Annotated in this window: 42 protein-coding genes and 3 pseudogenes (1 of these 45 only partly in view); 26 read left to right on the top strand and 19 right to left on the bottom strand. The window is 34.3% G+C overall.

The annotated features are described in order from the left end of the window. The 3 genes and pseudogenes from CJF42_RS27195 to CJF42_RS04180 form a co-directional block, all read left to right on the top strand. Positions 1 to 548: glycosyl hydrolase family 65 domain-containing protein (locus CJF42_RS27195; protein WP_353651669.1), on the top strand; the 548-nt coding region annotated here is incomplete at its 5' end. A gap of 58 nt (positions 549 to 606) precedes the next feature. Beyond that, positions 607 to 898: pseudogene (locus tag CJF42_RS04185) on the top strand (sugar-binding protein); the annotation flags it as partial. A 161-nt stretch (positions 899 to 1,059) separates the two neighbouring features. Further along, a pseudogene (locus CJF42_RS04180) lies at positions 1,060 to 1,338 on the top strand (HU family DNA-binding protein); the annotation flags it as partial. Between the two features lie 307 nt (positions 1,339 to 1,645). Here CJF42_RS04180 and CJF42_RS04175 read toward each other — a convergent pair. Beyond that, a complete protein-coding gene (locus CJF42_RS04175) occupies positions 1,646 to 2,839 on the bottom strand; it encodes a multidrug effflux MFS transporter (RefSeq protein ID WP_095365473.1) in 1,194 nt (397 codons plus the stop codon). A 174-nt stretch (positions 2,840 to 3,013) separates the two neighbouring features. On the opposite strand from CJF42_RS04175, the gene CJF42_RS04170 reads away from it, so the two are divergent. After that, positions 3,014 to 3,811 (top strand): M48 family metallopeptidase, encoded by a 798-nt coding sequence (locus tag CJF42_RS04170; protein WP_095365472.1) that lies wholly within the window; start codon positions 3,014 to 3,016, stop codon positions 3,809 to 3,811. Between the two features lie 85 nt (positions 3,812 to 3,896). Here CJF42_RS04170 and CJF42_RS04165 read toward each other — a convergent pair whose 3' ends face one another. Then, complete coding sequence (locus tag CJF42_RS04165) at positions 3,897 to 5,216, bottom strand: Na+/H+ antiporter NhaC family protein (protein ID WP_095365471.1); 1,320 nt, start codon at positions 5,214 to 5,216, stop codon at positions 3,897 to 3,899. 279 nt (positions 5,217 to 5,495) lie between these two features. Here CJF42_RS04165 and dapB point away from each other — a divergent pair, with 279 nt between their 5' ends. The 5 genes from dapB to CJF42_RS04140 all read left to right on the top strand — a co-directional run bounded on the left by dapB (position 5,496) and on the right by CJF42_RS04140 (position 12,825). Further along, positions 5,496 to 6,299, top strand: a complete 804-nt coding sequence (gene dapB / locus CJF42_RS04160) for a 4-hydroxy-tetrahydrodipicolinate reductase (RefSeq protein ID WP_095365470.1) — start codon at positions 5,496 to 5,498, stop codon at positions 6,297 to 6,299. 204 nt (positions 6,300 to 6,503) lie between these two features. Then, positions 6,504 to 7,637 carry a glutamine-hydrolyzing carbamoyl-phosphate synthase small subunit gene (gene carA, locus CJF42_RS04155; RefSeq protein WP_095365469.1) on the top strand — a complete coding sequence of 378 codons (1,134 nt, stop codon included), beginning with the start codon at positions 6,504 to 6,506 and terminating at the stop codon, positions 7,635 to 7,637. Positions 7,638 to 7,669: 32 nt separating this feature from the next. Further along, positions 7,670 to 10,888 (top strand): carbamoyl-phosphate synthase large subunit, encoded by a 3,219-nt coding sequence (carB, locus tag CJF42_RS04150; protein ID WP_095365468.1) that lies wholly within the window; start codon positions 7,670 to 7,672, stop codon positions 10,886 to 10,888. 113 nt (positions 10,889 to 11,001) lie between these two features. Next, a complete protein-coding gene (gene greA, locus CJF42_RS04145; protein WP_095365467.1) occupies positions 11,002 to 11,478 on the top strand; it encodes a transcription elongation factor GreA in 477 nt (158 codons plus the stop codon). A 105-nt stretch (positions 11,479 to 11,583) separates the two neighbouring features. After that, positions 11,584 to 12,825: a tetratricopeptide repeat protein gene (locus CJF42_RS04140; protein WP_095365466.1), complete on the top strand. Its 1,242-nt coding sequence runs from the start codon at positions 11,584 to 11,586 to the stop codon at positions 12,823 to 12,825. A gap of 27 nt (positions 12,826 to 12,852) precedes the next feature. Here CJF42_RS04140 and CJF42_RS29000 read toward each other — a convergent pair whose 3' ends face one another. From CJF42_RS29000 to CJF42_RS04125, 4 genes are all read right to left on the bottom strand, one after another. After that, a complete protein-coding gene (locus CJF42_RS29000) occupies positions 12,853 to 12,978 on the bottom strand; it encodes a hypothetical protein (RefSeq protein WP_286203465.1) in 126 nt (41 codons plus the stop codon). Between the two features lie 154 nt (positions 12,979 to 13,132). Further along, entirely contained in the window at positions 13,133 to 16,288 is a 3,156-nt protein-coding gene (locus CJF42_RS04135; RefSeq protein ID WP_095365465.1) for an efflux RND transporter permease subunit, read from the bottom strand. A gap of 3 nt (positions 16,289 to 16,291) precedes the next feature. Next, positions 16,292 to 17,482: an efflux RND transporter periplasmic adaptor subunit gene (locus CJF42_RS04130; protein WP_095365464.1), complete on the bottom strand. Its 1,191-nt coding sequence runs from the start codon at positions 17,480 to 17,482 to the stop codon at positions 16,292 to 16,294. Between the two features lie 296 nt (positions 17,483 to 17,778). Next, positions 17,779 to 18,351 carry a DUF4136 domain-containing protein gene (locus tag CJF42_RS04125; protein ID WP_095365463.1) on the bottom strand — a complete coding sequence of 191 codons (573 nt, stop codon included), beginning with the start codon at positions 18,349 to 18,351 and terminating at the stop codon, positions 17,779 to 17,781. A 137-nt stretch (positions 18,352 to 18,488) separates the two neighbouring features. Here CJF42_RS04125 and radD point away from each other — a divergent pair, with 137 nt between their 5' ends. Continuing rightward, complete coding sequence (gene radD / locus CJF42_RS04120) at positions 18,489 to 20,255, top strand: DNA repair helicase RadD (protein ID WP_095365462.1); 1,767 nt, start codon at positions 18,489 to 18,491, stop codon at positions 20,253 to 20,255. Between the two features lie 62 nt (positions 20,256 to 20,317). On the opposite strand, the gene CJF42_RS04115 is transcribed toward radD, so the two are convergent. Beyond that, positions 20,318 to 20,659, bottom strand: coding sequence for a ribonuclease E inhibitor RraB (locus tag CJF42_RS04115; protein ID WP_095365461.1), 342 nt, complete (start codon positions 20,657 to 20,659; stop codon positions 20,318 to 20,320). Between the two features lie 188 nt (positions 20,660 to 20,847). On the opposite strand from CJF42_RS04115, the gene CJF42_RS04110 reads away from it, so the two are divergent. The 6 genes from CJF42_RS04110 (at position 20,848) to CJF42_RS04085 (ending at position 30,679) form a co-directional block, all read left to right on the top strand. Then, positions 20,848 to 22,581: an autotransporter assembly complex protein TamA gene (locus tag CJF42_RS04110; protein ID WP_095365460.1), complete on the top strand. Its 1,734-nt coding sequence runs from the start codon at positions 20,848 to 20,850 to the stop codon at positions 22,579 to 22,581. Continuing rightward, positions 22,578 to 26,243, top strand: a complete 3,666-nt coding sequence (gene tamB / locus CJF42_RS04105) for an autotransporter assembly complex protein TamB (protein WP_095365459.1) — start codon at positions 22,578 to 22,580, stop codon at positions 26,241 to 26,243. The genes CJF42_RS04110 and tamB overlap by 4 nt, the downstream gene beginning before the upstream one ends. A 1-nt stretch (position 26,244) precedes the next feature. Continuing rightward, positions 26,245 to 27,822, top strand: coding sequence for a nitric oxide reductase transcriptional regulator NorR (gene norR, locus CJF42_RS04100; RefSeq protein WP_095365458.1), 1,578 nt, complete (start codon positions 26,245 to 26,247; stop codon positions 27,820 to 27,822). Positions 27,823 to 27,966: 144 nt separating this feature from the next. After that, a complete protein-coding gene (locus tag CJF42_RS04095) occupies positions 27,967 to 28,350 on the top strand; it encodes a BlaI/MecI/CopY family transcriptional regulator (RefSeq protein WP_095365457.1) in 384 nt (127 codons plus the stop codon). A 13-nt stretch (positions 28,351 to 28,363) separates the two neighbouring features. Next, entirely contained in the window at positions 28,364 to 30,139 is a 1,776-nt protein-coding gene (locus tag CJF42_RS04090; protein ID WP_095365456.1) for a M56 family metallopeptidase, read from the top strand. A 228-nt stretch (positions 30,140 to 30,367) separates the two neighbouring features. Beyond that, positions 30,368 to 30,679, top strand: a complete 312-nt coding sequence (locus tag CJF42_RS04085) for a hypothetical protein (protein ID WP_095365455.1) — start codon at positions 30,368 to 30,370, stop codon at positions 30,677 to 30,679. Between the two features lie 110 nt (positions 30,680 to 30,789). Here the strand turns inward: CJF42_RS04085 and CJF42_RS04080 are convergent, their stop codons facing one another. Then, complete coding sequence (locus CJF42_RS04080) at positions 30,790 to 31,722, bottom strand: M14 family metallopeptidase (protein ID WP_095365454.1); 933 nt, start codon at positions 31,720 to 31,722, stop codon at positions 30,790 to 30,792. Between the two features lie 347 nt (positions 31,723 to 32,069). Between CJF42_RS04080 and CJF42_RS04075 the strand changes: the two genes are divergently transcribed. Both CJF42_RS04075 and CJF42_RS04070 read left to right on the top strand, forming a co-directional pair. Continuing rightward, the gene (locus CJF42_RS04075) at positions 32,070 to 32,585 is read left to right on the top strand and encodes an outer membrane beta-barrel protein (protein WP_095365453.1); all 516 of its coding nucleotides are present in this window, start codon (positions 32,070 to 32,072) and stop codon (positions 32,583 to 32,585) included. A gap of 20 nt (positions 32,586 to 32,605) precedes the next feature. After that, positions 32,606 to 33,892: an Ig-like domain-containing protein gene (locus CJF42_RS04070; protein ID WP_095365452.1), complete on the top strand. Its 1,287-nt coding sequence runs from the start codon at positions 32,606 to 32,608 to the stop codon at positions 33,890 to 33,892. 28 nt (positions 33,893 to 33,920) lie between these two features. Here CJF42_RS04070 and CJF42_RS04065 read toward each other — a convergent pair. Both CJF42_RS04065 and CJF42_RS29230 read right to left on the bottom strand, forming a co-directional pair. Next, positions 33,921 to 34,145 (bottom strand): annotated as a pseudogene (locus CJF42_RS04065) (integrase core domain-containing protein); the annotation flags it as partial. Continuing rightward, positions 34,115 to 34,339 (bottom strand): IS66 family transposase, encoded by a 225-nt coding sequence (locus CJF42_RS29230; RefSeq protein WP_353651670.1) that lies wholly within the window; start codon positions 34,337 to 34,339, stop codon positions 34,115 to 34,117. The pseudogene CJF42_RS04065 and the gene CJF42_RS29230, both read right to left, overlap by 31 nt. A gap of 88 nt (positions 34,340 to 34,427) precedes the next feature. Between CJF42_RS29230 and CJF42_RS04055 the strand changes: the two genes are divergently transcribed. The 3 genes from CJF42_RS04055 (at position 34,428) to CJF42_RS04050 (ending at position 35,342) form a co-directional block, all read left to right on the top strand. Continuing rightward, positions 34,428 to 34,700 (top strand): MDR/zinc-dependent alcohol dehydrogenase-like family protein, encoded by a 273-nt coding sequence (locus tag CJF42_RS04055; protein WP_095365451.1) that lies wholly within the window; start codon positions 34,428 to 34,430, stop codon positions 34,698 to 34,700. Between the two features lie 3 nt (positions 34,701 to 34,703). Next, a complete protein-coding gene (locus CJF42_RS26620) occupies positions 34,704 to 34,892 on the top strand; it encodes a hypothetical protein (RefSeq protein WP_141235477.1) in 189 nt (62 codons plus the stop codon). 75 nt (positions 34,893 to 34,967) lie between these two features. Then, positions 34,968 to 35,342, top strand: coding sequence for a putative quinol monooxygenase (locus tag CJF42_RS04050; protein ID WP_141235476.1), 375 nt, complete (start codon positions 34,968 to 34,970; stop codon positions 35,340 to 35,342). 154 nt (positions 35,343 to 35,496) lie between these two features. Here CJF42_RS04050 and CJF42_RS04045 read toward each other — a convergent pair whose 3' ends face one another. Then, positions 35,497 to 35,844 (bottom strand): hypothetical protein, encoded by a 348-nt coding sequence (locus tag CJF42_RS04045; protein WP_095365449.1) that lies wholly within the window; start codon positions 35,842 to 35,844, stop codon positions 35,497 to 35,499. A gap of 144 nt (positions 35,845 to 35,988) precedes the next feature. Here CJF42_RS04045 and CJF42_RS04040 point away from each other — a divergent pair, with 144 nt between their 5' ends. Together CJF42_RS04040 and CJF42_RS28415 are read left to right on the top strand one after the other, a co-directional pair. Continuing rightward, entirely contained in the window at positions 35,989 to 36,744 is a 756-nt protein-coding gene (locus CJF42_RS04040) for a Nif3-like dinuclear metal center hexameric protein (RefSeq protein WP_095365448.1), read from the top strand. Between the two features lie 114 nt (positions 36,745 to 36,858). Beyond that, positions 36,859 to 37,068: a hypothetical protein gene (locus CJF42_RS28415; RefSeq protein WP_095365447.1), complete on the top strand. Its 210-nt coding sequence runs from the start codon at positions 36,859 to 36,861 to the stop codon at positions 37,066 to 37,068. Positions 37,069 to 37,153: 85 nt separating this feature from the next. Here the strand turns inward: CJF42_RS28415 and CJF42_RS04030 are convergent, their stop codons facing one another. The 6 genes from CJF42_RS04030 to CJF42_RS04005 all read right to left on the bottom strand — a co-directional run bounded on the left by CJF42_RS04030 (position 37,154) and on the right by CJF42_RS04005 (position 41,878). Beyond that, positions 37,154 to 37,927: an ElyC/SanA/YdcF family protein gene (locus CJF42_RS04030; RefSeq protein ID WP_095365446.1), complete on the bottom strand. Its 774-nt coding sequence runs from the start codon at positions 37,925 to 37,927 to the stop codon at positions 37,154 to 37,156. 48 nt (positions 37,928 to 37,975) lie between these two features. Next, complete coding sequence (locus CJF42_RS04025) at positions 37,976 to 38,404, bottom strand: DUF2069 domain-containing protein (RefSeq protein WP_095365445.1); 429 nt, start codon at positions 38,402 to 38,404, stop codon at positions 37,976 to 37,978. A 1-nt stretch (position 38,405) separates the two neighbouring features. Then, on the bottom strand, positions 38,406 to 38,960 hold the full coding sequence (gene wrbA / locus CJF42_RS04020; RefSeq protein WP_095365444.1) for an NAD(P)H:quinone oxidoreductase: 555 nt from the start codon (positions 38,958 to 38,960) through the stop codon (positions 38,406 to 38,408). After that, a complete protein-coding gene (gene arsC / locus CJF42_RS04015; protein WP_095365443.1) occupies positions 38,960 to 39,307 on the bottom strand; it encodes an arsenate reductase (glutaredoxin) in 348 nt (115 codons plus the stop codon). Before arsC ends, wrbA begins: the two co-directional genes overlap by 1 nt. Positions 39,308 to 39,762: 455 nt before the next feature. Next, complete coding sequence (gene bepA / locus CJF42_RS04010; RefSeq protein WP_095365442.1) at positions 39,763 to 41,211, bottom strand: beta-barrel assembly-enhancing protease; 1,449 nt, start codon at positions 41,209 to 41,211, stop codon at positions 39,763 to 39,765. A gap of 1 nt (position 41,212) precedes the next feature. Then, complete coding sequence (locus tag CJF42_RS04005; protein ID WP_095365441.1) at positions 41,213 to 41,878, bottom strand: hypothetical protein; 666 nt, start codon at positions 41,876 to 41,878, stop codon at positions 41,213 to 41,215. A 114-nt stretch (positions 41,879 to 41,992) separates the two neighbouring features. Here CJF42_RS04005 and CJF42_RS04000 point away from each other — a divergent pair, with 114 nt between their 5' ends. Together CJF42_RS04000 and CJF42_RS03995 are read left to right on the top strand one after the other, a co-directional pair. Next, entirely contained in the window at positions 41,993 to 42,295 is a 303-nt protein-coding gene (locus CJF42_RS04000; protein WP_252097519.1) for a hypothetical protein, read from the top strand. Beyond that, positions 42,296 to 43,366: an AI-2E family transporter gene (locus CJF42_RS03995; protein WP_095365440.1), complete on the top strand. Its 1,071-nt coding sequence runs from the start codon at positions 42,296 to 42,298 to the stop codon at positions 43,364 to 43,366. A gap of 173 nt (positions 43,367 to 43,539) precedes the next feature. Here CJF42_RS03995 and bcp read toward each other — a convergent pair whose 3' ends face one another. Beyond that, positions 43,540 to 44,013 (bottom strand): thioredoxin-dependent thiol peroxidase, encoded by a 474-nt coding sequence (gene bcp, locus CJF42_RS03990; RefSeq protein WP_095365439.1) that lies wholly within the window; start codon positions 44,011 to 44,013, stop codon positions 43,540 to 43,542. 43 nt (positions 44,014 to 44,056) lie between these two features. Further along, positions 44,057 to 44,590, bottom strand: a complete 534-nt coding sequence (locus tag CJF42_RS03985) for a glycine cleavage system transcriptional repressor (protein ID WP_095365438.1) — start codon at positions 44,588 to 44,590, stop codon at positions 44,057 to 44,059. 279 nt (positions 44,591 to 44,869) lie between these two features. On the opposite strand from CJF42_RS03985, the gene bamC reads away from it, so the two are divergent. Then, positions 44,870 to 45,290: the 5' portion of an NlpB/DapX family lipoprotein gene (gene bamC / locus CJF42_RS03980; protein ID WP_095365437.1), read on the top strand. Its footprint extends 641 nt past the window's final position; the window shows 421 of its 1,062 coding nt (coding positions 1-421); the start codon lies at positions 44,870 to 44,872; its stop codon lies beyond the right edge, outside the window.

The following is a 45,290-nucleotide window of genomic DNA, read 5'->3' as shown; positions in this document are numbered from 1 at the left end:
TTGAAGTGGTTTGGGTATATAATCATGCAGCTATTTTTTATGCTTTTAGTTTGTATACACAAGGCCAGTCTGATTTAGCATTTGATGTATTGATGAAAATGCTACCTAGTGAAAAAGATCAAATTAAACGTGGTCAGTTGCCTATTTTTATTCCAAATTATTATCGTGGTGCATTTCATCAATTTCCTGAAATGGCTGGTCGCTCTAGTCAGTTATATAATACAGGTACAGTTGCTTGGTTTTACCGGTGTATAGTGGAGGGGTTATGCGGATTAAAAGGTGATAATGGAGATTTAGTTGTACGACCTCACTTACCTAAGCACTGGCCTAACATTAAAGTGGTACGCCATTTTCAAGGTGCGATTTTTGATGTTGAAATAATTCAATCGCATAAAGTGACAGCAACAAAGTTAGTGTTAGATACGATTGAATTAAGGAGTAATAAAATTACAAACATAGTTAAAGGTAAGCAACATAAATTGATCGTTATCACACCTTATTCTTTGCTGAAGGAACAAGTTGTTAAGGAGGAGCTAAATGACTTATGACTTATATCTGAAATTAATCATCGTAATATGTTTAGAATGTTAAATTTTGATATTTGTTATTTTATTTGATCAACATAGTGACCCTAAACATTTATATTGGGATGACGATTGTTTAGAGGTTTTTTATTGATGAAGATAAATCAGGCGGTGATCATCAGTTTAATTATAATGCTTTTGCTTATCATATTGCTCTTGATAACTAAGTTGTAGATATAGGCAAAAATCACAATGATGGTAGTAAACAAAGAGAGCACTTTATGGGCTCGACGGCAATAAAAGCTAAAAATGGTAATAAAAACTTCGGTTATATTAACGCGGATGTATTTGATTCATTAATTTTAGTTAAATAAATAGAAATAATATAGGTTTTAGCGCAGTTTGGCTGCTTTGTGAGCGCTTTGACCAATTAATTTTCCATAACATAAATATATTTTTAAAATGCTACAAAAAAACAACATTTCAATTTAGATAAACCTGTTATTATCCTGCAAAATTTTTTGTTAAAACAAGATCAATGAACAAAACACAATTAATAGTCAAAATTGCTAAAGAAGCAGATATCACTCAGGTACAAGCAAAACAGTTTTATGATTCTTTTGTTGCCACCATCACTAAGCAACTTTATGAGAGTGAAATAGTGCAATTGACAGGATTTGGCAATTTCTCAATTAATTATCGACCTGAGCGCCAAGGCCGTAATCCTCAAACAGGCGAAGCTATAACAATCCCTGGAACTCATGTGCCCGTATTTAAACCAAGTAAGGTGTTAAAAGAATTATGTAATACTTAATTTAGGTGTATTGAATTACACCGAAGTTTATATGAGTACGATTGTAAGCGAAGCTTTTGACTTCGTTTTTTTGTTTGCCCAGCAAAGCTGGCAGGCTGAAAGAAGTCTGTATCACCCTGACTAAGTGGAAGATAATCCGAATGACAGGATGTCATGGAGTAACAATGAGAACTGAATATCCGCAGTGCAAGACTAAATAGTGCAATAAACGCTATTGAACATGCTCTAATAGTTATAGGGTATTGATTTTTCCATCGAGGTATAGATCAAAAAAAGTCGCAGTGTCGCAGTGATGAATTCTCTGTTGTTAAATCTGAGGTTTACGCTTCTCATTAAGCCTTATTTTAAATTGGCATAACAAGATTAATACAACTGATATTAGCATTAAAGATGAAAATGGCAGGGTATTTTTAACCCAAAATAAAGTTAATAACGGCCCAGCTAAAGCGCCGATACCAAAACGTAGCGTACCAATAACGGCTGTTGCTGTTCCTGACTTTTCCTCAAAACGCAATAATACTAATGCATCAGAATTACTTGCCATTATACCTAGGCTCATCATTAGTGGCGCTAAAGCAGCAATTGTATAATAAAGACCTGAATCTAATACGCTAGTGGTAAATAAGAGGCTTACTGAGATCAGTGCCAATAATAATCCGGCATGTAACATTTTGCGTGAGCCGACTTTTGGCACGAGTCTGGTATTTAAAAAATTACCTAACATAAGGGCAATCACATTAACGGCAAATAAAAATCCAAAGAGATTTTCTGAAACCTGAAAATAATCCAAATAAATAAATGGCGCTGAAGTTAAAAAACAAAAGAAAGCAAAAGAAGCCAATACAGAGGTTGTTATATCTAAACGGGCTTCTTTATTGCTAAAAACGGCACCGTAACTATCCAGAAAAAGGCTAATGCCTTTTTTCTTAGATTTAAATATGGGGATCTCAATAAAATATTTAGCCACGAGTAGTAGAGTACTAAAACTATAAAGTGCTAAAACAATGAATATACTCGACCAATGCCAATAGCCCATTAAAGCGCTGCCTATGGTCGGAGCTATTAATGGAGCAATCATCATGATCATAGAAACATAAGACATACCTTTAGCAGTATCTTTTTGATAGATATAACGAATAACCCCAGGTACAACAACAGTCGCAGCAGCACCCGTAAATGCTTGAATTGCCCTAAAGATAAAAAACACTTCAATTTGTTTTGAAAAAGCTAATACAAATGAGCTGATACAAAACCCTGTTAACCCGAACACAGCAAGTTTACGCCTACCAAATTGATCGGCTAAAGGTCCGAAAAATAACATGCCTAATGCATAGCCCGCCAAATAAATACTTAAAGACATTTGAATATAACTAATAGGTGTATTCAAATCTTGGCTCATGACTAACATTGCTGGTAAATACATATCAATTGCTAATGGTGTGATGGCGACTACGCTTGCAAATAAAGGCAGTAATATTCGCTTGTTGAAACTATCATTCATTTGAGCTTCTTATTGAAAGGGAAAATTATGAGCGCGTATCATACTCCTGAGCATTTAAAGATAGTAGATAAAATGAGTTTTAATTGTATCGATGTGTTTTTTACTTACAGTCTATACCTAATCTTAAAACTCATTTAAAATAGCAGAGACTAGGTTTAATGAATGGATTATTTGATGAAAACAACACTTATCGCGCTTTTTACATTAATAGCAATAGCAGGATGTAAAACTTCACCTACTGGCAGAACTCAAATTGCTTTATATTCAGATAGTGAAATGAATTCGATGGGCGTGCAAAGTTTTAAACAACTGAAAGAGCAAAAGCTAATAAATTCAGACACAAATGTTAACCGTTATGTACAATGCGTTGCTGATAATGTTATCTCTGTACTACCAAAAAAATATGCAAATCAACAATGGGAAGTTATTTTATTTGAAGATGATTCAGCTAATGCGTTTGCGTTACCAGGTGGAAAAATTGGTATTCATACCGGTTTATTAAAAATAGCGACTAATCAAAATCAATTAGCAACTGTATTAGGTCATGAAATAGGGCACGTGATCGCCGAACATTCGAATGAACGCGCATCACAAGGAAACTTATTACAATACGGTATGCAGGCAACAAATGCTGTTCTGCAAACACAAAATGTCAAGTATCAAGTAGAAATCATGTCCGCTTTGGGCATGGGCGCGCAATACGGTGTTGTATTACCATTTAGCAGAACGCATGAAACAGAAGCTGATAATGTTGGTTTAGATTTAATGGCAAAAGCAGGGTTTAATCCAAAAGAGTCAGTTACTTTATGGCAAAATATGTCAAAGGCAGGAAATGGTGCCACACCTGAGTTTTTATCTACTCATCCAGCACCAACAAGTCGTATTAGTGAACTCAGAGCAAGAATGCCAGCAGTAATGAAACTTAAAAATGCAGCTACACAATCAGGTTTAAAACCAAATTGTAAATTTTAATTATTAATTATTAATTTTAAATATATCGATAACAAAAAGTGTACTTTTCATACGCTTTTTGTTTCTGGAATGATTAACTTTGATGTTATTGAAGTTTTTTGTTATTTCTAAAACAAATTACAACAATGGCAGTTATAGCCAAAATAAAACAATAATATGCTGAGGTGGATACTTGCCATGGAGATAAACCAAATGTTGCACCTAACAATAATGCCTGAGCTCCATATGGCAATATTCCTTGAACAACACAAGCAAAGATATCAAGTAAACTAGCAGAGCGTTTTGCACTCACATTGCCGTTTTGTGCTAACTTTTTAGCAATAGGACCTGAAATTATAATGGCTACAGTATTGTTAGCAATACATAAGTTAGAAGCAAATACTAAGGCTGCAATACCAAATTGATCCGCAACTTGTCGATTGTATTTTGCGATGAATTTTGTAACGTGTTGAATCTTTTTAGCTATATAATCTAAACCGCCATTAATACGAATAAACTCTGATAGTCCTCCGATAAGCATAGACAATAAAAATATTTCTTGCATGCCTGTAAAGCCTTGATAAATATCCTTTACAAAAGCGCCAGCTTCATAATCTGATGTGAAGCCAATCATAGCTGCAAATAAAATTCCGCTAATCAAAACTGCAAAAACATTAAATCCCATCACAGCTAAAATAAGAATAAAGGCATAAGGTAATACTAATAGTAAATCATAATCTTGTATTTCAATCGCTTGGGATTGAGGGCTAACGATAAATAATAAAGCAATCGTTATAATAGCAGCAGGTACAGAGAAAGATAAATTTTCTTTAAATTTATCTTTCATTTCACAGCCTTGGGTACGTGTTGCTGCGATCGTTGTATCTGAAATAATTGAAAGGTTATCGCCAAAAATAGCACCAGAAATTACAGTGCCGGCAACTAAGCTTGGGTCTATACCTGTTTTGACAGATACAGCATAGGCAATAGGTCCAATTGCTCCGATTGTCCCCATAGAAGTTCCCATCGCGGTTGCAATTATTCCCGATATTAAAAATAAACCCGGTAATAAAAGTGCTGCAGGGATTACATCAAGTCCAGCATTAACTATCGCATCCACACCACCCGTAGCCCCTGCAACGGTAGAAAATGCGCCCGCTAGCAAATAAATTAAACACATCGTGATAATATTGTTATGTCCAGCGCCTTTGACAAAAGTCTCTACAGAAGAGTTTATTGTTTTTTTGTTAAGAAAAAAGGCTAATAAAATGGCTGGTAAAATAGCAACAGGCGCAGGTAGTTGATAAAAGGCATAATCAACACCGCTAGCTTGTAAATAAAGCCCAGTGCCTAAAAAGAGACTGACGAAGAGTAATAAAGGAAGCAAAGATAACTTAGCTTGCGTTTTGTTGTAATCAAGTTGCATATACAGCCTTTTAATTATTATTTTTTTTCTATTGTTTATTGAATTTGTTTTATATTTCAAGTGAAACAAAGAAAAGGAGGAACATAATTTAAAATTTGGATGTTGAAATGTATAGACGTCTAGATGTTTTGTCAATGATATCTTATTAGACTCGCTTTAAATCTTTGGTGCAAGGTATACAGGAATGAAATTTGTTCATCTCAAATAACCAACACGCTCTAGCCGTGAAAATTATAAACGGGTAAAATATCGCCCATCAAAATATAATGGAAATAACAAATGAATCACATCGGAATTTTTGGCGCAAATGGTCGTATGGGTCGCGCCTTATTAGAAGTCGTTTCAAAAGATCAAAATAGTGATTTGACTGCTTTTTGCCGTACAGGGTCACAACATATAGGGGGAGACTTAAGTGCAACAATTTTGGGTTCAAAGGAACGTATAATCTTGAAAGATGAAAGTGAGGCTATTCATGATGAAATTGATGTTTTTATTGATTTTACTTTACCTCAAGGCTTAAAAAAGCATTTAGCCGAAGCAGTAAAAAATAAAACGGCTATGGTAATTGGTACGACAGGTTTAACTGCTGAAGATATGTGTGAACTTGAGCAAGCAAGTAAAGAAATTCCAATTGTTTTTTCACGTAATTATAGTGTTGGCATTAATGTTTTACTTAATTTAGTGAAAACAATAGCAACAACTTTAGATGAAGATGTTGATATAGAAATATTCGAAGCACACCATAGGCACAAAATTGATGCACCTTCAGGTACTGCGTTAGCTATAGGGGAATCTATTGCGGATGCTAAAGGGTGGGATCACGATGAAGTTGCAAAATACGATCGTACACATGATGAAGTAGAGAAAACTCAAAATGAAATTGGTTATTCAGTGGTACGTTCAGGTGACATAGTTGGTGAACATACGGCTTATTTCTCAACTATGGGTGAAAGGCTTGAATTAACCCATAAAGCGAGTTCACGTATTACCTTTGCGCAAGGTGCTTTAAGGGCTGCAGCATGGTTAAAAAAACAACCTGTTGGACTTTATACTATGCAGGATGTGCTAGGTTTAACTAAGTAAAGTGTTTCTTATAAGGCTTTAATACATTTTTTTGCCTGAAACGGCTGTTTTAGGTTTTTTATCATTTTTAATTAGACCTTTTGCCATTTTTATTCTAAAATACGTCGGATTTGCCAAATTTTTGTTTTATGTGTCTTAAAATGCTTTGTGTCTGTTGTGAATCGTCAGTTTTTGCAACAGATATTTTCCTGTTAGGAGGTTAACTTGACTAAACCCGCTTTGTTAGTTTTAGAAGACGGTACAGTATTTCGTGGTACTGCTATTGGTGCTGAAGGTATTTCAGTTGGAGAAGTAGTATTTAATACGTCTATGACGGGCTATCAGGAAATTTTGACTGATCCTTCATACGCGGAACAAATTATTACTTTAACTTACCCGCATATCGGTAATACAGGTACGAATAGTGAAGATGAAGAAGCGAATAACATCTGGGCTAAAGGTTTAGTTATTCGTGATTTACCTTTATTAGCAAGTAATTTTCGTAATGAACAGTCTTTAGATGAATATTTAAGACAACGCAATGTTTTAGGTATTGCTGATATTGATACGCGTAAACTTACACGTATATTACGTGATAAAGGTGCGCAAAATGGCTGTATCATCGCCGGTGAGATTAATGAAGAGAAAGCATTGGAAGCAGCAAAATCATTCCCTGGTTTAAAAGGAATGGATTTAGCAAAAGTAGTAACAACAGCTGAAAATTATCAATGGACTGAGTCAAGCTGGACATTAGGTAGTGGTTTTAAAGCACTGACAGAAGAAAACACAAGATTTCACGTAGTTGCTTATGACTTTGGTGTTAAACGTAATATTTTACGTATGTTAGTTGACCGTGGTTGTAAATTAACTGTCGTACCAGCCCAAACATCAGTTGCTGATGTATTAGCTTTAAATCCAGACGGTGTCTTTTTATCAAATGGGCCAGGTGATCCTGAGCCTTGTACGTACGCAATTGAAGCGATCCAAAGTTTCTTAGAAACTGATATTCCAATATTTGGTATTTGCCTAGGTCATCAGTTATTAGCACTTGCTTCAGGCGCTAGCACAAGCAAAATGAAATTTGGTCACCACGGTGGTAACCACCCAGTTAAAGATTTAGATAAAAATGTAGTGATGATCACAGCACAAAATCATGGTTTTGCAGTTGAAGAAGATAATCTTCCTGAAAACTTGCGTGCAACACATAAATCTTTATTTGATGGCACATTGCAAGGTATTCATCGTACTGATAAGCCTGCATTTAGCTTCCAAGGACATCCAGAAGCAAGTCCGGGTCCGCATGATGCAGCACCATTATTTAACCATTTCATCGACTTAATGCAAACTCGTAAACAATAATTTAAGACTGATACTTTAGGAAATAGAGAATAATGCCAAAACGTTCCGACTTAAACAGCATACTTATCTTAGGTGCAGGTCCAATTGTAATTGGTCAAGCTTGTGAGTTTGATTACTCTGGCGCACAAGCATGTAAAGCATTAAGAGAAGAAGGTTATAGAGTTATCTTAGTGAACTCTAACCCCGCAACAATTATGACAGATCCTGAAATGGCAGATGCGACATACATCGAGCCAATTCACTGGGAAGTTGTTGAAAAAATTATTGCTAAAGAAAAACCATGTGCTGTACTTCCTACTATGGGTGGTCAAACGGCACTAAATTGTGCGCTTGATTTAGAAAAACATGGCGTACTTGAAAAATACAATGTTGAAATGATTGGCGCGACTGCTGATGCAATAGATAAAGCCGAAGATCGTTCTCGTTTCGATAAAGCAATGAAAGCAATTGGTCTTGATACACCTGTTGCTGAAATCGCACATTCAATGATCGAGGCAAAAGATATCAATACACGTATTGGTTTCCCTTGTATTATTCGCCCCTCTTTTACTATGGGCGGCACTGGTGGTGGTGTTGCTTATAATATGGAAGAGTTTGAAGAAATCTGTACTCGTGGTTTAGATTTATCCCCAACAAGTGAATTATTGATCGATGAATCATTAATTGGTTGGAAAGAGTACGAGATGGAAGTTGTACGTGATAAAAACGACAACTGTATTATAGTATGTGCGATTGAAAACTTTGATCCTATGGGTGTTCATACTGGTGATTCAATCACAGTAGCGCCAGCACAAACATTGACTGATAAAGAATATCAATTAATGCGTAATGCTTCTTTAGCAGTATTACGTGAAATTGGCGTTGAAACAGGTGGTTCAAACGTACAGTTTGGTATTTGTCCAAATACGGGACGTATGGTTATCATCGAAATGAACCCGCGTGTATCACGTTCTTCAGCTCTAGCCTCAAAAGCGACTGGTTTCCCAATTGCTAAAATTGCTGCTAAATTAGCGATTGGTTACACATTGGATGAACTTCAAAATGATATAACAGGTGGCAAAACACCTGCATCATTCGAACCTTCAATCGATTATGTTGTGACTAAATTACCACGTTTTAACTTTGAAAAATTTGCCGGTGCTAACGACCGTTTAACAACGCAAATGAAATCTGTTGGTGAAGTAATGGCCATTGGTCGTAACTTCCAAGAATCTCTACAAAAAGCACTTCGTGGTCTTGAGGTTGGCGTAAATGGTTTATCACCTATCATTGATTTAAATGATTCAAATGCAAAATCTAAAATTATCCACGAATTACGTGAACCAGGTGCAGAGCGTATTTGGTACATCGCTGATGCAATGCGTTCAGGTATGAGCATTGAAGAAATTTATGAACTAACTAAAGTCGATCTTTGGTATTTAGTTCAAATGGAAGACATCATTAAAGATGAAGCCAAAATTTCTGAAGTGGGTATGGCTGGCTTAAATAAAGAATTCTTACGTAAGTTAAAACGTAAAGGTTTTGCTGATTCTCGTATTTCTGAAATTGCGGGTGTATCTGAAACGGAAATTCGTAAAAAACGTCATCAGTTAAATATTACACCAGTATATAAACGTGTTGATACATGTGCTGCAGAATTTAGCTCAGATACGGCTTACATGTACTCATCTTATGATGAAGAATGTGAAGCAAACCCCTCTGATAAAGAAAAGATCATGGTAATTGGCGGTGGACCAAACCGTATCGGTCAAGGTATCGAATTTGATTACTGTTGTGTTCATGCTGCATTAGCAATGCGTGAAGATGGCTATGAAACTATTATGGTTAACTGTAACCCTGAAACGGTTTCTACCGATTATGATACTTCAGATCGTTTATACTTCGAACCAATCACACTAGAAGATGTACTTGAAATCGTTCGTATCGAGAAGCCAAAAGGCGTTATTGTACAATACGGTGGTCAGACGCCTCTAAAATTAGCACGTGAACTTGAAGCTAATGGTGTTCCAATAATTGGTACTTCTCCAGATGCAATTGACCGTGCTGAAGATCGCGAACGCTTCCAACAAATGGTTGAGCGTTTAGATTTATTACAACCAGATAACGCAACAGTAACTTCAATTGAAGAAGCAATTGCAAAATCAACTGAGATTGGTTTTCCACTTGTAGTACGTCCTTCGTATGTACTTGGTGGACGTGCGATGGAAATCGTATATGATGAAGCAGACTTACGCCGTTATATGACAGAAGCAGTTTCTGCATCAAATGAAGCACCAGTATTACTTGATCGCTTCCTTGATGATGCCATTGAAATTGATGTTGACGCAATTTGTGATGGTGAAGAAGTTGTCATTGCAGGTATTATGGAACATATTGAACAAGCAGGTGTTCACTCAGGTGACTCAGCATGTTCATTACCGGCATATACATTAAGTGCACAAATACAAGATGTTATGCGTGATCAAGTTAAACGTATGGCTTTAGAACTTGGTGTTGTGGGTTTAATGAATACACAGTTTGCTGTTAAAGATGGCGAAGTGTACTTAATCGAAGTTAATCCTCGTGCCGCGCGTACTGTACCATTTGTATCTAAAGCCACAGGTATGGCTGTAGCTAAAGTAGCTGCACGTTGTATGGCCGGTCAAAACTTAGCGAGTCAAGGCATTACAGGTGAAATCATTCCACCTTATTATAGCGTTAAAGAAGTGGTACTTCCTTTCGCTAAGTTCTTAGGTGTTGATCCTATCCGTGGACCTGAAATGCGTTCAACGGGTGAAGTAATGGGGGTGGGTGAAAACTTTGCCGAAGCTTTTGCTAAAGCACAGTTAGGCGCAAGCAACATATTACCCCGCGGCGGACGTGCTTTATTATCAGTGCGTAATGCGGATAAAAAACGTATTGTAGAACTTGCACGTATAATGAGAGACTTAGGTTTTGAATTAGATGCGACAGGTGGCACAGCTAAAGCAATTGAAGCTGCTGGAATCGAAGTTCGACATGTGAACAAAGTATTTGAGGGTCGTCCTCATATTCTTGACCGCATTAAAAACGAAGAGTATAGCTATATTGTAAATACCACTGAAGGCCGCCAGGCTATCGAAGATTCAAAAGTGCTTCGACGTGGTGCATTGCAACATAAAACCAACTATACTACGACACTTAATGCTGCTTTTGCTAACTGTAGAGCAAATGCTGCAGATGATAGATCTGTTGTTACTTCGGTACAAGAACTGCACAAAAGAATAAAATAAGCTCCTAGAGTAGAGTAAAATAAAATATGCTTATACTTTTTATTGTATGAGCATAATTCAAATAACCTGAAAGTTGAATTTCAGGTTTTTTGTTATAAATAATGGACAAGTTTATGCAAAAAATACCAATGACAGTTCAAGGCGAATTACTTTTACGTGAAGAGCTAGTTGAACTTAAAACTGTAAAACGCCCAAGAATAGTTGCTGATATCGCTTTAGCACGTGAACACGGTGATTTAAAAGAAAATGCTGAATATCATGCAGCACGTGAAGAACAAGGTTTTTGTGAAGGCCGTATTCAAGAAATTGAAGCTAAGTTATCAAATGTTCAAGTAATTGATGTCACTAAAATGCCAAATACGGGCAAAGTAATTTTCGGTACTACAGTGACAATTGTAAATATTGAAACTGATGATGAAGTCACTTATAAAGTTGTTGGTGATGATGAAGCTGATATTAAAAATAACTTAATTTCTGTTAATTCACCGATTGCACGTGGTCTAATCGGTAAAAAAGTTGATGATGAAGTAATTATTGCAACGCCTAAAGGTAATGTTGGCTTTGAAATCATAGATGTGAAATATAAATAATTGATTAAGACGTATATAATTGTTAGCCTAAATCAATAAGAAAATAAGCTCGGTTTTCCGAGCTTTTTTATTACATGATATTAAGTGTTTATAAGGGATTTTGATTTGATTAAATTTATTCTTTATTCTTTATTCATTTTTTTTCTTGTAAATGCAAAGCAAGTAAAAGCCGATTGTCAGAGTGAATTTCTTGATAAAAATTATATAGAAGCATTTGCTTTATGTGAAGATGAAAGTGAATCATCATCCCAGGCGCAATTTTATATGGCAAAAATCTATGCTAAAGGTCTAGGGGTTAATAGAGATTTAAATAAAGCGATTAATTATCTGAGTCAGGCTGCTCAGGGGGAACATAGCGAGGCAATGTTCAATTTAGCGATGGCATTTGAGCTAGGAAAAGGAGTTGATAAAAATATTACAGCAGCGTATGAATGGCATTTAAGAGCTGCAAATAAAGGCTGGTTAAAAGCACAACGTAAAGTCGCCATGATGTACGAAAATGGCCAAGGAGTTCAACCTGATCCTGAAAAAGCTTATATTTGGTATCAAAAAGCAGCTAAACAAGGTGATAGTGATAGTCAATTAGAGTTAGGTGCAATTTTGTTGCAAGGCATCACTTTACCAGGAAAAATTGTGTCTAAAAATATTGAAAAAGGCCTGTATTGGATACGAGAATCTGCAAAACAAGATAATTCTGAAGCACAATTTGCATTAGCAAGTTTAATTGTTGATGAGCAACCTGATGAAGGCATTAGCTTTTATAAAAAAGCAGCGAAAAATGGCAATAAGTTTTCTATGCATAATTTGGCATCTATATATTTAAAAGGTGATATTGTACACAAAGACTTAAAACAAAGTAAATATTATGCACAAATGGCTGTCAGTGCAGGGCAAAAATCTAGTCAAAATATTTTGGAATACATTGAAAAAATAGAAAATCTTAACTTATCAAAACGCGTTGTTATGCAAGATAAAACTAATTTCGGCATGTCCAACGATAGCCTTATATTAGATGCAGAGGAAACAAATCGTACTGAAAGTGATCTAGAAACGAATTCTCAAATTGGCTTTGAAAAGAAATTTATCCAATTATTGAAAAATACGCATTATATTATTCAGCTAGCCAGTATGAAAAAGCAAACAAGTGCTCACAATTTTTTTATAAAATATAATTTAAAAAATAAAGCGCATATTTTATACATACCCAATACAAAACGTTATTTGGTTTTATCTGAACCTCAAGCGTATTTAACACAAGCAAGAGAATTACAGCAATATTATAGCGATCTGATACAGAGCCGTTCTTGGTTGAGAAAAACGTCTGCAATTCTTGCGCTTGTGAGGTAATTACCTTGAGCTATATACCCAGCTATCTCAAGATTCAGAATTAATCGTATTTGAAACACCTAAAATAAGTTTTAATGCTAAATTAGTCACAAAGATAGATGATGTTAATTCACGACTTGAGTTGATATTAGATGCTTTGAGTTTTATTAACACAATGAAGCTCATTTATATTATGTTTAGGTATTATTTATTTTATTTTTAGTTAATGTGATATTATTGTATCAATAGGTAGGTCATGAATAAAACTTAGCTTAGTTTTTATGAAATAAAAACGGCGCTTGATCAAGCGCCTTTTTATTAATGAAGTTTATTGAATGATACTTTCTAAGTTTTCAGTATTATCAGCTTCAGGTTTTACATTGTTTTTGCGTCTGATCAGACGTTTCAAGTCTTCAAGTGCGACATATTGACAAGGTATCAGTACCAAAGTGATAACCGTAGCAAACAATACACCAAACGCAAGTGAAACAGCCATAGGTATTACTATTTTAGCTTGTAAGCTTGTTTCAGTGATAATGGGTATTAAACCTATAAAAGTAGTAATTGACGTTAAGAATATAGCTCTAAAGCGTTTACAACCGGCTTCTACCACAGCAAGTTTAATTGGTATTCCAGCAGCGCGTGCTTTATTAACAAAGTCCACCATTACTAAAGAATCATTGATTACTACACCTGCGGCAGCAATGATGCCAAATAAAGATAAACTACTCATGGTCATACCTAAAATAATATGACCAAACATAGCTCCAATGACACCAAATGGGATCACAGACATAATTAAAAATGGTTGAGAATATGAACGTAATGGAATGGCTAATAATGCAAAAATAAGCATCATAGATAATGCAAAGTTTCGGATTTGCTCATTCATACTATTCATTTCTTCTTGAATTTTACCAGCTACTTCAGTGCGAATACCAGCATGCGCTTTTAAAAGTTGTGGTAAATAGTTATCTCTGATGTCATTCGCTATTTTGAACGGTTCAGCTTGTTCAGTATCTACGGATGCCCAAACATTAATAGTTCGCATCGCATTCTCTCGACGTATGCTATTAACGCCTTGAACAAGATCAATTTTAGCTACTTCAGATAATAAAACTTCACCACCAGCAGGTGTGCTGATGCGTACATCTTGGATTTGACCAATTGAGTTACGTTCTTCAATCGGGTAACGGATCATGACTTTTAGCTCTTCACCATTACGTAGAATACGCTGTGCTTCTAGACCATAAAAACTAAAATTAACCTGAGATGCAATATCTGCTAATGTTAAACCTAAACTGTGGGCAACAGGCTTTAAATTCAACCTGACTTCATCAGTTGCAGTTTGCATTGAATCATTTACATCACCAATTCCTTTTATGGTATTAAGTTTTTGCTTTAATTTATTCGTCGCTAAACGAAGTGTTTCAATATCTTTGCCTTCAAGACGGAAACTAATATCACCATCATCACGGCCATTACCACCGATACTATCTCGGATATTTAGCGTTTTAAGGCCTGCAATTTGCGGCATTTGTTCACGCCACATATCGGCTAAGGCAAATGTATCCATAACTCTCAACTCAGGTGAAACAAGTTTTGCCATAATACGAGCACGAGTTCTACCTTCTAGTCGAACTGTTAACGCTTCAACCATTTTTGAACCATGTTTTTTTTCAATTTGATTATCAACATCAACAATTAGCTGTTCAAACTGCAACGCAGCTTTTAAAGTTGCAGCTTCAGATGAAGACAATGTCATATCTATATCAACATTTGCAAAATCATGAGGGATTTTAGGCGTGGCAACAAACTTCACTAACCCACCTGCAAATAAACCACCACTAATAATGAGTATGCTTACAAAACCCATAATCACGGTATATCTGTAATGAATTGCTTTTTTGATAGTAGGGCGGTAAATATTTTCAACAAATTGCTTTAAATTTGTATCAATTAATTTACGAACATAGTGCAATGGATTTTTAGGATTATGAGGTCTAGGTGTCATTCGAGCTAAATGCGCTGGTAATATAAGCTTAGATTCAACTAAAGAAAATATTAAACATAAAATAATGACGCCACCAATTGCCATTGAAAATGCACGGCCTGGCCCATCATCTAGCATCATAGGTAAAAATGCTGCAATAGTTGTTAAAACACCAAATGTTGCAGGCATAGCAACGCGTTTGACACCTCTGACAACACTTTCCATGCTATGACCATATTGTTCGATTTCGGCATGGGCCGATTCACCTATCACTATGGCATCATCGACGACAATGCCGAGCACTAAAATAAAGGCAAATAATGATGCGATATTAATTGTGATATCAAGTCCGGCTGTTGGCATTAATAAAAAAGCGCCTAAAAATGACACAGGAAGTCCCATCATGACCCAAAATGCTAAGCGAATACGTAAAAATAACGCCAACATCAAGAATACTAATAGACCACCCCAAACCATATTACTGATCATCATATCTAAACGACCGTTTAGGTAATAAGTCATATCAACAAAGGATTCTAAAGTAATATTTTGTGGTAACTCTTTTCCTTTCGTTTCTAAATATGAATACATTACCTTAGCAACTTTAGTAATATCTTGATCTTTCGAAGCGCCGATAGAGTAAGTTAAAGAGTTTTCACCATTAAATTTAGAATATTGAATACCTTCTTGAAAACCATCATTGATAGTTGCTATATCACCGAGGCGAATTAAAGTACCATCTTCTAAAGTGATAAGGGGCAATTGTTCAAATTCATGGCCTTTATAGGCTTGATTTTCAACACGTAGAGAAATATAGCCATTTTTCGCTTTTATTTGACCTGCAGACATATTTGCAGAAAAGCCACGTACTTTTGTTGCGATATCTCTAAAGCTTAAACCATATTCCCTTAATTTATCAGGGCTGATTTCAATGCCAATTTCAAAAGCTAAACCACTGTAGAATTCGGCAACGTTAATACCAGGTAAAGCTAAAATTTCATCATGAATTTTATTGCCTAAGTCTTTTAGTTCATGATTAGTTAAATCACCATGCAAGCTTAAAAACATCACTTCTTGCGTGAATTTCTCTTGGCTTACAATCGGTCGTTCCATACCATCAGGGAAACTAGAAATAGTATCTACTTGAAGTTTGACTTCATCTAGTACTTCTTTTGCATCATAACCTTCATCAACTTCTATCCAAGCTTGTGAAAAACTGCGACGTGAATAGGTAATGACGCGTTTAAGGCCTTGTAACCCTTCAAGAGACTCTTCAATTTTAACCGTGATCCCTTCTTCAACTTCTTGCGGTGCTGCGCCTGGGTAGGCAACTTGCACTTGAAGCCAGTTACTTTCAAAATCAGGAAACATTTGTTTGCGTATAGTGGTGGCAGTTAAAAGACCACCCACTAGGATAAATATCATGAGTAAATTTGCTGCAACTGAATTACGAGCAAACCAAGCAATGATACCTTTATTTGTATCAATCATGGCTTAGTCCTTTTTCATTGCTATTTGTGTTTCATTTTTTTTATTAGAATAAGGTAGCGTATGCTCAGTGGCAAGCTTCATGCCTTCACTTGGATAATCAAGGGCCGTAGTTATAACCTTATCGCCATTCTTTAATCCATTGCTTAATATAATTAGATCATCATATTCGCGTAAAACATCAACAGTTTGATACGTCAAAGTATTATCTAAACTTAAAACTGCGATTTTATTATTTTTAACTAAGTGACGTGCAACTGTCGCTGTATTATTGATCTCTAAACCTTGAATTTTTGCATTGACATATGCCCCAAACCTTAGCGGTGGAAAATCAGAGTTTTGCGCATATGGGTCCTGTACTTGCGCAACCAGATAATTCATACGACTTTTTTGATTGATAATTCCTTCGTTGCGAACAATTTTTGCTTGCCAATCGAATTGTTTACCTGCAAATTGGGTCGTTAATACAACATTAGCATCAATACCACCATTAATAAGGTATTGCATATCTTTATCTGCAACAGGAAGCCTTACTTCGGCAAGGCTTATAGAGTTTAGTTCACCAATATTACTACCAGGACTAACAACACTGCCTAGACTTATAGCGCGTTGTTCTATGATTGCATCATAAGGCGCTCTTATATAAGTACGTTCTAAATTACGTTTTGCACGTTTTAAAGATGCTTCAGATGCTTTAAAACGCGCTAGCTTTTCAGCTAATTGAGGTTTTCTTAAATACAGTTCAGACGGAATAAATTCAGTGCTATTTTTACGAATTCGGTCCCATTCAGATTTAGCAACATGACCTTGAGCGCGCTCTACTTCAAGTGATGAAAGGGCCTGTGCTAATGTTGCTTGAGCATCTATAAGATCTGCTTCATAATCATTTGGGTCAATTCGAGCCAATATCTCACCTTTTTTAACAAACCCACCTTTTACAAATACATCAGAGACCTTCACTAGCTGGCCACTTAATTGTGCCTCAAGCTTGGTTTGGTTTTTTGGTGTAATAAGACCATACGAACTGATATCTAAAGTGATTGATTCAATATTTGCTGGTAGAACTTGAACCAGAGGAAGAATTTCTTTTTCTTCTTTTTTTTCTGGTGGTTTTTTCATAGCTGAGAAGCTGGCCGCAATTCCAACTCCAAGCACTAATATTCCAACTGGGAATAATATTTGTTTTTTAGTAGCCACAGTGCATTCCTTAGTAACTTATATTGATGACAGTTATAGGATAATCAATATAATATTTACATAGTACGTGCAGATGTAACACGGTATGTCATAATGATAACTTTAAAAATGATATACCAAGGGAACTAATATGTACCCAATTGACTTATAAGGCTTTATATAATTTATAAATCTATATAATGGAGAAATTTTATTTTACAATTGATTTGAAATTATTTTATAAAAAGTAAAGTGAATTAACATTTAGGTTTGATTGATAAAGCCACATATGTGACTTTATCTTTAATTTTAATAGCTTAAAGTACTTCTGAAGTCTGTGGTGGGAAATTACTTAAAATATTTATCACAGTTTCATTAATTACTTGTGTTCTTTTCTCAGGTTTTTGATTTTTCTTTAATCGACCTTCTTTAGCACCACGCCATATAAGTTGATTTGAATTTTGATCGACTATATCTATGATTAATGTACCTACTTGATATTCTCTAACTTTATTATCTGTATGAATACTCGTGCCCCATAGATTACGCCAGTAATTCCAATTTACGCTGTAGCTGTAATGGGTTGAAAATGTATCGATATCAATTTTTTTATTAACTGAAGCATGGTAATTGATTAAAACATCCGCTTTATCAATAGAAACCATAGATAAGCCTTTTTGAGTTAAATCACGATTAACTGCTTCTCTAACACGCTTTTCCATAATAGGGTTAATTTGATAATTTTCCACATCTTTAGTCAGGCTAGCATCTTTAACCCAAGCAAATGTTTTAAAATTACTAAAGTTAGCCGATTGATCATAATCCCAGTCAGGGGTTTGAGAGCATGCAGCTAAAAATAAAACTGTGGTAGCAATAAATAGGTTTCTCATTTTTTACTCCTAAAATCTAATATGCCAAGAACATATCATAAAAATTGAAAAATGTGTTTTAAAATAAGTGTATGTATTTAAACTGAACCTAGGGTGAACTATAATTAACTTTAACCAGTTATGATTGTCAGGAAAGCATTATTTACCAGTTAAGACCTTATCAAAGCGAAGCAGTTCAAAATACAGTCTCACATTTTAAAAAATCAGATGATGCTGCTGTCATTGTATTACCTACAGGGGCTGGAAAAAGTTTGGTTATTGCTGAATTAGCACGAATTGCAAAACGTAAAATCATCGTTTTGGCTCATGTTAAAGAGCTGGTAGAGCAAAATAGTGAAAAATATAAAAGTTATGGATTAGAAGCCAGTATATTTTCAGCAGGCTTAAAACAAAAATCCTTAGTTCATCAAGTTACTTTTGCAAGTATCCAATCAATCTCAAAAAATTTAAATAAACTCGATGAATCCTATTCTTTAGTGATTATAGATGAGTGCCATCGTGTTAATTTAGAAACAACATCACAATATGCACAGGTTATAAATCAGCTAAAAACTTACAATAAATCATTAAAGGTATTAGGTCTTACAGCAACACCTTATAGAATGGGTGTAGGCTGGATTTATCATGTTCATTATCATGGGTTTGTAAGAGGTTGTGAAGATGCGCCATTCAAAAAATGTATCTATGAATTACCATTGAGGTACATGATTAAACATGGGTTCTTAACACGTCCTAATATGATTGATGCTGCAATTAATCATTATGATTTTTCATCAATTGCCACAAATAGTTTTGGCCGTTTTGATAATCAAGAAATGAGTACATTACTCAAAGGCTCACAAAGAGTAACCAAAGCGATTGTTGAGCAAATAATAGAATTTTCGCAAACTCGATTAGGTGTAATGATTTTTGCATCTACCATAGAACATGCAAAAGAGATTTTGACTTATTTACCACGTGATGAAAGCCCAAAAAATAGATCTGCTTTAGTGATCGGTGATACAGATTTATCGCAAAGAGATCGTATTATTACTGATTTTAAAAAACAAAAAATAAAATACTTAGTGAATGTATCTGTATTAACAACTGGGTTTGATGCACCTCATGTAGATTTTATTGCAATATTACGGCCCACTGAATCGGTTAGTTTGTATCAGCAAATAGTGGGTAGAGGTTTACGTTTGTATGACAATAAAAAAGATTGTTTGGTTATCGATTATGCAGGTAATGGTTATGATATTTTTTATCCTGAAGTAGGCTCTAAAAAGCCTGACAGTGAAAGCGAGCCAGTCCAAGTATTATGTCCAGGGTGTGGTTTTGAAAATATGTTTTGGGGTAAAACAGATAACGATGGCAAAGTAATTGAACATTTTGGTCGTCGCTGTCATGGCATGTTAGACAATGATGAGGTGAGCCAACAATGTGACTTTAGGTTTAGATTTAAGCAATGTGATAGTTGTGGTGCTGAAAATGATATTGCAGCAAGAAAATGCCATGAATGTGATTGTGCAATTGTAGATCCAGACGATAAACTTAAAGCGGCACTTAATTTAAAGGACGCGCTCGTATTGAGGTGTTCTGGCATGCAGTTTGATGCTATCAGTGAGTTTAAAATAAAAATAACCTATTTCGATGAAGATGGTGCTAGTTGTGCCGAGGTTTATAATTTTGAGAATTCAGGCTCAACTTTTTATTTTAATCAATCTTATGGTAAACGATTAGCTGCAGGGCAGCAGCCTACCTACTTTAAATCTCTGTCACAGGTAATGGAGCAACAAGCTTATTTTACTTCACCCGATTTTGTAATTGCTAGAAAGATGAATAAAAAAAATCGTGGGGCTTGGAGAGTTGTGGAAAAGATTTTTGATTATGAAGGTCATTATAGAAAGGCGAATCAGCAATAAATCTCCGCCTACCCTAATAAAGTTGGCAGAGATTTATTGGCGCAAAACTGTGTGTGCTAAATTTATTCTTCTGCCATGATCCCCCAGCCATCACCGTAGCCGTTTAATGGGTTAGCAAAACTTTCAAAGTATTGTTCCATTTGGCCTAATAAAGTATGGTCAGGAACCATTTTAATAGAAATGATAACTTCCCAAACACTTGTGTCAGGACACTTTTGTAATTGTGTTTTTGGTGTTAAATCATCTTTTACAATTTCAATCTCAAACTTTTCAGCTTCTTGTTTTTGTTCAAACAAAATAAAAAAATCGACAACGTGAAGCTGGCTAAGATCGATGCCCGCTTTTGCCATGTTAGCGAGTAATTCACCGTTATCATCGTTTGGAAATTGTGCTTGTTCGCTCATTTTTTAACTGCTCTTTGCTTCAATTACGTATATTGTCTTAGAAAATGATAAAAATAGAAAGTAGCAGATTTAATTATGTTATATTAGCCTTTAAATTATTCTTTTTACAATTCCAATAATGTAAATAAAACTCCTTCTTAAGTCGGTACAGTCACTTCAGGTTGTTAATTTAATTAGTTTTTAAAGGAATGAAATTGTTGCGTTCATTATCATATCTTTGTTTATTTTTATTTAGCTCTTTTTTACAGGCTAAACAAAATATAATTTCTGAATTTGAAGTCTCTGGCATTAAAGGTCAGTTACTTGAAAATGTAAGTTTTTATTTAGAAAAAGTAAAAAATGAATCAGCAACTAAACAATTAAAGCGTCACAGCCTAGATAAAATTAAAGCAGGTTTAAAAGCACTTGGTTATTATGAACCGAAAATAAAACTATTTTTTGAACAATATGGTGATGTACAAGATAAACTGGTCATTATGAAAGTTGAGATTGATCAAGGCACTGAAATTAGGATAGCGCAGTTAAATTACCACTTTCAGGGCGAGGGGAAGAACGACAATGCCTTAACACAAACTCTAAAAAAATTGCCTTTAGTTCAAGGTAATATAATAAATCATGCACACTATGAAAAATCTAAATCTATCATTGAAAGTCAATTACTTGAACTGGGCTATTTTGATGCACAATGGCAAGTAAATGAATTAGGTATATCTTTAAAAGAACACAGCGCGACAGTAACATTTGATATTAATACAGGTGCACGATATACCTATGGACCTATTGTGATTTCATCGGATACGCCAGCGGTAAAATATATTCGTTCCTTAGCTACTTTTAAAGCAGGAGAGGTTTATCAAGCTAAGATCATTTCACGATATAATTTAGATATTGCCAGCAAACCCTATTTTAAAAGTGTTCGTGTATATGCCGATATTGAGCATAGAGAAAATAAACAAATACCTATCAGGGTTGATGTATTGCATAAGCCTGAAAATAGTTATGAAGTTGGTGGTGGTTTGTCTACGGACTTAGGGGCTAAAGCAAGAATTAAATGGAGTAAACCCTGGGTTGGCACTGACGGTCACTACTTTGATACCGATGCGGTTCTTACTGAGTTAGAAAAAGAATTTGAATTTGCTTATACGGTGCCTGTAAATGATCCTGTCGACGATGTATGGCGCTATGCTTTTGGTTATAAAAGTGAAAATAATTCTGATACGGGAAAATACATTAAAACATTAACTACCCAGTTACAAAGACAGTGGGTAACAGAGTCTAACTGGATAAGAACAGCTTTTATTAAATATGTAAGGGAGGATTATGAAATTGCCAGTGAAAATGAAAATACTGAAATGCTGTTACCTGGTATCAGTTTTGCCAAAAAGAAAAGTAAAGGCGGTACAACGCCATTTTGGGGTAATCAATGGCTGTTTTCGGCAGAAGTAGGTTTAGATGATGCATTCTCAAAAACTGATTTATTAAAATTTCAATTTCAGACAGCCTTATTGAGAACATATCAAAATAACCATTTGTTTTATACCAAAGCGAACTTAGGCGCAATTTTAGTTGAAAATATCAATATAGTTCCTGCTTCAATGCGATTTTTTGCTGGCGGTGATCAAAGTATTCGAGGATATAAATATGAATCCATCTCTCCAAAAGAAGATGGCAAAGTAGTAGGCGGTAAATATTTAGCTACGGGTACAGTAGAGTATAACTACCAATTTGCACCTTCATGGCGAGCTGCTTTATTTGTTGATGGCGGTATTGCTACAAATGATTTTTCAGAAGACATACAAGTAGGTGCAGGTATCGGTATTCGATGGTTAACACCGGTCGGTCCTATAAGAATTGACTATGCTTGGGCTTTAACAGATGACAATAATGCTCGTTTGAGCATTATGATAGGTCCTGAGTTATGAGCAGTAAACTGACAAAAAACATTAAAAATAAAAAAGTTAAAAATATTTTTGTTAAAAAAATTAAGCATTATGTAGCTTATACTTTACTGTTTTTATCAATATTTGTATTTTGCATACTTTTTACCAGCCTTGGAAATAAATTCATAGCCTTTAGCGCCAATAACTTAGTGTCCGGTTTATCAATAAAATTAGAAGATGGACGTTTTTTATATCAAGACCCTTTTTCCATTATATACAAGAATAAATCGATTAATATTAATGTTGAAAGTATCACAATTGCTTTAAACATATGGCAATGTGTATATGGTTATATTAAAAATGAAAATGCGGTTTGTTTAGATGTTTTATCGTTAGAAAGTGCTAAAGTTAAATTTCTTAATACAGAGTTAAACTTCGAAAAACTGTCTTTAGTTGTAGCATTAGAAAAAGGTCAAAAACAGCCAGTACTTAATATTCATAAGTTATTGATAAATAAGGTTAGGCTAATTAAAAATAAAATAGAAAAAGAAGTAAAACCTAAACAAGAGCTTGTTTTTAATCCAATTAATGATGTGTTATTTAAAACACCTTTAGATTTTATTTTAACTGAAGTGAAATTAAAACAGTTTGAATTTAATCAAGCGAATTCGTCTCAAGTTATTAATAACATTAATTTAAAAGCTGATTTTTTTGAAAGTCAGTTAAACTTACAAAACCTTGCTTTAACGTATCAAGATATTCATCTGACTGCCAAGGGGGTAGTAGCGCTTGTTGCTAATAACCCTATAGATTTAAACTTAGATATCAATCAAATTAAAAATCAGCATGTTATACATGGCTTAGCTTTAAAGGCGACAGGAAATTTAGCACAATTAAATGTCGTTTTAAAAACGATAGGCGAATTTCCTTCAAATTCAACAGCGAAATTTAATCTTAAAGAACAAAACTATCCGTTTAATTTAACAACGGATATACAAAACTGGCAACATTTACAATATGATCAAACCTATAAATTAAATCGCTTTGATCTTGTTGCCCGTGGTTCATTAAAAGCATATGAAATAAAGGTTTCAAGCCAGCAAGGAGTAAATGCCTATCCTTTAATAGATTTAAATTTATTAGGCAATGGTGACTTAAACCAATTTACATTAGATAAATTATTATTAAACACGCCAAAAAGTTCAGTAGTACTCAAAGGTGATGTGCTATTTAAAAATGAATTAAATGCAAATTTAACTGGAGAGCTTACTAAATTAAATTTGCACGATTTTGCTGTAAATATAGGTAGTGAGCTCAATGGCTCTTTTGACTTGAATTTTAAACAATTAAGTGAAAAATGGCTTTTATCAGTTAATAATTTTGATTTAGGAGGGGTTTTCATATTATCCGCAGATAATGAAATACCATTTAATTTAAATACCCAGCTTGTGTTGGATGATAAATTTAATATTGAAGTTAACAATATAAGCTTAACAAGCGGTGTTAATACGTTAAATTTAAGAGGAAAGATAGATCAAAACTGGAATTTAAAAGGTAATTTAGACATCAACCAAGCTGGTGATTTTTTAAATGACTTATCAGGAAAGGGCCTAGGTAATTTAGCCATTTCAGGCAAACGTACAAAGCCTGAGATAAACTGGGAGTTAGATTTTAATGATTTTAGTTATCATGAAATAAAATTTCAACAAGCTAAAACCAAAGGGTTAGTCTCTGTTGCCGATAACTTTAAGACTCAAGTTAACTTATTCATTCATAATGGTGAGTTAGAAGGAAAAAAACTAAAAGCGCTAAATATAAATATAGCAGGTGATAAGTATAATCATCATGCTGCTTTTAAACTGGATTCAGACTGGGTAAAAAGTGACTTTAATATTACTGGCGGCGTTAATAATAAAAATATTTGGCAATCTAGGATATCAAACTTATATATAACTGATTTTGTTCAAGTTATAAAACCTAAAGCCACAATTGATTTAGAATTCGATATTAATCAAAAAGTAATAAAAATAAATGCTCATTGTTGGTATTCTAATGAATCAAACTTGTGTATAGAAAAATTTACTGCCAGTGAAAAAAAAGGTGACATTAATATTGATTTACAAAAATTTAATTTAGCAAGCATCGCTCACTTTTTACCTGCAGATTTAACAGCAATAGGCACATTTACTGGCGGTATGAATTTAAATTGGCAACAAGGAAAGTTGAATAAATTTGAAATGAGTTTAGGTTCTCAGAGCTTTGAAGTTACTTTACAGCAAGAAGAAAAGCATTTTGTATTACCAATCAAAGAAATAAAAGTTACTGCTAATTCCACTTCGGATAAAGTATATTTTAATGCATTTTTCAACTCTGATTTATTTGGTTCTGTATTGAGTGAACTGAGCATTTCTGATATTAAAAATGCAAAAAACTTGGATGGTATTATCAAGTTAAATGGTTTTAAATTAGATAAATTTAAGCCTTTCATTCAAAACGTAGATACGTTATTTGGTGATGTATTTGCTGATATTAATATTTCTGGCTCACTGTTAAAACCATTTTTGTCAGGTGAATTAAACGCAAGGAATATTGATGTTTCGGGAGACGATATACCGGTTACGATTAAAGGGAGCCATTTAAATATCGGTTTCAAAGAACAAAAGTTAATACTTAACGGTGATATTTTTGATGATAAACAAGGAAATGCAAAAGTTAAAGGTGAATTAGATTGGCATGGTTCAAACCTTGGAGGGCAATTAGATATAATCGGACAAAATTTTAATTTAAAAATAGATCAAGGTATTAAAATCATATTAAACCCGAATTTAAAATTAATTGTTAAAAATAATGAATTAGATCTTACCGGAAATGTAGAAATTCCGTATGGTCGTATTATCATTGACTCGTTACCTGAAGGTGCTATCAAAGTCAGCGACGATGAAGTGATTTTTGAACATGAGCAGCAAGTAAAAGATCCTAGTTTTTTTTATGGCCTTGATTTATCTTTAATTATAAAAGATGATGTTAAGATTGATTCTTTTGGTTTGATCTCAGAGTTGGAAGGAGATTTGACGCTTCATAAAGGATATCACAGTCCTTTATTGACTACTGGAGATATATATTTAACTAATGGTGTATATCAGTCCTTTGGGCAGGACTTACAAATAAAAACCGGACAAATCGAGTTTAGCGGTGCAATTGATAAACCTTATTTAAATATCAAGGCTATTCGAAATCCAGAAAAAACTGCTGATGATGTTATTGCGGGTATTAAATTGACTGGTAATGTAAACAAGCCAGAGTTAGACATCTTCTCCGAACCTATTAAAGATAAGGTTGAAGCATTGTCTTATTTGTTAAGTGGACAATCTTTAGATGAAGCTGAAAGTCGCTCTAGTAGTACGATTTTTGCACAGGCATTGTTGTCGCAAGGGCTTTCCAGAGGGGAAGGGCTTGTTAGTAAAATAGGTTCACGATTAGGGATCGCAGATATGTCTTTAGGTTCAACTGTCTCAGGAGATGATACAAAAGTTGAAATATCAGGCTATGTACTACCTTACGTACAAGTTAAGTATAGTGTAGGTGTATTTGATGCATTAACAGAGATTGTAATTCGCTATCAATTATTACCTCAATTATATATAGAAGCTATAAATGGTGTTAATGACTCTGTAGATATACTTTATAAATTTAAGTGGGATTAAAATGAATAATATAACTTCCACAGCATTAATTGAGCTCGCTTTAGAATTACCAAAATGCTTGAGTACAAAAGATAGATTTGATCGCTTATTAGACACTGTAAGAAAAACCATTCAATGTGATGCAGTTGCGTTATTATCATATCACCAAGACGTATTAAAGCCGCTTGCACTTCAAGGATTGAGTCGAGATACATTAGGGCGCAGATTTAAAATAAAAGACCACCCTAGATTTGATGAATTATGTAAATCAAAAGTGCCAGTTAGGTTCTCTGCGGAAAGTGAATTACCGGATCCTTATGATGGTTTACTTATAGATAAAGAGGGTGACTTACCTGTACACGCATGTATGGGGTTACCATTATTTTTTGATGATAAACTCTTAGGTTTGTTAACCATAGACAGTTTAACGCCTTTTGTTTTTGATGATATACCCAATCGTACTTTAGAAGTCATATCTGCAATTGCAGCTACAACTTTAAATACAGCCTTTATGATCAATTTATTAGAATCTCAGGCGTTACACTCTCAAAAGGTAGTTGCTGAACTCACTGAAGAAGCACTAATGCGTGATGGCGGTGAGCTTATAGGTCAAAGCCGAATTATGGACAAGTTGAAGCAAGAAATAGATATTGTTGCGGCTTCAGACTTCAATATTTTAATCTATGGCGAAACTGGTGTTGGTAAAGAGCTTGTCGCGCGTACATTACATCAAAAGTCATTTCGTTCTAATGGTCCTTTAGTTTACGTAAATTGTGCTGCACTCCCTGAAAACCTAATTGAAAGTGAACTTTTTGGTCATGTTAAGGGAGCATTTACAGGTGCGGATAAAAATAGAGCTGGAAAGTTTTCAATTGCAAATAATGGCACTTTGTTTTTAGATGAAATTGGTGAATTGCCACTAGCGGCACAAAGTAAGATTTTACGCGCCATACAAAATAATGAAATTCAGCCTGTAGGTCAAGATAATGTAGAAGAAGTGGATGTACGGATTTTTGCAGCAACAAATAGAAACCTTCATGAAGAAGTTAATAACAATAAATTTAGAGCTGATCTGTATCATAGACTAAGTGTTTATCCCGTAAGAGTACCGTCTTTGAAAGAAAGATCGGGTGATATTCAACTTTTAGCTGGTTATTTTTTAGAGCAAGTAGGAAGAAAGCTTGGAGCACCCCAACTAAAAATCAATGCGCAGGCTTTGGTATATCTAAATCAATATAATTGGCCTGGTAATGTAAGGGAGCTTGAACATGTAATCAGTCGGGCTGCATTAAAGGCTTGTTCTCGGCAAAAAAACAAAGAGATTATTAAAATAGAAGTTACTGATTGTGGCCAATTATCTCCTACATCATTAAACAGTGAAACTAAACAAACAGTAATACCTGAGCCTGACACAAAAAATAGCACACAATTGAATTTACGTAATGTTACCGATGATTTTCAGAGAGATTTAATAAAACGTATTTTGATCGAAGAAAGTGGTAATTGGGCTGCAACTGCGAGAAGGTTAGAAACAGATCGAGCTAACCTAAACCGACTTTCTAAACGATTAAATATTAATATTTTGAAATCAATCACTTAAAAATCAAGTTGTTTACAATATTATTTATTTTTTTAAATAATTATATTTTAAAATTTTTGGTGTTAAAAGTTATAAAATTGTTGCAATTTACGAGTGTTTTCGTATATTAATGTTGCTAGTGTCTAATTTTAACTCGGGTGTATAATGACTTGTAAAAAAATAGTGCCAACTAAATCTGAACTTAATATTCTAAATATCTTATGGAAAACTCAGCCAGCTACAGTACGTCAAGTTCATGAGGTTCTAGCTGAACAACAATCAACGGGTTATACCACAACTTTAAAGACACTTCAGCTGATGCATGAAAAAGGTTTAGTTGAAAGAGATGAATCCTCACGAGCGCATTTATATAAAGCAAAAGAGTCAGCCGGTAATACACAAAAATCTGTTGTTAAAGATCTCATTTCTAAGATATTTAGTGGTTCTAAATATGATCTAGTTGTAAGTGCTTTAGGTGAACGTGCAAGCTCAGATGAGATAAATGAAATCAGAGAGTTACTTAATACATTAGAAAAGCAAAATCATTAATCGAGAACGCTAAATGGACTTTATTCATACTATTTCTTATAACCCTATTTTTAATACGTTATCAATTACTTTATTACACTTTATTTGGCAAGGCACTGCATTAGCATCGTTTCTTGCTGCTGCACTTAAATTAATTAGTAATAAATATTCAAATATTAGATATAACTTAAGCTTATTAACATTAGTTTTGTGCTTAGTAACCCCTTTCGTGACTTTTTTTGTCGTTTATAAGTCTCAAACTGTCAATAATTTACAGATAGAAGCAGTAAATAATTTAATATTAAATGTAGCGCCAAATCTTGGTGGTTTATTACCTTTTTTATCTATTGTATGGCTTTTTGGGGTGAGTTATTTCAGCATAGGCTATTGCAAAGAGTTATTATCTATATATAAATTACCTAAAACGCAGGTTACAGAAGCTCATGACTTGCTAACTGAGCAGTTTCTGTCAATCAAATCGTCATTGCAAGTATCAATAAATGTGCGTTTGTTGATTTCTAAATTAGTAGATGTTCCTATGGTGATAGGGTGGCTGAAACCAGTAATATTAATTCCAGCTAATATGGTCACAGGCCTTACTAATGAACAGTTAAAGTTATTACTTGCGCATGAGTTAGCTCATGTAAAACGCTATGATTACTTCATAAACCTTATACAATCATTAGTAGAAGTTTTTTTATTTTTTCATCCAGCAGTTAAATGGATTTCACAACAAATTAGAATTGATCGAGAGTATTGCTGTGATGATATTGCTGCAAAAAATCAAACAGCAAAAATAGATTATGCAAAAGCGCTGTTAAATGCTGAAGAAATAAGACCTGATACGATACCAGTTATGGTTATGGCTGCAACAGGGGGGCATTTGAAAAGTCGAATTGCTAGAGTAATTGGAGATCATAGCTGTACACCTAAATATGCAAAAAGCGGGCTTGCTGGTTTATTAGGGTTATTTGTTGTTTGTTTAATATTTAGTTCATATAAAGCTGTTGGTATGATTCAAAGTAACAAAATAGCAGAGTTAGAAGAGCGAAAAAATAGCATTTTAATGACCATCAATTTAAAACAGAATGAAAGTAGTTCTATATCAGATAATCCCTTGAAAAATCATATGAAAGAGTTAACTAAAACTGATAAACCTGACATTACTGAGAATGATGTTAAAGCCACTCATGAAACTAAAAGTGTTAATATTGGGGGTCCATCAAGTGGGCAGTCTCTTGACTTTAAATTAAATGAGTTAGAGATTAAATCAAAACCAACTGAATTCAAAAGAAAATTAGATAATCCATTATTTAATAGTCATGAAGTTAAAGTAAGCCTTCAAACAGATACACAGGAGTTTAACTTTAATATTAGTGCTGTAGAACAGTTAGTTGTAGAGGATATTAAAAAGGGTTTTAATACTCTTTTAGAGCAAAATAATAATGAACCCTTGTTAACAAAGAACATAGTTAAAGGGTATGAGCCTTTAATAATACCGCCTAAAACAGTGAAAATGGTGAACCCAATATATACCGAAGTAGCACAAAGAAGAGGATATAAGGGGGATGTAGTGATCGAATTTACAGTTGATTTAAATGGTAAAGCAACAGATATCGAATTTGTAGGGCATACACAAAACCACTTAAAGCGAGCGGTTAAAAAAGCAATTAAGCAATGGAAATTTTCACCAGGAACAGTCAATGGCAATGATGCTGTCATGCGAGAAACTAAACTATTTTCATTTGTTAAGCCGAATAGAGATAAAATGACTATAACTACAGGAAGTCGCATTCTTAAAGGGAGATAAAACCCTTATCAAAATTAATAACGCAGCATAAACCCTGTTTAAACTCGCCGAGACGGATCTTCTGAGTAAACCCCCGTCATCGTTGCGTTGGTTTGAAATGCTTCCGCTTTGAATTTAGCTCGCTCAGGTAGCTCTGAAACATGCATTTTGAAATAACACATTGATATAAAACAATTGAATACATACAATTATCACGATGACAATGGGAAATTATATAAAGAGATAGCAATGCACCGTAAAGAGATCACCAAGTTACAATTAATAGATATAATAAAGTCTTGGGGCGAGCAAAATATAACAATAAAAAAATTACAAATTTGGATGCTGGATAACTTTGAGCCTGATGAAGTTGAAATAGGTAAAGGTGAGTCAGAGTGTACAATAGAAGCGATGCATATAGTGATGAATGAATATGAGCTGGCACAAGAGGAAAAATGTTTACAAGCTCAATATTTATTAGCAATTAACTATATTAACTGCTCTGAAGAAAATTATAATCAATGTAAAAGTGACTTTTTACGCCATGCTTTTTGTGATTAGCATTTTTCTATTTTTCCTCTTAGGAATTTTATTGTTTAGAGATGTGTGAATACCTCCCTATCGCATGATATGATAATGCTGTACATAAATTTGAATTAAAAAAACTAACTTTATAAACAAATTTGTGTATTTGCAATGATATAATCTAAGCCACCCGTAATTGCTGTTATTTGTGCCTGAATACAGTCTTCAGCTGTTGCTTTAGGGCTATCGGGGTAAACCTCTGTTGTTGTTGAATATGCAGCATGGGTAAATCCAATACATAAGCTTAACTTACTTGTGGCATAATTTATTACTCCAAATTGCTCTAATGGAACACCGATGATATTACCTTGTTCATCAGCAGGAGCAATATGCGTTACTTTCTTAACAGATTTGATGATTGCTGTTTGAAAGTCTACTGCTGGGTTTATCGTATCTCCCACAAGATAAAATCCATCCGGGATATTCCAGTTTGTATGTGCTACAGCATCACGAGCAGCTAAAGCAGGTCTAAATTGGGTATTATCAGTATCAGTTGTTTCATGCAAATCGATATGGGCTGTGATTTTAGTGTTAAGCGACGCTATGCATCTCATGAGTGCAGCCGATTCTTCAGCTGGACTGTTTTCATAAAATGATCTATTTGGATCATCGGTATTTGGGTTCCAACGATTAATAGTTTCATACCCCCAAGGACTAATACAGGGGGTTACTACAATATTAAAATGATTTGTATAGTTTAATGCTTGAGATGATAAAAATCCTAAAGCGCCATGTATACCACTTGTTTCATAACCATGTACACCACCTGTTACTAAAATAGTGGGCTTAGCGATATCCCAATTTTGACTTTTTATGACATATAGCGGATATTTAACTTTATCGTAGCAAAGCGCACCATATTGCGCTACATCAAAGTCAGATTTAAGAGCGTTAATTTTAGTTACCACTTCATTTTGATATGAGCGTTTGAACGATTGCTTTGAAAGCCAAAGTGCTTTTTCATTTACGCCCCATTTTATACCTGGAGTGCCTATTTGATTATTTTGTTTATCGCTCATAAATGTACCTTTACTTTAACTAGCATGAATATCGCTTAATAGACTTAAAAGCCAACTCTACCCATGATACCTTTTGGCTTTTAAAAAATGGAAGAATAAACCTGAGGACTACTTTTGGCAAGTAAGATTATTGATAATATTCTTCAAACAAAACTCCTGTAGGGCAAGTCGACAAACGTTGTTATAAGATATTTATTTTAAATGATGGAGCAGGTTATATTTTCTATTATCAAATAGGGTTACTTGAGACTAGAGAAAAAATGTTCAGGTTTCGTTACAAAGATAGAAATCAGCAGCATAGTTATATAAAATCCCTTTTCACTTAAAAAGGAACTTAGTTATTAATTATGAAGAAAACCTTCCCACTTTTATATTTATTTGCTACAGCACCAAGTTTTGCAGATTCTAGTTTTATTGGCGTAGATTATTTACATTCTGATATTGAAACGTCAAACGAAGCTGCAAATATACCGATGGCAGCTTTTAGGTTAGGCACAAGTATTTATAAACAAATTGCAATTGAGGGCCAATATTTACTCAGTAATAACACTGACAACATTTATAATGTGGAATTTGACTTAGAAAACAACAAAGCGATCTTTTTATTGCTGCAATCTTATGCTGTAAATGGCTTTAGTCTTGATGTGTCTTTAGGTTATGCAAGTAGTAATATGTCAGTGTCTGGGCCTGAAAACACGTTTAATGGCTCAGATGAATATAATGGCTTTGCTTGGGGGATATCTTTATATCAAGAAATTCCTTCATTTAAAAATGCCCGTATAAAACTTGGGTATCAGTCACTATATAATGATAGCAACTTAAGCATTACGGGTATTTCACTTGGTTTTAATTATCACTTCTAAAAGTAAAAAAGGTTTATTAAATGAAAATGATTAGTTTTATGCCAAAATTTTCTTTAAGAATTTGTTTAACAATAAGTATTGTTATTTCAGGTTGTGATTCAGATAATAACTCAGAAGCATTAGCAAAGGCGGTAAAGTTAGAATCTCAACGTGCTAAAGGCACAATCATTGAGAAAGTTACGATTATTGGTGCGATGACACGTTTAAGAGTGGGCGAAGTCCACCAATTAACGGCATTAGGCATAGATAGCAATGACGATGAAAGAGATGTAACAACTGAACTAGCGTGGTCATCTAGTGATACAAGTATTGCAACAGTAAATAGCAAAGGGCTAGTTGAAGCCGTTGCTAATTCAACAGAACCACAAGGTAAAGTTGTTATTACGGGCACAACAATTAATGGCATTTTAGCACAAGGTGAAATGTCAGTGAGTGATTCAGCAATCTCTTCATTAACATTAAAGCAAAGTAACCCAATTTCTGGAGATATTAATACCTGTATAGATGCTAATATTGTGGCTGATGTTACGTATGAAGATGATTATACATCTTTGAATGTAACTAAATACATTAACTTTTCAGTTGATGAAAATACCACAGCTACCATTGAAGACGGTGGCATATTACATACATCCAATTCTGAAATTGAAAATACAATTGTGTCAGGTAAAGTTAATAATATTTCCAATCAACTTACGGTTACTGCAGATCCAAAAAACTTAGAGACGATCGATGTGTTAGTAGATGACAAAGTTGTCAATATAATTACCCTAAATGTTGGCGACAGAATCATACTGCAATCTCAGGTAAATCTCGTAAGTACAATATCTGAAACGCCTATAAATATTGACAATAATATCAGTTTGGAAGCAAAAAACTCAGAATTAGCAGGTATCACACTTAATGGTACAACTAAAGGCAGTATTTTGGCATTAAAACCTGGTGTGACACAAGTTTACGCTACGTGTGGCGGAGTGCAAGGCAATGCGACTTTGGAGATAAAAGGAGATGCTACTTTAGACACTCTACTTATAAACCAAGGTGAAGAGACCATTACAATCAAAGCAAATGAATCAGTTGAGATTTCTGTAACAGCTCAGTTTGAAGAAACAATAGCTGATATTAATGTAACTGAGTTTAGTGAGTTTACTTATAGCAAAAATGATTTAATCAGTAGTGAGCTAGTCTCTGCGGGCACGAGTGCAGCTAATTATAAGATAATAAGTACATCCAATACGACGGGGGAAGTCTTCTTAACAGTTACATATGATGGTGAATCATCATTGGTTAAGTTGATTATTGAATAATATGTCCTCCTGAAATAGGTTGACGGTTTTAATTGAAGGCCAGTTGCTTTTGCGTCTGGTTTTTTTTGTGCACTTGGTTTGGTGTTTTCATTCCTAAACTCAAATGCGGTCTCATTTGATTGGATATTACAATTGATTCATCGACGATCTCTTTTAACTCATCCATATCCTGGCATTTATATAACAAAAACTCCTGCTTTAAGATCCCATTAATTCTTTCAGCTAGCGCATTTTGGTAACAATCATAACCATCGGGCACGCGTCATTCTCCGTATACCGACTTAATTTACACCACTGATTATTTAAATAGGTGAGTGCCTTGGTTAACTTCGCTGATTTTACTGGGTGCTTTAAGGATTTACCGAGCCACTTTTTTAATGCAGCTAATATCGGCGTACTTTCTTGTTGTCGAGCGCGATATTTTTCATCGGTTGTGGCTGTTTTTATTTTTGCTTCAATACGAAATAACTGTTGAATATAAGACCGCGCTTGCTCAGGTTACCTGAAGAGCGTTACAAGCAAGGTGATAAAATTAATGACCCGTATCGCTTGGCAACAATATAGCGTTATAACAGCTGAAAATGAAGCTATTGAACCTTTACCTACCGAGTGGGAATGTGATGATTCTTTGTATTTAGGGGTTTTAGGTGAAACAGGTATGTCTGCCTATATTGGCACAGTGGATCTTGGGCAACTTAAAAAAGGTGACAGAGAGTTAATATCTGCTGCAGGTATAGTGGCAGGTCAAATTGCTAAAATTAATGGTGCTAAAGTAGTGAGTATCACTAGTAGCGATCAAAAATCGTAAAAATTGATTAATGAATTTGGTTTTTACAGCTATTTTAACTACAAGTTATCTACACCTCTAACTGAATTAATAGTAAAAGAATGCCCAGATGGCATTGATTACTATTTCGATAGTATTGGCGGGAAAATGTTAGAAGACGCCGTTACTAATATTGCGCAGAATAGGCGTGTTGCACTGTGTGGCCATAGCTAATTACAGTACATTAGAGCCTCAGGCAGGTCCAAAACTTATTTAATTTAGTTGTCTCAAGCCTCAATTGAAGGGCTTATGACTCATTATGAGTCTGATAGATATGACGAGATAAGAGGTCAATTATTTCAGTGGATTCAGCAAGGAACACTTAAAAATGATGTTGAACAAGCGTTAAAAGGAGCAAAAGAATATATTCTTGATGCCAGAACAGAAAAAGGCTGTTTGGCTTATAATTGGAGTTTAGATGTTAACGAAGATGGTGTGATTTATGTTTTTGAGGAATGGGCAACACCTGAAGATTTACAATTACATTTCAGTGCATCTTCTTACATCAATATGCTTAACTATTTAGGCCAATTTGACTTACAAGAAGTAGAAACTACAAAACATCAAGTAACCAATCAATCCGCGGTTTATGATGAAAATGGTCCTACTTCATCTTTTAGTTAGCGCCATGCTCAGCATCAATGATTTCAACAACTTCATTGAGCAACAGGTTACGTAAGCGCTCATCTTCAAGCTCTCTTTCAAGACAAGACAATAAATACAAAAAAGGCTGCAAAGTAATTACAGCCTTTTTGGTATTAAATCGAAATTTAATACCCTATACGATACCTTGTGGTAAACGGCAGTCGTGATCTCGTTCTGCAAGATATACAATCCAGAACTCTTCAGCTGTATAACCGTCTTCGTTATTTTTAACGATAACTATACCTTTATCTTTCTTTTCTACTGATATAACAGCAGTTTTTTTAGCAGGCTTTGCAGTTTCAGTAGCAGTACCAGATGAAAGTTCTTCAGTTAAAGCGGCAAGATCAGCTAGGCGCATATTTTTGCCACCGTCTACACTATACCATCCTGCTTTAGCAACAACTTCAGGTTGTTTGCCATTTTCTGCTTGATATGCTTTGTCAAAATCTTCTAAAACTTGTGCTTTATCAAGTTTGCTCATCATTATTCCTAGTTTTTTGTTAAATTTGTTGCAGCGGCTTTTATACCGACTTTTGGAAGAATTATCAATTTTTTCAGGTTTTTCTTTCTTTTTGATCAACTAAACGGGACAATTTTACAAATTTTTAGAAAATATTGAAAAATTATGAAACGTTCTGATTTAATGTCACACCTTAATAACTTGCTTGAACCGCATACGATTAAAGATTTTTGTCCTAATGGTTTACAAATTGAAGGTAAAGATAACATTACAAAAATTGTGACTGGTGTTACTGCATCACAAGCTTTAATTGATGCTGCAATTAATCTTAAAGCTGATGCTATTTTAGTACATCATGGATTTTTCTGGAAAGGTGAAAATCCACAAATTATAGGTATGAAGAAAAAGCGTATCTCAGCACTGATAAAGCACGATATAAATTTAATCGCATATCACTTGCCACTAGATGTGCATCCAACTTTAGGTAACAATGCGCAATTGGCTAATTTGTTAGATATTAGTTATGAAGCTGGATTAGAGCTAGGCAGTGCTATAAGCGTTCCAGTAAAAGGTGTTTTAAATACACCGATGTCGGGACGAAAATTCGCACATAAAATTGCAAAAATTTTAAATCGAGAACCGGTTACTTCGATTGTAAGGAAAGAGAAAATAGAAACTATCGCTTGGTGTACAGGCGGTGGACAAGGTTATATCGATTTAGCAGCTGAACAAGGTATAGATGCGTACTTAACTGGTGAAGTATCAGAGCAAACTATTCATAGCTCTAGAGAGCAAAATATTGATTTTTTTGCAGCTGGTCATCATGCGACTGAAAGATATGGCATCAAAGCATTAGGTGAGCACTTGGCTAGCGAATATCAATTAGATGTGGTTTTTGTTGATATTGATAATCCCGTATAAATTTATTATGGTCACTGCGTAGCTAACAGAATTGGTATATGAAGATATTAGAGCCTGTTGATCTTTCAGGGTTAAATTTTGTTCGAGATAAAAGCATTTTAGTCGCGGCGAGTAGTGTGTAGCCTAGTCATTCTAAGTAAATACGACTCAACAAAGAATAAAATGCTTTTAGCCGAATCCTTCGGACAGCGTTTGTTGGGCATTTTTACTGCGTTATCGCCTTTTTATATGGAACAACCACATGACAAAGCCTCTGCCTTGTATAAATGCTCAACAATTCGCTGCAAAAGTAATCTCGAAAGATCAATAGCCCCTATGCTTTAATAAATAATACGTTGACACCTATTTCAATATTTTAAAGTATTGAAATAGGTGTAGAGAGTGTGAAAATAATATTTTTTGATGTTATTTATATTGATTCAGGATCGTAAAGTCTTAATAATTTTATCCATAAGGAACCAATCAATTCATGCTGATGTGCTGTCACAGCTAAAAAAGCTTCAGGGCTAGGTATAAATTGAAGCCACAAAGGTTGTTGATTAAGTGCATAGAAGTCTGTAGGAGCTGGAATAACATCGATCCCCTGTTGATTAAATAAATCTATAGAACGGCTCATGTGTGCTGCTGAGGTAACAAGGGCGACTTTGGCATCAACAAGTTTGTATGCTAACAGTTTAGCTTCTTGCGATGTATCTTTGGCTTTTGGGTTAGTTAACACTCTTGTATTGTGTAACCCTAAACTCAAAGCGGTTTTTTTCATTAGCGCACTACTTGTTGCGCCACCATAACCATAACCAGATACAATTAATTTAGCGTAAGGGTACTTTCTGGCGATCCTTAGCCCTTCAACTAAACGTGCCAAAGAGCAGGCTCCAAGTTGTGCATTAGCAGGGCGATACTTGTTAGGTTTAATTTGGCAACCTAATACTAGAATATAGTTTAGTTTGGTATGGTGTTCAGCATTAAAAGGTTTGTATTTATTTTCTGTTGAATTAATTAATGCTTGCGTAACAATGGGTAAACTTATTAGCAATAGTGTTAGCATACTTGGGACAAAAAATACTAAGCCAGATTTTCTTTGTTTTAATACGAGTAAAAATAAACCTATTAATACTAATGCAAATAGTAAAGGCAAAGGCATCAGCAAGTTGCCTAGTATTTTTTTTAATTCAAATGATGACATTTATTAATTAACTTCCCTTTGTATTTCTTGAAAATATATATGAAAAATTTATTTAGGTTTTTCATGTTGATGAGCTGCTCTTTCTTCGGCTAGCTCATCTTTTAATTTTCTTATTCTTAAGCCAAGCTCTTGTCCACGATGTTTAGAATAATAAGTACAACCGACAAACATACTAGTGGTAAATATTAACTCTAGCACCACAAAAATATCGCATGAGGTATAAAGCAAAGTCAAAGAATGCAAAAAATAAATCATGACAATGAAATTGGCCCACGCGTAGGTATATATTTTGTCTTGAATAATACCCTTTAACGGTAATAATAAAGGTATTATATAGATCATAAATATAAAGCCATTGCTATATCCTTCAGGCTTGTCTAAGTAAAATAGCCATAATGGCATTAGTATTAATAAGCCCACATAGCCAAATATAGCTAGCCGTTGAAAGTTTTTTGTTTTATCTTGTTTTTTGATCATGTCACTTATTCAATTGTTGAGTAATTTTAGCTAACCTATGTCCGACAGAGTGGCATATTTTGATTTCATGGGAACTGAGGACAGTATTATTGCCTAAACCTGATACGTGACTTGCACCATATGGTGTGCCACCACTTTTAGTGCTAGATAATTCAGGAATATCATAAGGTACACCTAATAGCATCATGCCATGATGTAATAAGGGTAAAGATAATGTCAATAGTGTACTTTCATTACCACCATGCATGCTACTACTTGATGTAAATACGCTTGCCGGTTTGTCAATCAGTTGGCCTTTTAACCATAATTCACTGGTATTTTCCCAAAATAATTTTGCTTGAGAAGCCATCATGCCAAACCGTGTTGGACTACCAAAAGCAAGTGCTTGGCAATGAATTAAATCATCTTGTGTTACCACAATATCTGATTCAGATTGTTTGACAAATGTACGTAACTTGACTTCCATATTACTGCTTGATATTGCGTCACAAATCTCATGCGCCATGTTTTTAACTGAGCCATGACTGGAATGATAAAGTACCAGAATATAAGGCATTAAATAATTTCTAATACGCTTTTGGGTGGGCGACCAATCGCAGCTTTATCACCATTTACCACAATAGGACGTTCAATTAACTTTGGATTTTCTGCCATGGCTTCAATTAATGCAGATTCTGAATTTTCATCTTTAAGATTGAGTTCTTTATATAGATCTTCTTTTGTACGCATTAATTGGCGAGCAGAATCAAAACCGAGTTTTGTGATAAGCGATGTTATCTCTGATACATTTGGTGCAGATTTTAAATATTCAACAATGTCTGGTTTTATGCTATTTTCTTCTAGTAATATAAGCGTTTGACGAGACTTCGAGCATCTTGGGTTGTGATAAATTTGAATTGTCATGTTAAATCCTAAATAAAAAATAGCGTAAATTTTTGTTTAAACATTTTAAGTGAAAAGCAAAATGTTCACTAATAAAAATTAAAGCGCTATTTTATACTTAAACGACATAGAAATGCTAGATTCGAAGTTTCGATTTTTACATGGTGACGTTGAATGTACCCATGATGTTTTATTAACCTCTATACCGAAGCTACTTGGAAATACATGATTTCAGCGGGAGTTTAAATGGTCAATTACAAGACATTTATTGCAGGTAATGGTTATTCCCTTATCAACATAGATAACGCGGTAGTTGACCATTTAAAACCCGCCCGTAGGGAATTTATCAGGTAAGTAATCACTACGTTACATCAGTTTGAAAGGCAATAAGCATTCCTAAAATGATATGCCTTGTGCTAACTCACCTGATAAGTTCTGAAACAAGCATTATCAAGTGGCTTGGGTATAGGCCCTGTCTACAACTTTGCTAATTCTTTTTGCATTTGGCGATATTGTTTTAATAGCGCTTTAAGGCGTTGGCGCTTAATATCATCAGTTTTTTCAATGAAGTTAAGTGCTTTTTGAATTTCATCTGATGCCTGTTGATACGCGCCATGGTCTATCAAGATACTCGCACGTATTTCATGATACGCAGATTGATTCTTTTGCATTTTGTAATTTTGAGCCATTAGGTCTTTACCTAAAGGATGATCGGGTTTATCAAGCAAAAAATACTTTAATAAACGTTCTGCTAATACGTAATCTTTGGCTTCAATCGCTGCATTGGCATAGTTTAAGGTGATTACTTGGTTATTAGGCTTTAATTGATAGTGCTCTTTTAATAAAGTTAAAGCAGCTTGGGTATTTTTTTGTGCAATTAATAAGTCAGTTTTACTATCTAGATAAAATAAGTTTGATGGGTCTGTTTTTAACAATTGAGTTAAAATGATTTCAGCTTCTTCAAGTTTTTTCTGATCAATTAAGGTTAAAGTAAGACCATATTTTGCAGCCGTTCTATCTGAAAATTGATGTTTTTTAATATCGCTTCTGAATTGTATCTCTGCTTTTTCTGACGTTGAAGTGAAACGTGCTTTAATCCGGCTCTTAGCTAATAAAAAATCAAGATTTGAATCAATAAATTTTTCAGGAAATTGTTGCGCTCGTAAACGAATATCTGACACTCGGCTATCAGGTAGAGGATGAGATAATAAAAATACAGGTGGTTTTTGCTTAAATCTTAATTGAGCTGATAGTTTAGCTAAAAATCTACTTGAGGCTCGAGGATCAAATCCTGAGTTGTTTAAAATAGACATTCCGATACGGTCGGCTTCTTGTTCTGCGCCACGGCTGTGTGTCATTTTACTTAACATGCTTTGAGTTTGATTGGCTGAAATAATTGCCATGCCCGCTTCAGGATTGACTATGGTTGTTAATATTCCTGCAACCATGCCAGCTAAAGTTAAGCCGGAATTATCTCGCTGTTTTTGTAATCGTCGTGCTAAATGTCTTTGGGTAACGTGAGCGATTTCGTGACCTAATACTGAAGCAAACTGACTTTCATTTTCTGATTTTACAATTAAACCTGCGTGAACACCGATATGACCACCATAAAATGCAAATGCATTTATTTCGTCATTTTTAATCCAAAAAAATTCAAATGGAAATCGAATATCATCAGCATGGGCAACTAAACGATTACCAATACTTGTAAGATATTCATCTAATAAAGGGTCTTGGATAATCGGTGATGAACTTTTTATTTTCATCATCATGATTTCGCCAATTGCTTTTTCTTTTTCTAATGGTAGTATTTGCAGGGCGGATGTGCCTAAATCGGGAAGTTTAAAGCTTGATTGTGCTAATACAGTTGAAGATAATAACAATGTGCTGATAACAAATCGTGACAATTTTTTTCTATTATTCATTTCATTCCTTGTTTGCTTGTTCATTCATCATTAACTGCCCAAGCATCAATTCATCTTGATCTAGCGAAGTTTTATTTTCACATAGATCATAATACTGTTTAATTGAGACCCCATTAATCTTAATAATGTTCAATTCTTGTTTTAAAAAATTTATTATTCTAAGTACAAGTTTATGGGCATGTATTATGAGTGCTTTATCAGCTTCATCGCCTCTTTGAAAATAAAATTGTATATATTTATGTAATTGGTTAATTCTTAGAATGAGCCTCATTGAGTGGGGATCCCATACCACGAATTCCATTAACTTATTATCTTTGACGAAATGATTTATTTCGATATTTTTAGCATAAGGAAAGACTTGTAATTCAAAGCCTCTATCAGTAAATACTTGATAAAGTGCAATTCTCGGCTTATTTTCACAAATAATACCGTTAGAATTACTATCAGTACCGCCAAGGAGGTCTAAATTCCAATTACGCTTATCTATTATGCGTTTTATTGCAGTATCAAAGCCATGAGTCAAAATGCCTTCAGATTCACCTAATGATGAAGCTACTAAATGATAAAAGGGCGGTAACTCCCCCCAATTTAATTGTTTTTTGTACCAGTTAACATCCTTTAATGTTGGGTTACTTGGCAATTGTGCTTTATCATTTTGGGATGTCATTAACTTATACCTATTCTTTACCTTATATAAGCATAATGCATTGTTTCCTTTTGGTACACCTAAACCACCTTAAGTTAGATGATTCATTTAGTTAGAGTATAGATTAGATTCCATTTGTTTTACTTTGCCGTTATTATTGCAAAATATTTATTTATAATTGCAGCTTTAATGGTTAAATATGATTTAACACATTATCAGTGTCCTCAGTTTTTCGTTCAATTTAAGTATCAATTGAAATTAGCTTTAATAAATAAAGAGCAAGAAAAAGGCCTTGATACGATTACATTTTTAATATTAAGTAATTCGGATATTAAAGATATTGAACGATATTTAATTTTTCATAAATTTAAATATCAAATACAAAACTGTGATAGTAATAATGAGTTGATCATTAATTTAGTCAGAGGGAATATTTAAGTGTTAGAATTTTTAAAATCTTGGTATGAACGTAAATTTTCAGATCCTCATGCAGTCACCTTATTTTTTTTATTGATAGCTTTAGTTGCACTATTGTATTTTGTGGGTTCTTTAATTATACCTGTACTTGTTGCCTTGGTAATTGCATATCTACTAGAGTGGCCAGTTATAAAATTACAAAATTTAGGCTTAGCCCGATTATCAGCATGTGCGAGTGTCATGTTATTATTTGCAGGTGTTATGATCGCCGTTTTTGTGACTATGGTACCTGTACTTTGGCAGCAGGCAGCAAATTTACTGCAAGAAGCACCTTCTATGTTAGAGCAAGGAAAATCATTTTTAATGCATTTACCTGAGCGCCACCCTGAATTAATCAATGCACAACAAATTCAGAATATTGTTTCAAATGTCGAAAGTAAGGTATTAGAGTTTGGTCAGCAAATTTTATCTTTTTCTTTAACGTCATTAAAAGATGTTGTGGCTTGGATGATATATTTAATACTGGTGCCACTTTTAGTGTTTTTTATGCTTAAAGATAAAATAGAACTCACTTCAGGTATTGAAACCTTTTTACCAAAACAAAGACGTTTAATAAGCCAAGTATGGCATGAAATGAATCAGCAAATAATGAATTATATCCGTGGTAAGGTCATTGAAATTGTAATCATTGGCGGAGCTTCATTTATTGCTTTTGCAATATTTGATTTACGATATGCTGCTCTGTTGGGGGTATTAGTTGGGTTATCTGTATTAATACCCTTTGTTGGAGCAGCATTAGTTACAATTCCAGTTGCTGCTGTTGCTTTATTTCAATTTGGTTTGGCGCCAGAGTTCTGGTATTTATTAATAGCCTACGGGGTAATTCAAGTACTAGATGGTAATGTGTTAGTGCCTCTATTATTTTCCGAAGCGGTAGATTTAAATCCCGTTTATATAATTGTTGCAGTATTGTTTTTTGGCGGTTTATGGGGATTTTGGGGAGTGTTTTTTGCTATTCCATTAGCTTCATTGGTACGAGCGCTATTAAATGCTTGGACAACTGAAGAAAAGATGATAATAAAAGAAGCTTAATTAGGATATTAAGTATTATGTCATCTAATAACTCAATATTAAATAACCATCAGCTCAGTTTAATAAATATTCCTCTAGAAGCTTTTTTATTCACTTGTGCAGTGAATTCATTTGTAATAGGCTCGTCATTTCTTAAACTAAGTTGAGATTAAATATAAAAATATAAAAAACGATTATTGATTTTCTGTTAAAAAATCAATTACTACTTGATGGTGTTCTTTTGTTTTGAATTTATTAAAAACATGTTTAATTGTACCATCTTGAGATATTAAGAAACTTAATCTATGTATACCATCGTACTCTTTACCCATAAATTTTTTTAATCCCCATACGCCAAATTCATCAGCAATTTGATGATCTTCATCTGATAATAATGTGAAATTTAATTCTTTTTTTATTTCAAAGTTCTTTAATTTCTTTACTGGATCTGGGCTAATCCCAACTGATATTGTATTGAGTTTGGCTAACGCTGCTTTTTGGTCACGTAAATGCTCTGCTTGAATAATGCACCCAGGTGTCATAGCTTTAGGGTAAAAGTATACTAATACTTGTTGTTTTTTTAATAGTTCACAAAGGTCTATAGTTTGTCCATTTTGATCTTGTAAAGAGAATAGTGGGGCTTTATCACCAGCAACTAAAGTGTTCATTTTTGGATCCTAGTATTATTAAAATTAACCTGAATTCGGGTTGTTAGCGTATTCGGCGTAGTATAGATTTAAGGTTTAGCTCTGTGCATAAACTTTCAAACTTAAGTTTGAAATTATCTAAAGCGGTTTCAACAGCGACATTTATTTCTAAAGTTGAACACATATAAAGCTGATTGTCTTGCTCATATGTGTCAGATTTCAAAGAACAGATATCAATATTATCTTCAGCTAAAAATGAGGCGACTTTACTTAGCGTACCTTCGATATCAAGGCCTTTATATTCAAGCGTATAGCCAGCAAAAAACTCACAGCCTGTTCGATTGGTTGTTCGCTTCATCATAGTGAGTAAACCCATTTCCATGCTTCTTACTGGGATCGTATGCTCAATGCGGCTGATCGCTGACATATCTCCAGATAAAAGCATTATAATAGAAAATTCGTTACCTAAAATAGCAATTCGGCTATCAATAATGTTACAGCTACACTCACTCACTAACTGTGTTAACTCAGCAACAATTCCGGTTCGATCATCACCGATTGCAGTTAAAACGAGTTGTTGATTTGAAAATCCAGACATTTATTTACCCATGTACCCCTACGTTGGGCCCGAAGTTTAGCACATTAGTAATAGAAACACTCTGCATTCTTGTTTTTAGTAGCTCAGGAAAGTAATATAGGCTCCGATTGCACAACTTTATTGCTTTTATGTAATAACTGAATGATTTTCAAGCAATCTACTCGTATTATGAGCAGTTCATGAAATGAGATAATATTTTTGAATCATATTTTGAACCAAATAGAGCATAGTCGACTCATATAATAGAAATAAAATTTGGCATGCTAAGGAGAATAATAAGTGCAGTATTGGATCCGTAAAAGTTTGGTATTGGGTGTTATCACAGCATTATCAGGTTGTAGTGTTTTTATAAATAATGCTCATAATGAGAAAAACTATCGTGTATCAGAGCAAATTAAAGTGCCAGCGGATCTTCAAAAGCCATACCAAGACCCTGAATATATGATGACGCCAGCTCAATATAGTAAAGCAATGCCAAGTGATATGGCTAAACCGCCAGCGCAAGTTCTAAATATAGCTATGGGCAGTTGGGTTGAAGAAGGTGATAAACAAACGCGTATATTTTTTGATAAATCTGATGGTATTGATGATTTAAAAAGTTTTATGTGGACAACGTTGAATCAATTACTTGATGAAAATAAAGTAGCAGCCATAGAAAGTAATGAAGCTAAAGGTGAACTATCTACCGACTGGTATTCCA

The organism is Pseudoalteromonas sp. NBT06-2, assembly GCF_002276045.1.
Lineage (GTDB): Bacteria > Pseudomonadota > Gammaproteobacteria > Enterobacterales > Alteromonadaceae > Pseudoalteromonas.
This window is presented reverse-complemented; position numbering and strand designations above follow the sequence as displayed.

Coding starts and splice junctions, on each gene's coding strand:
- CJF42_RS04175 (WP_095365473.1), bottom strand. CDS start 2,839: ATGAATGATAGTTTCAACAAGCGAATATTACTGCCTTTATTTGCAAGC.
- CJF42_RS04170 (WP_095365472.1), top strand. CDS start 3,014: ATGAAAACAACACTTATCGCGCTTTTTACATTAATAGCAATAGCAGGA.
- CJF42_RS04165 (WP_095365471.1), bottom strand. CDS start 5,216: ATGCAACTTGATTACAACAAAACGCAAGCTAAGTTATCTTTGCTTCCT.
- dapB (WP_095365470.1), top strand. CDS start 5,496: ATGAATCACATCGGAATTTTTGGCGCAAATGGTCGTATGGGTCGCGCC.
- carB (WP_095365468.1), top strand. CDS start 7,670: ATGCCAAAACGTTCCGACTTAAACAGCATACTTATCTTAGGTGCAGGT.
- greA (WP_095365467.1), top strand. CDS start 11,002: ATGCAAAAAATACCAATGACAGTTCAAGGCGAATTACTTTTACGTGAA.
- CJF42_RS04135 (WP_095365465.1), bottom strand. CDS start 16,288: ATGATTGATACAAATAAAGGTATCATTGCTTGGTTTGCTCGTAATTCA.
- CJF42_RS04125 (WP_095365463.1), bottom strand. CDS start 18,351: ATGAGAAACCTATTTATTGCTACCACAGTTTTATTTTTAGCTGCATGC.
- CJF42_RS04115 (WP_095365461.1), bottom strand. CDS start 20,659: ATGAGCGAACAAGCACAATTTCCAAACGATGATAACGGTGAATTACTC.
- CJF42_RS04110 (WP_095365460.1), top strand. CDS start 20,848: ATGAAATTGTTGCGTTCATTATCATATCTTTGTTTATTTTTATTTAGC.
- tamB (WP_095365459.1), top strand. CDS start 22,578: ATGAGCAGTAAACTGACAAAAAACATTAAAAATAAAAAAGTTAAAAAT.
- norR (WP_095365458.1), top strand. CDS start 26,245: ATGAATAATATAACTTCCACAGCATTAATTGAGCTCGCTTTAGAATTA.
- CJF42_RS04095 (WP_095365457.1), top strand. CDS start 27,967: ATGACTTGTAAAAAAATAGTGCCAACTAAATCTGAACTTAATATTCTA.
- CJF42_RS04090 (WP_095365456.1), top strand. CDS start 28,364: ATGGACTTTATTCATACTATTTCTTATAACCCTATTTTTAATACGTTA.
- CJF42_RS04085 (WP_095365455.1), top strand. CDS start 30,368: ATGCACCGTAAAGAGATCACCAAGTTACAATTAATAGATATAATAAAG.
- CJF42_RS04080 (WP_095365454.1), bottom strand. CDS start 31,722: ATGAGCGATAAACAAAATAATCAAATAGGCACTCCAGGTATAAAATGG.
- CJF42_RS04075 (WP_095365453.1), top strand. CDS start 32,070: ATGAAGAAAACCTTCCCACTTTTATATTTATTTGCTACAGCACCAAGT.
- CJF42_RS04070 (WP_095365452.1), top strand. CDS start 32,606: ATGAAAATGATTAGTTTTATGCCAAAATTTTCTTTAAGAATTTGTTTA.
- CJF42_RS04055 (WP_095365451.1), top strand. CDS start 34,428: ATGACCCGTATCGCTTGGCAACAATATAGCGTTATAACAGCTGAAAAT.
- CJF42_RS04050 (WP_141235476.1), top strand. CDS start 34,968: ATGACTCATTATGAGTCTGATAGATATGACGAGATAAGAGGTCAATTA.
- CJF42_RS04045 (WP_095365449.1), bottom strand. CDS start 35,844: ATGAGCAAACTTGATAAAGCACAAGTTTTAGAAGATTTTGACAAAGCA.
- CJF42_RS04040 (WP_095365448.1), top strand. CDS start 35,989: ATGAAACGTTCTGATTTAATGTCACACCTTAATAACTTGCTTGAACCG.
- CJF42_RS04030 (WP_095365446.1), bottom strand. CDS start 37,927: ATGTCATCATTTGAATTAAAAAAAATACTAGGCAACTTGCTGATGCCT.
- CJF42_RS04025 (WP_095365445.1), bottom strand. CDS start 38,404: ATGATCAAAAAACAAGATAAAACAAAAAACTTTCAACGGCTAGCTATA.
- wrbA (WP_095365444.1), bottom strand. CDS start 38,960: ATGCCTTATATTCTGGTACTTTATCATTCCAGTCATGGCTCAGTTAAA.
- arsC (WP_095365443.1), bottom strand. CDS start 39,307: ATGACAATTCAAATTTATCACAACCCAAGATGCTCGAAGTCTCGTCAA.
- bepA (WP_095365442.1), bottom strand. CDS start 41,211: ATGAATAATAGAAAAAAATTGTCACGATTTGTTATCAGCACATTGTTA.
- CJF42_RS04005 (WP_095365441.1), bottom strand. CDS start 41,878: ATGACATCCCAAAATGATAAAGCACAATTGCCAAGTAACCCAACATTA.
- bcp (WP_095365439.1), bottom strand. CDS start 44,013: ATGAACACTTTAGTTGCTGGTGATAAAGCCCCACTATTCTCTTTACAA.
- CJF42_RS03985 (WP_095365438.1), bottom strand. CDS start 44,590: ATGTCTGGATTTTCAAATCAACAACTCGTTTTAACTGCAATCGGTGAT.